The sequence below is a fragment of the Mesorhizobium sp. WSM4846 genome, assembly GCF_055811415.1.
In genome coordinates, this window is the sequence record NZ_JBVVPZ010000017.1 from 1 (window position 1) to 56,448 (window position 56,448).

Annotated in this window: 49 protein-coding genes, 1 tRNA gene and 7 pseudogenes (1 of these 57 only partly in view); 27 read left to right on the forward strand and 30 right to left on the reverse strand. The window is 61.9% G+C overall.

Translation table 11 applies throughout. The features are described 5' to 3' along the window. From tdh to AC0L15_RS16045, 7 genes and pseudogenes are all read left to right on the forward strand, one after another. Positions 1-183: pseudogene (gene tdh / locus AC0L15_RS16015) on the forward strand (L-threonine 3-dehydrogenase); the annotation flags it as partial. A gap of 204 nt (positions 184-387) precedes the next feature. Then, complete coding sequence (locus tag AC0L15_RS16020) at positions 388-1,695, forward strand: NAD(P)/FAD-dependent oxidoreductase (protein ID WP_091590903.1); 1,308 nt, start codon at positions 388-390, stop codon at positions 1,693-1,695. Between the two features lie 301 nt (positions 1,696-1,996). Continuing rightward, a complete protein-coding gene (locus tag AC0L15_RS16025) occupies positions 1,997-2,815 on the forward strand; it encodes a GNAT family N-acetyltransferase (RefSeq protein WP_473496565.1) in 819 nt (272 codons plus the stop codon). A gap of 19 nt (positions 2,816-2,834) precedes the next feature. After that, positions 2,835-4,004, forward strand: a complete 1,170-nt coding sequence (locus AC0L15_RS16030; RefSeq protein ID WP_473496566.1) for an alanine racemase — start codon at positions 2,835-2,837, stop codon at positions 4,002-4,004. 61 nt (positions 4,005-4,065) lie between these two features. Then, the gene (locus AC0L15_RS16035; protein ID WP_287248597.1) at positions 4,066-5,340 is read left to right on the forward strand and encodes an NAD(P)/FAD-dependent oxidoreductase; all 1,275 of its coding nucleotides are present in this window, start codon (positions 4,066-4,068) and stop codon (positions 5,338-5,340) included. Next, positions 5,337-6,791 (forward strand): aldehyde dehydrogenase family protein, encoded by a 1,455-nt coding sequence (locus AC0L15_RS16040; RefSeq protein ID WP_287248598.1) that lies wholly within the window; start codon positions 5,337-5,339, stop codon positions 6,789-6,791. The genes AC0L15_RS16035 and AC0L15_RS16040 overlap by 4 nt, the downstream gene beginning before the upstream one ends. Before the next feature lie 132 nt (positions 6,792-6,923). Continuing rightward, positions 6,924-7,139 (forward strand): annotated as a pseudogene (locus AC0L15_RS16045) (ISAzo13 family transposase); the annotation flags it as partial. A gap of 139 nt (positions 7,140-7,278) precedes the next feature. On the opposite strand, the gene AC0L15_RS16050 reads toward AC0L15_RS16045, so the two are convergent. Genes AC0L15_RS16050 through AC0L15_RS16060 form a run of 3 tightly spaced genes read right to left on the reverse strand, consistent with a single transcriptional unit; the run spans position 7,279 to position 10,113 of the window. After that, complete coding sequence (locus tag AC0L15_RS16050; protein ID WP_287248599.1) at positions 7,279-7,950, reverse strand: beta/alpha barrel domain-containing protein; 672 nt, start codon at positions 7,948-7,950, stop codon at positions 7,279-7,281. Then, positions 7,947-8,960, reverse strand: coding sequence for a 4-hydroxythreonine-4-phosphate dehydrogenase PdxA (gene pdxA, locus AC0L15_RS16055; RefSeq protein WP_473496567.1), 1,014 nt, complete (start codon positions 8,958-8,960; stop codon positions 7,947-7,949). Before pdxA ends, AC0L15_RS16050 begins: the two co-directional genes overlap by 4 nt. Then, positions 8,947-10,113 carry a four-carbon acid sugar kinase family protein gene (locus AC0L15_RS16060; protein WP_473496568.1) on the reverse strand — a complete coding sequence of 389 codons (1,167 nt, stop codon included), beginning with the start codon at positions 10,111-10,113 and terminating at the stop codon, positions 8,947-8,949. Before AC0L15_RS16060 ends, pdxA begins: the two co-directional genes overlap by 14 nt. Positions 10,114-10,188: 75 nt before the next feature. Between AC0L15_RS16060 and AC0L15_RS16065 the strand changes: the two genes are divergently transcribed. The 4 genes from AC0L15_RS16065 (at position 10,189) to AC0L15_RS16080 (ending at position 14,629) form a co-directional block, all read left to right on the forward strand. After that, the gene (locus AC0L15_RS16065; protein WP_287248603.1) at positions 10,189-11,085 is read left to right on the forward strand and encodes a LysR family transcriptional regulator; all 897 of its coding nucleotides are present in this window, start codon (positions 10,189-10,191) and stop codon (positions 11,083-11,085) included. A gap of 192 nt (positions 11,086-11,277) precedes the next feature. Then, complete coding sequence (locus AC0L15_RS16070) at positions 11,278-11,946, forward strand: haloacid dehalogenase type II (protein WP_287248605.1); 669 nt, start codon at positions 11,278-11,280, stop codon at positions 11,944-11,946. Positions 11,947-12,085: 139 nt separating this feature from the next. Further along, positions 12,086-13,216 carry a phosphotransferase enzyme family protein gene (locus AC0L15_RS16075; RefSeq protein ID WP_287248607.1) on the forward strand — a complete coding sequence of 377 codons (1,131 nt, stop codon included), beginning with the start codon at positions 12,086-12,088 and terminating at the stop codon, positions 13,214-13,216. Between the two features lie 84 nt (positions 13,217-13,300). Beyond that, positions 13,301-14,629 (forward strand): aspartate aminotransferase family protein, encoded by a 1,329-nt coding sequence (locus AC0L15_RS16080; protein ID WP_287248609.1) that lies wholly within the window; start codon positions 13,301-13,303, stop codon positions 14,627-14,629. A 90-nt stretch (positions 14,630-14,719) separates the two neighbouring features. Here AC0L15_RS16080 and AC0L15_RS16085 read toward each other — a convergent pair. After that, positions 14,720-15,961, reverse strand: a pseudogene (locus tag AC0L15_RS16085) (NAD(P)/FAD-dependent oxidoreductase). 241 nt (positions 15,962-16,202) lie between these two features. Here AC0L15_RS16085 and dusA point away from each other — a divergent pair. Together dusA and AC0L15_RS16095 are read left to right on the forward strand one after the other, a co-directional pair. Continuing rightward, positions 16,203-17,198 (forward strand): tRNA dihydrouridine(20/20a) synthase DusA, encoded by a 996-nt coding sequence (dusA, locus tag AC0L15_RS16090; RefSeq protein ID WP_287248615.1) that lies wholly within the window; start codon positions 16,203-16,205, stop codon positions 17,196-17,198. Between the two features lie 559 nt (positions 17,199-17,757). After that, entirely contained in the window at positions 17,758-19,356 is a 1,599-nt protein-coding gene (locus tag AC0L15_RS16095) for an ABC transporter substrate-binding protein (RefSeq protein WP_473496569.1), read from the forward strand. 139 nt (positions 19,357-19,495) lie between these two features. Here the strand turns inward: AC0L15_RS16095 and AC0L15_RS16100 are convergent, their stop codons facing one another. Both AC0L15_RS16100 and AC0L15_RS16105 read right to left on the reverse strand, forming a co-directional pair. After that, positions 19,496-19,831 (reverse strand): HEAT repeat domain-containing protein, encoded by a 336-nt coding sequence (locus AC0L15_RS16100; RefSeq protein ID WP_287248619.1) that lies wholly within the window; start codon positions 19,829-19,831, stop codon positions 19,496-19,498. Continuing rightward, positions 19,809-21,674, reverse strand: a complete 1,866-nt coding sequence (locus AC0L15_RS16105) for an adenylate/guanylate cyclase domain-containing protein (protein ID WP_287248621.1) — start codon at positions 21,672-21,674, stop codon at positions 19,809-19,811. Before AC0L15_RS16105 ends, AC0L15_RS16100 begins: the two co-directional genes overlap by 23 nt. Positions 21,675-21,786: 112 nt before the next feature. On the opposite strand from AC0L15_RS16105, the pseudogene AC0L15_RS16110 reads away from it, so the two are divergent. Then, positions 21,787-22,102: pseudogene (locus AC0L15_RS16110) on the forward strand (SDR family NAD(P)-dependent oxidoreductase); the annotation flags it as partial. A 24-nt stretch (positions 22,103-22,126) separates the two neighbouring features. On the opposite strand, the gene AC0L15_RS16115 reads toward AC0L15_RS16110, so the two are convergent. Both AC0L15_RS16115 and AC0L15_RS16120 read right to left on the reverse strand, forming a co-directional pair. After that, positions 22,127-22,831 (reverse strand): TIGR02281 family clan AA aspartic protease, encoded by a 705-nt coding sequence (locus AC0L15_RS16115; protein WP_287248623.1) that lies wholly within the window; start codon positions 22,829-22,831, stop codon positions 22,127-22,129. A 7-nt stretch (positions 22,832-22,838) separates the two neighbouring features. Beyond that, positions 22,839-23,072 (reverse strand): DUF1289 domain-containing protein, encoded by a 234-nt coding sequence (locus tag AC0L15_RS16120; RefSeq protein WP_027151770.1) that lies wholly within the window; start codon positions 23,070-23,072, stop codon positions 22,839-22,841. A 183-nt stretch (positions 23,073-23,255) separates the two neighbouring features. On the opposite strand from AC0L15_RS16120, the gene AC0L15_RS16125 reads away from it, so the two are divergent. Next, complete coding sequence (locus AC0L15_RS16125; protein ID WP_287248624.1) at positions 23,256-24,251, forward strand: nicotinate-nucleotide--dimethylbenzimidazole phosphoribosyltransferase; 996 nt, start codon at positions 23,256-23,258, stop codon at positions 24,249-24,251. Between the two features lie 107 nt (positions 24,252-24,358). Here the strand turns inward: AC0L15_RS16125 and AC0L15_RS16130 are convergent, their stop codons facing one another. Continuing rightward, a complete protein-coding gene (locus AC0L15_RS16130) occupies positions 24,359-25,879 on the reverse strand; it encodes an ATP-binding protein (protein WP_287248625.1) in 1,521 nt (506 codons plus the stop codon). A 75-nt stretch (positions 25,880-25,954) separates the two neighbouring features. Here AC0L15_RS16130 and AC0L15_RS16135 point away from each other — a divergent pair, with 75 nt between their 5' ends. The 4 genes and pseudogenes from AC0L15_RS16135 (at position 25,955) to AC0L15_RS16150 (ending at position 28,574) form a co-directional block, all read left to right on the forward strand. Beyond that, a complete protein-coding gene (locus AC0L15_RS16135; RefSeq protein WP_287248626.1) occupies positions 25,955-26,578 on the forward strand; it encodes a thermonuclease family protein in 624 nt (207 codons plus the stop codon). 140 nt (positions 26,579-26,718) lie between these two features. Continuing rightward, positions 26,719-27,330: a glutathione S-transferase gene (locus tag AC0L15_RS16140; RefSeq protein ID WP_287248627.1), complete on the forward strand. Its 612-nt coding sequence runs from the start codon at positions 26,719-26,721 to the stop codon at positions 27,328-27,330. Positions 27,331-27,345: 15 nt separating this feature from the next. After that, positions 27,346-27,963: pseudogene (locus AC0L15_RS16145) on the forward strand (uracil-DNA glycosylase family protein); the annotation flags it as partial. Positions 27,964-28,082: 119 nt separating this feature from the next. After that, complete coding sequence (locus AC0L15_RS16150; RefSeq protein ID WP_006333679.1) at positions 28,083-28,574, forward strand: Lrp/AsnC family transcriptional regulator; 492 nt, start codon at positions 28,083-28,085, stop codon at positions 28,572-28,574. Positions 28,575-28,585: 11 nt separating this feature from the next. Here the strand turns inward: AC0L15_RS16150 and AC0L15_RS16155 are convergent, their stop codons facing one another. The 10 genes and pseudogenes from AC0L15_RS16155 to moaA form a co-directional block, all read right to left on the reverse strand. Further along, positions 28,586-29,155: a DUF3299 domain-containing protein gene (locus AC0L15_RS16155; RefSeq protein ID WP_473496581.1), complete on the reverse strand. Its 570-nt coding sequence runs from the start codon at positions 29,153-29,155 to the stop codon at positions 28,586-28,588. Between the two features lie 47 nt (positions 29,156-29,202). Further along, positions 29,203-29,781: a GNAT family N-acetyltransferase gene (locus AC0L15_RS16160; protein WP_287248630.1), complete on the reverse strand. Its 579-nt coding sequence runs from the start codon at positions 29,779-29,781 to the stop codon at positions 29,203-29,205. After that, positions 29,744-30,444 (reverse strand): annotated as a pseudogene (locus AC0L15_RS16165) (DNA alkylation repair protein). The gene AC0L15_RS16160 and the pseudogene AC0L15_RS16165 overlap by 38 nt, the downstream one beginning before the upstream one ends. Before the next feature lie 8 nt (positions 30,445-30,452). Continuing rightward, positions 30,453-31,328, reverse strand: a pseudogene (locus AC0L15_RS16170) (NAD(P)-dependent oxidoreductase); the annotation flags it as partial. Between the two features lie 58 nt (positions 31,329-31,386). Further along, positions 31,387-32,220 (reverse strand): ABC transporter permease, encoded by an 834-nt coding sequence (locus AC0L15_RS16175; protein WP_236373373.1) that lies wholly within the window; start codon positions 32,218-32,220, stop codon positions 31,387-31,389. After that, positions 32,217-32,930: an ABC transporter permease gene (locus tag AC0L15_RS16180; protein WP_077378081.1), complete on the reverse strand. Its 714-nt coding sequence runs from the start codon at positions 32,928-32,930 to the stop codon at positions 32,217-32,219. Before AC0L15_RS16180 ends, AC0L15_RS16175 begins: the two co-directional genes overlap by 4 nt. Positions 32,931-33,044: 114 nt before the next feature. Further along, on the reverse strand, positions 33,045-33,827 hold the full coding sequence (locus tag AC0L15_RS16185) for an ABC transporter substrate-binding protein (RefSeq protein WP_287248633.1): 783 nt from the start codon (positions 33,825-33,827) through the stop codon (positions 33,045-33,047). Positions 33,828-34,041: 214 nt separating this feature from the next. Further along, the gene (mobB, locus tag AC0L15_RS16190) at positions 34,042-34,551 is read right to left on the reverse strand and encodes a molybdopterin-guanine dinucleotide biosynthesis protein B (RefSeq protein WP_287248634.1); all 510 of its coding nucleotides are present in this window, start codon (positions 34,549-34,551) and stop codon (positions 34,042-34,044) included. A 61-nt stretch (positions 34,552-34,612) separates the two neighbouring features. Then, positions 34,613-35,533: a DMT family transporter gene (locus AC0L15_RS16195; protein ID WP_027151756.1), complete on the reverse strand. Its 921-nt coding sequence runs from the start codon at positions 35,531-35,533 to the stop codon at positions 34,613-34,615. 147 nt (positions 35,534-35,680) lie between these two features. Beyond that, positions 35,681-36,676: a GTP 3',8-cyclase MoaA gene (gene moaA, locus AC0L15_RS16200; RefSeq protein WP_287248635.1), complete on the reverse strand. Its 996-nt coding sequence runs from the start codon at positions 36,674-36,676 to the stop codon at positions 35,681-35,683. Positions 36,677-36,872: 196 nt separating this feature from the next. Here moaA and AC0L15_RS16205 point away from each other — a divergent pair, with 196 nt between their 5' ends. Continuing rightward, positions 36,873-37,226 carry a gamma-butyrobetaine hydroxylase family protein gene (locus AC0L15_RS16205; protein ID WP_128169523.1) on the forward strand — a complete coding sequence of 118 codons (354 nt, stop codon included), beginning with the start codon at positions 36,873-36,875 and terminating at the stop codon, positions 37,224-37,226. 65 nt (positions 37,227-37,291) lie between these two features. Next, on the forward strand, positions 37,292-37,903 hold the full coding sequence (locus AC0L15_RS16210) for a pyridoxamine 5'-phosphate oxidase family protein (protein ID WP_128184208.1): 612 nt from the start codon (positions 37,292-37,294) through the stop codon (positions 37,901-37,903). A gap of 5 nt (positions 37,904-37,908) precedes the next feature. Here the strand turns inward: AC0L15_RS16210 and AC0L15_RS16215 are convergent, their stop codons facing one another. After that, entirely contained in the window at positions 37,909-38,361 is a 453-nt protein-coding gene (locus tag AC0L15_RS16215) for a MarR family winged helix-turn-helix transcriptional regulator (RefSeq protein ID WP_287248639.1), read from the reverse strand. Positions 38,362-38,408: 47 nt separating this feature from the next. Between AC0L15_RS16215 and AC0L15_RS16220 the strand changes: the two genes are divergently transcribed. Both AC0L15_RS16220 and AC0L15_RS16225 read left to right on the forward strand, forming a co-directional pair. Beyond that, positions 38,409-39,320, forward strand: a complete 912-nt coding sequence (locus tag AC0L15_RS16220; protein WP_287248640.1) for an alpha/beta hydrolase — start codon at positions 38,409-38,411, stop codon at positions 39,318-39,320. A 333-nt stretch (positions 39,321-39,653) separates the two neighbouring features. Continuing rightward, positions 39,654-41,546, forward strand: a complete 1,893-nt coding sequence (locus tag AC0L15_RS16225) for a L,D-transpeptidase family protein (protein ID WP_287248641.1) — start codon at positions 39,654-39,656, stop codon at positions 41,544-41,546. A gap of 61 nt (positions 41,547-41,607) precedes the next feature. Here AC0L15_RS16225 and AC0L15_RS16230 read toward each other — a convergent pair whose 3' ends face one another. From AC0L15_RS16230 to AC0L15_RS16260, 7 genes are all read right to left on the reverse strand, one after another. Then, positions 41,608-41,865 carry a PepSY domain-containing protein gene (locus AC0L15_RS16230; RefSeq protein WP_027151749.1) on the reverse strand — a complete coding sequence of 86 codons (258 nt, stop codon included), beginning with the start codon at positions 41,863-41,865 and terminating at the stop codon, positions 41,608-41,610. Positions 41,866-41,993: 128 nt separating this feature from the next. After that, positions 41,994-43,079 (reverse strand): ABC transporter ATP-binding protein, encoded by a 1,086-nt coding sequence (locus AC0L15_RS16235; protein WP_023801855.1) that lies wholly within the window; start codon positions 43,077-43,079, stop codon positions 41,994-41,996. A 128-nt stretch (positions 43,080-43,207) separates the two neighbouring features. After that, on the reverse strand, positions 43,208-44,083 hold the full coding sequence (locus AC0L15_RS16240; RefSeq protein ID WP_287248642.1) for a carbohydrate ABC transporter permease: 876 nt from the start codon (positions 44,081-44,083) through the stop codon (positions 43,208-43,210). A 1-nt stretch (position 44,084) separates the two neighbouring features. Beyond that, positions 44,085-45,152, reverse strand: a complete 1,068-nt coding sequence (locus AC0L15_RS16245; RefSeq protein ID WP_287248643.1) for a carbohydrate ABC transporter permease — start codon at positions 45,150-45,152, stop codon at positions 44,085-44,087. 69 nt (positions 45,153-45,221) lie between these two features. Beyond that, complete coding sequence (locus AC0L15_RS16250) at positions 45,222-46,484, reverse strand: ABC transporter substrate-binding protein (protein WP_287248644.1); 1,263 nt, start codon at positions 46,482-46,484, stop codon at positions 45,222-45,224. A 447-nt stretch (positions 46,485-46,931) separates the two neighbouring features. Beyond that, positions 46,932-47,006 (reverse strand) — tRNA-Val (locus AC0L15_RS16255). A gap of 129 nt (positions 47,007-47,135) precedes the next feature. Then, entirely contained in the window at positions 47,136-47,819 is a 684-nt protein-coding gene (locus AC0L15_RS16260; RefSeq protein ID WP_287248764.1) for a phosphoglycolate phosphatase, read from the reverse strand. Between the two features lie 150 nt (positions 47,820-47,969). On the opposite strand from AC0L15_RS16260, the gene rpiA reads away from it, so the two are divergent. The 3 genes from rpiA to gor all read left to right on the forward strand — a co-directional run bounded on the left by rpiA (position 47,970) and on the right by gor (position 50,786). Beyond that, the gene (gene rpiA, locus AC0L15_RS16265; RefSeq protein ID WP_287248765.1) at positions 47,970-48,698 is read left to right on the forward strand and encodes a ribose-5-phosphate isomerase RpiA; all 729 of its coding nucleotides are present in this window, start codon (positions 47,970-47,972) and stop codon (positions 48,696-48,698) included. Next, positions 48,685-49,251 (forward strand): DUF2059 domain-containing protein, encoded by a 567-nt coding sequence (locus AC0L15_RS16270; RefSeq protein WP_287248767.1) that lies wholly within the window; start codon positions 48,685-48,687, stop codon positions 49,249-49,251. The genes rpiA and AC0L15_RS16270 overlap by 14 nt, the downstream gene beginning before the upstream one ends. 146 nt (positions 49,252-49,397) lie before the next feature. Next, positions 49,398-50,786, forward strand: a complete 1,389-nt coding sequence (gene gor / locus AC0L15_RS16275) for a glutathione-disulfide reductase (protein WP_287248768.1) — start codon at positions 49,398-49,400, stop codon at positions 50,784-50,786. 104 nt (positions 50,787-50,890) lie between these two features. Here gor and AC0L15_RS16280 read toward each other — a convergent pair whose 3' ends face one another. The 3 genes from AC0L15_RS16280 to AC0L15_RS16290 form a co-directional block, all read right to left on the reverse strand. Beyond that, positions 50,891-52,795, reverse strand: a complete 1,905-nt coding sequence (locus AC0L15_RS16280; protein WP_287248769.1) for an ABC transporter ATP-binding protein/permease — start codon at positions 52,793-52,795, stop codon at positions 50,891-50,893. 513 nt (positions 52,796-53,308) lie between these two features. Next, positions 53,309-53,989 carry a DsbA family oxidoreductase gene (locus AC0L15_RS16285; protein WP_287248770.1) on the reverse strand — a complete coding sequence of 227 codons (681 nt, stop codon included), beginning with the start codon at positions 53,987-53,989 and terminating at the stop codon, positions 53,309-53,311. Positions 53,990-54,012: 23 nt separating this feature from the next. Then, on the reverse strand, positions 54,013-55,827 hold the full coding sequence (locus AC0L15_RS16290; RefSeq protein WP_287220780.1) for an extracellular solute-binding protein: 1,815 nt from the start codon (positions 55,825-55,827) through the stop codon (positions 54,013-54,015). Between the two features lie 231 nt (positions 55,828-56,058). Between AC0L15_RS16290 and AC0L15_RS16295 the strand changes: the two genes are divergently transcribed. Then, positions 56,059-56,448: the 5' portion of an invasion associated locus B family protein gene (locus AC0L15_RS16295; RefSeq protein ID WP_287248771.1), read on the forward strand. The gene runs 240 nt beyond the window's last position; only the first 390 of its 630 coding nucleotides appear in the window; it begins with the start codon at positions 56,059-56,061; the stop codon falls past the right edge of the window.

Below are 56,448 nucleotides of genomic sequence, written 5' to 3' on the forward strand. Positions count from 1 at the left end.
CTGCATCTCAAGGGCATCTATGGCCGCGAAATGTTCGAGACCTGGTACAAGATGATCGCGCTGGTGCAGGGTCCGCTGGATGTCAGCGGCCTGATCACGCACCGCATCGGTGTGGACGACTATATTTCCGGCTTCGAGGCGATGAAGAGCGGCAATTCCGGCAAGGTTGTCATGGATTGGTGAGGGCGGCCTTGGGGCTGGACTACAGGGCTCGCCATTCGCGGCATGAACGTCCGGGAATAGCGCGATTTTTGAGTTCGTGAGGGCGATGATGACGCTTCTTTATCATTCAGGGCTATCGAATCCAGGACTTGATTGCCATCTGGCGCCTTTGACATCGGGTAGTCGTGCTGAGAGGCATCCCTCAACGAAACCGGGCAAGCACGAATGAAGACCCAAATTGTCGTCGTTGGCGGTGGGGCTGGAGGTCTTGGACTCGTGCGCCGGCTCGGAGCACGTCTCGGCCGCAAGGATTTCGATATCATTCTTGTCGAGCGGAACCACACCCATGTCTGGAAGCCGCTGCTCCATGAGGTTGCGGCCGGATCACTCGACGCAAATCTTGACGAAGTGGGCTACCGCGGCCACGGGCACCGTTGGGGCTACCGCTTCTTCTACGGGTCGCTGGAGGCCATCGATCGCACCGCGCGGCAGGTCACAGTGGCGCCGATATTCGACGATGACGGGTCGGAACTGGTCGGTCGACATCGGCTCCGATACGACTACCTCGTTATCGCAATCGGGTCGGTTTCAAACGACTTCGGCACTCCCGGAGTCAAGGATCATTGCCTTTTCCTCGAAGACCGTCACCAAGCGGATCGCTTTCGATTGAAGTTGTTGAATCATTGTCTTCGAGTTTCCAGGACAATGTCAGCTGATTCAACCGACGACGCTTTTGTTGATATAGCTATCGTAGGTGGCGGCGCGACAGGCGTCGAACTCGCTGCTGAACTCTACAATGCTGCATCATCTCTCAGACATTATGGCCTGGAAGTCTTCGACGAGACCCGGCTGAGGGTCACTTTGATAGAGGCCGGGCCGCGGATCCTTCCGGCTCTCCCAGAAGCTTTAGCAAAGGCCGCGCATCAGGAACTTGAGGCCCTCGGCGTCCGGGTGCTCGCAAACACGGCTGTATCCGAAGCAACGGAACAGGGACTGAGGTGTGCTACCGGGGAGCAGATACACGCCAATATTTGCGTCTGGGCTGCAGGAGTGCAGGGGGCAAATATTCTGGGAGAGCTCGACGGACTTGAGGTGGCGCGCAGCAGGCAACTTGTCGTCCTTCCCACCCTCCAAACGAGCCGGGACGAGCGCATCTTCGCTATCGGCGATTGCTGCTTTTTCAAGCCGGAAGGGGCGGGCGGCCCGGTGCCGCCACGCGCTCAGGCCGCCCACCAGATGGCATCGACCGCTTATCGCAACATTCTTCACTTGATTGCCGGGGAAACGCCGGAAGCATTTGTCTATCGGGACAAGGGCTCGCTCGTGTCGTTGAGCCGGTTTTCCACCGTCGGCAGCTTGATGGGAAATCTCGTCGGAGGGCGGATGGCGATCGAAGGGCGCCTCGCCAGGATGATCTACGTGTCTTTGTACCGCATGCACCTGGTGGCCATACATGGCTGGATCAAGGGCCTGGCTCTTATCCTGGTCGGCCATGTCAACCGAGTTGTCCGTCCGCGTCTCAAATTGCATTGAGGTTGGTCAGGCGAGTGGCAGGCTGCGACCGAAAGATGCCGCTGAGGTCTGCATTGCACCTCGCCTGACGACGCCCGAGTGGTCTTGCCGCGTTCCTCGCCCGATTTGCGCCATATGGCATGCCGACGGACGGCTCAAAACGAATGATCCCGCTGAATTGAAGGGGCATAACAGCAGCGAAATCTGCCCGCCGGTCGCCACTCTAAGGTCCGACTACAAATGTGACTTTGGATCAAGCGACAGCGTTGCACCTATGGCCGTTGATCATGACAGGGATAGCGTCAGCGCCCCGACCGAGCTGATGAAATTCGAGACCCGCCATGTGCCGGGCGCGCTGAAGCTGTCGCAGGAGATGGGCTGGCCTTATCGCCAGGAGGACTGGGAATTTGCCGTGAAGGTCGGCAATGGGCTGGTCCTCGAGCGGGCAGGACAGGTGATCGGCACTGCCATGTCCTGGAATTACGGACAGGCCTATGCCACTGCCGGGATGATCATAGTCACTGGCTCCGCGCAAGGCGGCGGCAACGGCTCCCGGCTTTTTGACGGGTTGCTTCAGGCCACGGACGGGCGCAACGTGCTGCTCAATTCGACGCAAGAGGGGCTCGCGCTCTACAAGCGACGCGGCTTCAATGCCTGGGGCACGGTGATTCAGCACCAGGGCCCGCTGACCGTTGCCGTGACGCAGGGTGCGCGCGACGACATCCGTCAGGCGACGGTCTCCGACCTCGCGGCGATCCAGGCTTTTGACGAGCGGGCGACAGGCATGCCCCGGCCGTCGATGGTGGCTGCGCTCGCTGATGCTGGCAATGTTTCGGTCATCGAACGCGCGGGGCGTATTGCAGGCTACGCCATCGCCAGGCGGTTCGGCCGCGGCTACGTGGTCGGCCCTGTTGCAGCCGAAAGCGCGCAGGACGCGCGGCTCCTGATCCTGGCGCAGCTTGCGACGCTTCACGGCCAATTCGTGCGCATCGACGTCTATGCCGAACACGGATTGGGCGACTGGCTGGATAGCCTGGGCCTCGCCCGTGTCGGTGCTGTGATCGCGATGGTCAAGGGGCGACGGCCCGTCTCCGACGGGACGGCCCGCATGTATACCTTGGCAAATCAGTCGTTCGGTTAAGGAATGAGGTAGGGGAGCGATGGATACGAATGTAAAGATGCGTGAGGCGGCCCAAACGATCGATGCCCTCATCACCCCGTCGCTGCTTTTGGACCGGAAGCGGCTCGAGCGCAACATCCAGCGTCTGGCCGAGCATGCCAGAAAGCTTGGCGTGGTGCTGCGCCCGCATATGAAGACGGCCAAAAGCATCGACGTCGCCCGACATGTGTTCCCCCGCGAACCCGGTCCGATCACGGTCTCGACTATCGCCGAGGCGGAGTATTTCGCCGGCCACGGCTTTCGAGACATCACCTACGCAGTCGGCATGTCGCCGGCTTCGGCCGTCCGCGCCATGGAGCTTTATCGCCGTACCGGCGCTGATGTGAAGCTGTTGCTCGATTCCGTGGAGCAGGCCGACGCCCTGGCCGGTGTACGCGAAGTCACCGGCGTGACGCCGTCCGTCTTCATCGAACTGGACTGCGATGACCATCGCGGTGGATTGAAGCCGGACGATCCCAAGCTGCTCGAGGTGGCCAACAGGGTCGTCGCAGCGGGCGCCAACCTGGTCGGCGTCCTCGCCCATGCCGGCGAGTCCTATGGCTTGAGCACGCCCGATGCGCTGGTCAAGGCAGCCGAGGACGAGCGTTCGGCCACCGTGCGCGCCGCCGAAACTTTGCGCGCCCACGGCCATGCCTGCCCGATCGTCAGCCTCGGCTCGACGCCGACGGCGCACTTCGCCGAGAACCTCGAAGGCGTCACGGAGCTGCGCGCCGGGGTCTACATGTTCTTTGACCTCGTCCAGCACGGGGTAGGGGTCTGCGGTCTCGACGATATCGCAATTTCCGTGTTGGCCACGGTGATCGGGTCCAAGCCGGAAAAGGGATGGGTGCTGGTCGACGCCGGGTGGATGGCGCTTTCACGCGACCGGGGAACCGCAAACCAGCAGATCGACCAGGGTTACGGCGTGGTCTGCGACGAAAAGGGGCGGGTGCTCGAAGATGTGATCGTGGCGCAGGCCAGCCAGGAACACGGTATCCTCGCCATTCGTGCCGGTTCTGGAAAGTCCATGCCCGATTTGCCGCTCGGGGCTCGGGTCCGGATTCTGCCCAACCATGCCTGCGCGATGGCCGCCCAGCATCACCTCTACGCCGTCGTCGACGGGGACAGTCCCAGGATCGAAGCGCGTTGGGAGCGGATCCGCGGATGGTAGGGGCTCCAATCGCAACGCTTTGCATGGCGCCCATGCAAACTGACGCACTGGTGGTGCAATCATGAAGCTTACATCTTATTGGCTGGACACCTCTCAGCCGTTCAACGAGGGCACGTCCAAACCGCTCGAAGGCCACTACGATGTAGCGGTTGTGGGCGGCGGCCTGACCGGATCTTCCGCGGCACTGGCCCTTGCCAAGAAGGGCGCCAGGGTTGCACTGTTGGAGGCCGAAACCATAGGCAACGCCGCATCCGGCCGCAATGGCGGGATGTGCAACAACGGTTTTGCCCAGAACTATGCAATCATGGCCGGCAAGCACGGCAAGCCGGCCGCAAACGCGCTCTACAAGGCTTTCGACGCCGGCGTCGATATGGTCGAGCGGTTGGTGCAGGAAGAAAAGATCGACTGCAGCTTCTCCCGCGTCGGCAAGCTCAAGCTTGCCGCCAAGCTCGAGCACTACGACGTGCTGGCGCGCAGCCAGGAACTCTTGGCGGCCAATGTCGATCCCGGAACGAGGATGATCGCGCGCGCCGACCTGCGAGACGAAGTCGGCACCAACCGCTACTATGGCGGGCTGCTCTTTCCCAAGAGTGCCAGCATGCATGTCGGCCGGTTCGTCCGGGGGCTGGCGACCGCCGCCGCACGACGTGGCGCGGAGGTCTATGAACGCGCGCCCGTCATGGCTTTGCGCAAGATCGCCGACGGGCATGAGGTCGAGACCCCAAGGGGCAAGATCGTTGCGCGGCAGGTTCTGCTGGCGAGCGGCATTTCCAAGGTCGGTCCGCTCGGATGGATCCGCCGCCGGATCGTGCCGGTCGGCGCCTTTTTGGTCGTGACGGAACCGCTGTCGCCTGGGCAGCTTCAGCGCCTCATGCCGACCCGCCGCAATGTCGTCGACACGCGTAACCTCGTCGTCTACTGGCGGCTGACCCCGGACAATCGCATGCTGTTCGGCGGGCGGGCCCGGTTTGCGGTGTCCAATCCGCAATCCGACGAAAAGAGCGGCCGGATCCTGAAAGCGGCGATGGTCGAGGTCTATCCGGAACTGGCCGACACCCGGATCGACTACTGCTGGGGCGGTATGGTCGACATGACGCGCGACCGGCTGCCGCGCGCCGGAGAGCGCAACGGAATCTACTACTCGATGGGCTATAGCGGCCACGGCACCCAGATGTCGACGCTGATGGGCAGCATCATGGCCGATGTCATGAACGGGCGTCCCGACCTGAACCCCTGGAAGGATTTCGATTGGCCGGCGATCCCTGGTTATTTCGGGCGACCCTGGTTCCTGCCGATCCTCGGCGCTTATTACCGCATGAAGGACCTTGTCACATGATTTCGCCCCTCGAACACCTGTCCCGCAATGGCCGCCTGGACAAGTTCTTCATCGACGGTCAATGGGTCGAGCCGAAGGGCACCGCCGAGGGCGTCGTCGTGAATCCCGCCACCGAAGAGGTCGTGACACGGTTTCCGCTCGGAAACAGCTGGGATGTGGACGCGGCCGTTTCAGCGGCCCGCCGGGCGTTCGCCACCTGGAGCCGTACCAGGCCGGAATACCGCGCGGGCTTGCTTGATCGCCTGCAGGCGCTGCTCGAAGCGCGCAATGAACTGCTTGCGCAATGCTTGAGCCTCGAAATGGGCGCGGCGATCGGATATGCGCGCACCGCGCAGGTGCCGCTGGCGATCGCCCATGTGCAGGTCGCTCGCGATGTCCTGAAAACCTTCCCCTTCGTCGAGCAGCGCGGCCACAGCGCCGTCACCCACGAGCCGATCGGTGTCTGCGCCCTGATCACGCCCTGGAACTGGCCACTCTACCAGATCACCGCCAAGGTTGCGCCGGCGCTGGCCGCAGGCTGCACGGTCGTGCTGAAGCCAAGCGAGCTCTCTCCTTTGGACGCCCTTCTGTTCGCCGAGGCGATTGAGGAAGCCGGCTTCCCTGCCGGTGTCTTCAACCTCGTCAATGGTGACGGCCCAGGCGTGGGTATGGGTCTCGCCTCGCACGCGGATGTCGACATGATCTCCATTACCGGCTCCACCCGTGCCGGCATCGCGGTGGCCCAGGCCGCCGCGCCGACGGTCAAGCGCGTCGGACAGGAGCTCGGCGGCAAGTCGCCGAACGTGATTTTGCCCGACGCCGATTTCGATCGCGCCGTTTCGCTGGGCGTAGCCGCCGCCTTCCGCAATCTCGGCCAGTCATGCAGCGCGCCGACGCGTATGATCGTGCCGCGCTCGCGGCTGCCCGAGATCGAGGCAATCGCCAAGAGGGCCGCGGCCCAGATCATCGTCGGTGATCCGCTTTCAGAAGCCACCACTCACGGTGCAATCGCCAACCGTTCCCAGTTCGACCGCATCCAAACCATGATCGGCGTCGGCATTTCGGAGGGCGCCAGGCTCCTCACCGGCGGGTCGGGTCGCGCGGACGAAATGAGCGTCGGGTTCTACGTGAAGCCGACCATCTTTTCCGACGTGCGCACAGGCATGCGCATTGCCCAGGAAGAGGTCTTCGGGCCAGTTCTGTGCATCATCCCCTACGACACAGTCGAGGAGGCCGTCACTATCGCCAACGATACGGTCTACGGCCTTGGGGCCCATGTGCAGGGCGAGGATATGGGCGCCGTCAGGGACGTCGCCTCGCGGATTCGCGCCGGTCAGGTTCATCTCAACTACCCGGCCTGGGATCCGCACGCCCCGTTTGGCGGTTTCAAGCAGTCCGGAAACGGACGCGAATATGGCATCGAAGGCATGTTGGAGTACCTCGAGGTCAAATCGATCCTCGGCTATTTCTAGGCGACATCTTCGCCAGGCGCAGAGGGGCAGGTGGCGCTGTCTATGCCTGTAATCGGATTTGGTGACGTCTGCGTCGGTTTGACTCATCAGGTTACGATTCTATTCGGTCGCTTTGTGGGTTACCGATCGGGCATGATCGACCGACGCAGAATCGAGCAGCGGTGGAAGGCGGACGGCTCGAAGCGGGACGAGCGTGGGCGCCGGGTATTCGCTGCGAGTGAGGCTCGTGCTGCGGGTTGTGGGCTTGCGGCGGTGTCTGAGATCACCGGTCTGGCCCGTTCGACGATCGGGCGTGGCATCAAAGACCTCGATGTTGCGACGGCGCGCGGGCAGGTGCGTCGACTGGGCGTCTGTCTTGCGATCGGATGTAGTGGCAGAGAACTCTGGCCTGGAGCTTCCTCGATCGTTCGAAGCGCCGCCGTGCTGAGTTCAATTTGTGATTAGATTATTTTGACCAGGACTAACCTCCCACGCTCTCTTGATGTCGTTAGAGGGACGCCGAGATCGCCCGCAGCTGGAATTCCAGTGCGGGGCCCTCTGCCGGGAACCGGCCGTCCAGCGCCGAGGTGCCGACGGTAAACCCCGCTGCGCCACTGTTGCGAATGGTGTTGATCTGATCCGGCCGGTCCACCGATCCCGCGACGATAACGGGCTTGGGCACGGCCCGGCACACAGCGTCGATCAGAGACGGCACATTGCCTGCCGAACGGTAGGCGAGAAGGTCGAGACCGGCGACACCGGGATGGCTGGCGAGCGCGACCGCGCTTTTGACGATCTCGGCCTGCGATCCTTCCAAAATGCTCGGATGCCCGACGATGCGACCCGGAAACGGATAGTAGCGGATGGGCGTCCCTTCCAGCAGCGGCAGCACGTCTTCGGCATGGGTGCCACCGAGAAGATAGTCGACGCCGAGGTCGATCGCCGCCTTGACCGAGGCGATCTCGCTGTCGCGGTCGAGCGATACAACTTCAAGATAAGTGCTGGCTCCGCCCCCGCGGATCTGGCGGGCGAGGGCGGCGAGCGCGTCGAGCGGCAGGCCGATGTCCTTGAAGCCGATGTGGCGGATTCCGGCCCGGAGCGCCGTTTTGGCGTGGACGGCGGCGTCGGTCACGGTGCGGTCGTTACGTGTCAGCATGAAGATGAAGTCGAACTGGGTCATGGGGTGTCGGCTTTCTGGTTCGGGAGGGAGGCCTTGAGCCTAAGGGCGTAGTCGAATGCGGCCTCCAGGCTGGAGGGGTCGGCAACGCCAGACCCTGCGATATCGAAGGCGGTGCCGTGATCGGGGCTGGTGCGCACGAATGGCAGGCCCAGCGTGACGTTCACGCCATGGTCGAGGCCCATATATTTGACCGGGATGAGACCCTGGTCGTGATACTGGGCGACCACGATGTCGAAACGGCCCTTGCGGGCCTGCATGAACACGGTGTCGCCTGGCCATGGGCCGGAGGCGTCGATGCCTTCGGCACGGGCCGCCTCGATTGCCGGCCGGATGATGCGGATTTCCTCGTCTCCGAAGAGACCGCCTTCGCCGGCATGCGGATTGAGGCCGGCGACGGCGACGCGTGGATGGGAGATGCCAAGCGCCTGCGCACCGGCATGGGCCAACCGGATCGCGTCCATCTGCGCCGCGAAATCGCCTTTGCGGATCGCCTCGGACAGCGAACAATGGATGGTGACGAGAACCGTGCGGATGTCCTCGTTCGCCAGCATCATGGCGACCTTGAGAGCCCCGCCATGATCGGCCAGGATTTCGGTGTGGCCGGGATAGTGCAGACCGGCTGCTGCGAGGGCCTCCTTGTGAATCGGTGCCGTTACGATGCCGCCCACCCAGCCGTCCCGCGCCAGTCCGATCGCGACAACGATGGCGTCGAACGCCGCGCGTCCACTGACGGCCGAAACCTGGCTGACCGGTGGCAGGGCGGAAAGCTGCGAGGAGCAAAGCACGTTGAGGGTTCCGTCATCGAGCACGGTCTCATCGACGGAAGCGATCGGCCGGATCCGCACATCAGCATCGAGCGCGCAAAGGGCGTGGGTCATCACCAGCGGATCACCGACGACGATCCAGTGTCGCTTGTGCGGGCGACGGAGATACATTTTTGCAATGATCTCGGGGCCGATGCCGGAGGGGTCACCCATGGTCACGGCGAGAGGAGCGTCATGGGCGGTCATGAATCAGCCTTTCAGGGAAGCGGTTTGCCAGCAGGTCGCGGGCGGCATCAAGGAGTGCAGAGGGTGAGCCGAAGCCTCCCGCCTTCATGGCGATGGTGAGCGGCGTTCCGTCCGCCCGTTCGGCGCGGCCGACCGGAAAGCCGGGCTCCAGCTCGCGGGTGAGACAGAAACGGCTGATGCCGAGGCGGTCGAGGATCGCCGCCATCGTCTCGCCGCCGGTGGCGATCACCGCGTCATAGTCGCGCCGGGCGACCGCTGCGGCTGCTTGTGCGGCGAGGTTCGTCGTCACCGCGCTGGCATTCTCCTGCCGTTGCAGCGGTGCCCGAAGACAAATCACACGGGCGTCGCCGGGAGCGTCGACCAGGTTGCTGACGACGGGAACGCCTTGTACCTGCAAGGTCTCGCATTGGGCGCGCGTCACCGGATTGGCGCTTCCTGCGACGATCACCACCCGCCCGGCGGCTTTGCGCGTTACCGGACGCCCGTCCGGCACGGCAGGAAGCAGCGATGCCAGCGCGATGGCGAGACCAGGAGAGCCCACCCAAAGAACAGTCTCAGGATCGGGGATGCTGGCGACTTGCCGGTTCAGTACGCCCTGGCTGCAGGCATCGAGGATCAGAATGGATGCGTTCGTCGCCGCATCGCCGGTACTGTCTGGGGCGAGAATGATCGGTCTCCCCAGGGACGGGTCGACCAGATTAGCAATGTGGGATGTGCCTGCGGGATGGACTGGATCGCGGCCGTAGACGCTTTGACTCACGGGAATGCCGTTCACCGTCTGGGTCCCGCCGACGGTGAGCCGCCCCGCTGCGGGAAAGGCTGGAGCGATGACAAGCCTGCTCCGGCCGCTGGCGCGAAAGGCGGCGGCGACTTCCACGCGGATATGGCCGCGCAGGGTCGAATCGATCGTTTTGAAGAGAAGGCGGGCATTCGAGAGGGCAGACACGGCGTCGGCCGTAGCCTTTCTTGCCTGCGAGATGTCGGAGGTGCGGCTGTTGGTATCGATCGAAGTGATAGCTCCATTCTCCGCGCCGTCGACTTGTCGCTTGATCACAGGTGCATAGCCTCTCGCGAGAAAGGCCGCCGCGCCGTCGGTAGCACTGGTCAGGTCGTCGGAGACTATCCCGATCAGGAGAGATGTGGTCTGCTTCATGTTGGTGATAATAGCAGAACGATCGGCATCGATTATCCATATGATCTGACGATTAGTGGTGATACACGATCACCAATGAAACGATCTGACGTACCTTCTTTGGACGATCTGCGTGCCTTCCAGACAGTGGCGCGTCTGGGATCTGTGCGTGCTGCGGCCGCCGAACTCGCTCTGACGCATGGTGCAGTCAGCCGCCGCATCTCCAAACTTTCCGCCGATCTTGGTTTGCGCTTGCTCGAAGCGGACGGGCGAGGGGTGCGTCTGACCTCCGATGGCGCGAAACTGGCAGACGCAAGCGGCAAGGCGTTCCATTTAATCACTGATGCCTTGGCAGAGATCAGATCCAGATCGACGCCCATTCCGATCATCTTGTCCTGCGAGCGCTCGCTGGCGATGCGCTGGCTGATCCCCCGCTTGTCTGGGTTTCAGGATCGATACCCGGATGTCGAGGTGCATCTGTCGACCGGCGGCGGAGGGCTCGACTTCGCGCGTGACCGGGTGACGCTTGCGATCCGCCGTCTCGATTTTCCGGTGGACCCGGAATGGACCATCATCAGGCTGATGCCCGAGCGCGTCGGTCCGGTCATGCTGCCATCCCTGCGCAAGCGGTTCGAGAGTGGCGACTATGTGGCGCTCGGATCACGGACGCGACCGGATGCCTGGGAAGCGTGGCTCGACGTGCACATGGATGCGCCGCGTCCTCGAACGACCCGATTGCTGGATCATCATTTCCTGATGACAGAAGCGGCCCTGGGTGGTCTTGGCGTTGCTCTTGCCCCCCAGGCGATTGCAACGGATGACGTCGCGAATGGGCGATTGGAAGCACCACTCGGCTTTGATCGCGACGGGACGGACTACGGCCTGATCCATCCGAAGTCGATCATTGTTTCAACCGGCCTCTCCGCATTGCGCGATTGGCTGACCGCAGAGTCCGAGACATCGTTCAAGCGGCAGGTGCTTGAGAACAGCTAAACTAAGAAAATAAGGTCGCCTTTGCGCCCGTATCGGCTCAGGCGGGGCGAAAGAGACAGCGCTGCGAAAGGGCGTGCTGGTTTGGCTGTCGACCGGAGGGCCTTGTGCTGAATGACCATGCATTGCCGCACATTCTGCCGGACGCCTGCGATTATGCTCGGCTGATAGGGCAGATTGACAGGAACCAAGGACATGGATCGCTTCCGGCCGAAATACGTGACGTTTGATTGCCACGGCACGCTCATCAATTTCCAAATGGCGGAAGCCGCCAGGGACCTGTTCGGTCATCTTCTGGATGGGCCGCGCATGGACGAATTCATCAGAAACTTCCAGGGCTACCGCCTCGATGAGGTGCTGCAGGACTGGAAGCCTTATGCAGATGTCGTTCACAACGCACTGGAACGCACCTGCCGCCGCAACAGCGTCGCATTCCGTGCCGAAGACGCCGAAACGATCTACAACCGCATCCCGACTTGGGGGCCGCATCCGGACGTTCCCGAGGGATTGGCCAAGCTGGCCAAGGAAATTCCGTTGGTCACCCTGACGAACTCCATGGTGGCCCAGATTCCGGCGAACGTGGCAAGGCTCGGTGCGCCCTTTCATGCCGTCTTGACCGCTGAAGAGGCGGGTGCCTACAAGCCGCACTTCAAGGCGTTCGAGTACATGTTCGACATGCTGGGTTGCGGCCCGGAGGATATCACGCATGTGTCCTCGTCTTTCCGCCACGACCTGATGTCCGCCTATGATCTGGGGATCAAGAGCAAGGTCTGGGTCAATCGCGGCCACGAGCCGGCCAATCCCTTTTACGAATACACCGAAATCCGCGATGTGACGCAGCTGCCAGGTGTCTTCGGACTCTGAGGATGGGGCCGGGCCTTGCCGGGAACGGGGCAGTTTTTTGCGTCCCCGAGAAATAGACCTGCGGGGCGCCATCGTTGGAGCGCTCCATCTGTCGAAGCATGAAGAACAACGGTTCCCCAACAGGCGAGGATCTTTCGAATTGGGCGCTTATGGTGATCTGGTCCCCGATGAAGGAGCTGGTCAGCTCGATGGCTCTATGACGGCAGGACGCAACCGTCTGGCTTACGCGGCAGCTTCAACCGAAGCCTATTTTCGCGCTGCCGCCGCAAGCCTGGCGATGCGGCCGGGCGCTTCCGAACCGGACATGTCGGCGGCACTGCTGAAGCGCCACTACGGATTGACGGGATCGATCGCGACATTGTCCTCCGAGGTTGAGCGCACCGTTGAGGTCAACCTGTCGGACGGCCGCCGGTTGATCCTGAAGACGTCGGCAACAGCGGAGGCGGTCGACAGCTTTCGTTTTCAAACCGCCGCCATGGCCGGATTGCAAGCGTTCACGGGCTTCGTTGCACCCGAAGTGCTCCGCACGACCGGCGGCGCATTGATGTTTGAGCAAGAGGGGACATGCGGGTACTTGCAGACCCGGATCGAAGGCATTCCGCTGCACCAGGCGACGCCCACTCCCGACCTGCTTTTTCGAACCGGCGGCGCTCTCGCCCGGCTGGATCTGGCTCTTGAGCTGGTCAGTGTGCCGGCGGCTCACCGTCCCGTTCTTTGGCATGTCGGTTGCTGGTCGAGGTTGATGGAACTGGAGCAATACCTGCCATCCGGCAGCGTTGCCGATAACGTACGCGTCGCGATGTCGGAGTTTGCGGAGTTCGTTGAGCCGCAAATCTCTGATGTGGCGTGGCAGGTAACCCATAATGATCCCAGCCCATTCAACATGATGGTGACCGGCCAGGGAATGGGTTTCATCGATTTCGGCGATGGCTGCTGGAGCCCCAGGATCCAGGACCTGGCGATCGCAGCAAGTCACGTCGTAAGGGATCCGACACTTCCTTTGGGCGGAGCCGAGCATCTTGTTGCCGGCTACGCCTCTGTCATTGCGCTTTCGGCACTGGAAGCAAAACTGCTCGTCGGACTGATGCGGGCGCGGCAAAGCGCGTTGATCCTGGTCAACTACTGGCGGTCCCACCTTTTTCCGGCCGATGCCCAGTACATCAAAAAGAATGTCGCGCGTGCCGAGCACGGACTTTCCATCCTGGCGCCTCTTGGTGTCGCATCGGGCGAGGCGGCCGTCCTGGCGGCAATGTCGTCGTATCAGCCGTAACGCATTTCGTCCGCCCGACCGGCACGGCAGCCAAAGGACGAACCGCGAATTGTTCAAGGCACTCTATCAGATAGGCAGCAGCACATGTCCACAGATCTCATGCCTAATCGCTACAGGCCCGGCGAATCCGACCTTCCGAGGCGCGAGTCCGACCTGATTGCTCGCCGTGACGAAGTACTTGGGGCCTCCTATCGGCTCCAGTACCGCCGGCCCGTGCACTTCGTCCGCGGCGAAGGCATGTGGCTCTACGACCCTGACGGGCGCGCCTATCTTGATTTCTACAATAACGTGCCGTCGCTCGGCCATTGCCACCCCGAAGTAAACGCCGCAATGGCTGAGCAGGCGGGCCGGATAAGCGCCAACACGCGCTATCTCGAGCCAAAACTTGTCGACTATGCCGAGCGACTGGTCGACACTTTCCCAAGCGAGCTCGACCGGGTGGTTTTTACCTGCACGGGGAGTGAATCCAACGATCTGGCGCTGCGAATCGCGCGATTTGCGAGTGGCAATGAAGGCGTGATCGTCTCGAGCTACGCCTATCACGGCACCAGCGCGGCTGTCGCCGCGGTTTCCCCGAACCTGGGCGACGCCGTCAGGCTCAGCCCGTTCGTGCGCATGGTCTCCCTGCCGGGGCCGGCGGGTGTGCCGGAAGCCCAGGCTGCAGACTTTTTCGAGGCGCAGGTTCGCGCGGCCATTGTAGATCTGAACCGTCGTGGCATCGGCGTTGCGGCCCTGCTCATCGACAGTATTTTTTCCAGCGATGGCGTATGGGTCGATCCTCCTGGCTTCATTGCCAGAGGAGTTGCGGCGGTGCGAGAGGCAGGTGGTCTCGTCATCGCCGACGAAGTTCAGCCCGGCTTTGGGCGAACCGGCGCTCATATGTGGGGGTTTGAACGGCACGCGATCGTTCCCGATCTCGCTACCCTCGGCAAGCCGATGGGCAACGGATTTCCAATTGGCGCGGTCGTCGGTCGCAAAGCACCGATGGAGCAATTTGGCGCCACATCTCGCTACTCCAACACGTTCGCAGGAAATACGGTTGGCATAGCGACCGCGGACGCCGTGCTGGCGATCCTGCAGCGCGACCAGATCCCCCAGAAGGCGCTTGCCACGAGCCAGCGCCTCCGAGCCGGGCTGGAGAAACTCGCACAGCAGCCATATGGAGTGCGCGCTATCCGAAACGCCGGTCTGTTCTTTGGCATCGACATCGGGCGTGAGGGTGCCCCGGCGGCAAGCCGGCGGGCAATGGCGCTGGATGTCGTGAACGCAATGCGCGACGACGGCGTCCTTGTCAGCACGACAGGGGCCAACGAGGATTCGCTCAAAGTGCGCCCGCCGCTCGTTTGCCAGGCCGAGCATGTCGACCTCTTCCTTGCAGCCATCGAGCGGGCGCTCATCAAGGTCGCAGGCTAGACCGCATAGCTGCGACCAGATGGCCAGGTCCTGGTTCAATGCGCGCCGATTGGCGGTGTCTGTCGGCCGCTTTGGGGCCTGTCGGCGGGATCAGGCAAGCATATCCTTCAGCCGATAATAGCTGCCCACCATTGGCAGGAACCACGGCTTGCCGGTATGCAGCGGGACTGCATTCCAGTCCATGCCGCCGATTGGATTGGTATCCGTGCGGCCCATTGCAATGTCCGGGACATTTCCGATCAGCGTCGAGAGCTGCGCGCCATGTCCTGAATAGCCCATGCCGTAGATCAGGCCAGCGGCGGTGCCGGCGCGCGGATAGCGGTCTTGCGTGCAGCCGACGAGACCGCCCCAGCAATAGTCGATTTCGACATCGGCCAGTTGCGGGAACATATCGAGCATCTGCTTGCGCAAAAGCTCGCCGGAACGACGTCCGTCTTCTGGTTCGAGGCAGCCGAGAACTTCGCGCGCCCGCCGAACAACAGTCGGTTGTCAGGGGTGAGCCGGAAGTAGTTGGCGATGTTGAGCGAGTTCGTGTAGTTCCGATTGCCGGGCAGGGTTGCCGCGACCTCCTCGGGGCTAAGCGGGCGCGTCACGACGATGAAAGATGCAATCGGCATCATCCGTCGCCGATAGTAGTCGAAATTCTCTGGCGTATAGGCGTCGGTCGCAAGGATGACCTGGCGGGCAGCGAGCGAGCCGGTCGGCGAAGTGGATCCGCCAGCCATCTGACACCCGGATGCAGGACTGCACAGGATTGTGCTCCCAGATCGTCGCACCATGGCGAGCGGCGGCTTCAGCCATGCCATTGGCATACCGGCCCATATGCATCATCGCCGACTTGGGTGACAGCACCGCGCCGTGAAAGGCCTCCGAACCCAGTTCCTTGCGGACATCGCCACGTGATAGCCACTCCACCGAGGAATCCACTTCGCGGCGAATCTCCTCGCACATGGCCTGCAGCTGCCTGACATGCGATGGCTTGGACGCGAGCTTGAGCTTGCCTCCTCTGCGGAAGCTGCAGTCGATGCGCTCTTCCGCAATAATGGCTTCGATCATGTCGATCGAGTCATCGTAGGAGCGCCAGAACCGACGGGCCTTCGCCTCTCCAAAGTGGGCCTTGGCCGCGCCAAAACTGGCGAAGTGACCACTGTTGAGGTGCCCGCCATTGCGCCCCGATGCACCGTATCCGACATGCTCGGCCTCGATCAGCGCGACCTTCACGCCAGACTTGGCCAGTTTGCGCGCGGCATTGAGACCGGTGAAGCCCGCCCCGATTACGGCGACGCGACATTCACATTGGAACTCGCGTTGCCTGAAGCCGGCTGATCGCAAGACATCGCGCCATCGCTCCGATGCGTCTTCGCTCGATTGTGAAGGCGCCTGGCCTCAACGGCGTCGGATTGGCAGTGGTCCGACGATCATCCCGGTCTGGCGGCGGCGATCAGCGAGGTGATCCCGGAAGCGCTTCTCAGAAGCTTCCGTCGCTGTTAAGCGTGTTTTTGGATATGATATGGGAACCTCTTATCAGATGGGCCAATGGGGTATTGGACCGACTGAGAAAAGGTGTGACGAAATGAACGACTTAGGCAGGAAGTTTGCCATCGCTCCGATGATGGACTGGACGGACCGGCATTGCCGGTTCCTCCATCGCCAGTTGACGCGGCGGGCATTGCTCTACACCGAGATGGTCGTCGCCGACGCGGTCATCCACGGCGAGCGCGAGCGCTTGCTGGGCTTCGATGGTACGGAACATCCGGTCGCGTTGCAGCTCGGCGGCTCCGATCCGCAGAAGCTTGCCGAGGCGGCCCGCATCGGCGAAGCCTTCGGCTATGACGAGATCAACCTCAATGTCGGCTGCCCGTCCGACCGCGTCCAGTCGGGTACGTTCGGCGCCTGCCTGATGAAAGCACCGGACCTGGTCGCCGATTGCGTCGCGGCGATGAAGGCTTCTGTCAGCATTCCGGTTACCGTCAAATGCCGCATCGGCGTCGACGAGCAGGATCCTGAGCCGGCGCTCGATACGCTGGCGGACGGGGTTTTCGCGGCCGGCGCCGACGCGCTGTGGGTGCATGCCCGCAAGGCGTGGTTGGAAGGGCTGAGCCCGAAGGAAAACCGCGACATCCCGCCGCTCGACTACAACAGAGTGTATCGGCTGAAGGCCAAAAATCCAAACAAATTCATCGGCATCAACGGCGGAATTCAATCTCTTGAAGAGGCACTTGACCACATTGATCATGTCGACGGCGCCATGCTCGGCCGCGCCGCCTATCATACGCCGGGCATTCTGGCAGGCGTCGACGCGGCGTTTTACGGCGACAAACCCGATACGTTCGATTTTGCCGCGCTGATCGATGCGATGGCGGATTATGCGGCACGCCATATCGAGCGGGGCGGGCGGCTTGGCCATGTCACCCGTCACATGGTCGGCCTGTTCCACGGCCTGCCCGGTGCGCGCCGTTACCGGCAGATCCTTTCGACCGATGCGACAAGGCCGGGCGCCGGACCCGATGTGCTGAAGGCGGCCTTCGCCGCAGTCGATTTTGGCGGCACGAACGCGGAAGCAGCCTGACTGTCCAATCGCGCAAGATCATGCGGAGGGCATCGCGTTGAAGGTACGCCAAACAACGCTAAGCGAGAACAAATGATGATTCTGTCGGGCGTTCGTTTCGAAAGACTGCCCAGGGTCGCTCGCAATCAACTGTAGCGGCCACCTGAACGGGCAGGTAGCACCAGAAACGGACTTTAGCGAAAGCGATTCCAGGGCAGCTTTGGAAGAGCGGACATTCGACATCCTCATATCAATTCATCAGCTTCGGCTCCGGGAATACCCATGTGCGATCTAAAATTTGCGTGCGCGGGTGATAGAGGCGGACCCAGTAACTCCAGCCAGGTGTAATCGAAATACAGGTTGGCAATCTTTCCGTCGCAGCCAACGAACTGGATATCGACCGATCCATCCGCCCCGGGCGAGGCCCAAGTCCGCGCGGGAGCAAGCGAGAGGACACGAGTCCGACCGTGCGCTGCCGGAGGTTCCTCGTTAGCTCGGGAATACCTGTTGTGCTATCGTCCTAAAGTCTCTCGGGCCGCCGAGGGCTCGCATGATCTTCCGTTCGAGGGAGAGAGCATCCGTGACGGAATTTGAAACGAAACTGAAGTTGTCCGCCAAGCTTGCCGCGAAAGGCAGGGTTTCGCGTCGCGACTTTGTTCAGCTGGCGCTCGCCGCCGGCCTTACCGCCACGGCCGCCAATGCGATGTTCGTCCAGGCGGTGCGTGCCGAGCCCAAGAAGGGCGGCACCTTGAAGATCGGCATCGGCGACGCCGCCGCCACCGATACACTGGACCCGGGTAGTACCAACGTCAACCCGTTCACCGGCACCGCGCTATTCGGAACCTTGTCGAACAGCCTGACCGAGATCGATTCCAAGGGCAACGTGGTCCCCGACCTCGCCGAGAGCTTTGAGCCGTCAGACGGCGCCAAGAAGTGGGTGTTCAAACTGAGGAAAGGAGCCACCTTTCACAATGGCAAGACGGTTACCGCCGACGATGTCGTGGCCTCTGTCAGGCACCATAACGTCAAGGGCACGAAATCGGTGATGAAATCGCTCTTGGCTTCGGTCAAGAATGTTGTCGCCGACGGTGCCGAGACGGTGGTGTTCGAACTCGACGGCGGCAATGCCGACTTCCCCTACATCATGTCGGATATCCCAGTCATGCCGGCGAAAGAGGGCGGCGTCGACTGGGAGTCGGGCATCCGCACCGGCCCCTACATGCTCGAGAAATTCGAGCCCGGCGTCATCGCCACCTTCAACAAGAACCCGAGCTACTTCAAATCCGACAAGGGCTGGTTCGACCGTGTCGAATGCCTGGCGATCAACGATGTGAAGGCGCGCACCAACGCGCTCAACACCGGCGAGGTCCACTACATGGATCGCTGCGATCTGAAGACGCTCGACATTCTGAGGCAGAACCCCGATCTCGTGATCTCGGAGACGACGGGCTACGGCCACTACGTTTATGTCATGAACGTCCAGAAGGCGCCCTTCGACAATCCCGATGTGCGGAATGCGGTCAAGTACTCGCTCAATCGCGACGAGATCGTGCGGAAGGTGTTTCTCGGCCACGGCGCCGTCGGCAACGACAATCCGATCGCACCGACCGTCAAGTTCGCGATCGATCCGCAGCCGAAGCACGTCTACGACCCCGACATAGTCAAGAGCCTTCTCAAGAAGGTGGGGGCCGAGAACACCCAGTTCGACCTGTCGGTCGCGGATGCCGGGTTCACGGGTGCGACCGACTCGGCTCTCCTGTGGCAGGAGCATGCCCGGGCGGCCGGGCTCAACCTGAATGTGATCAGGGAGCCCAATGAAGGCTACTGGGACAATGTCTGGCTCAAGAAGCCGTTCTACGCCTCTTACTGGGCCGGCCGGCCGACGTGCGACTGGATGTTCACCACCGCCTATGCGGCGGAAGCGGTGTGGAACGAAACGTTGTGGAAAAATCCGCGCTTTAATGAGCTGCTCGTCGCCGCCCGCTCGGAGACCGACGATACCAAGCGTGCCGGCATGTATGCCGAAATGCAGCAATTGCTGCATGACGACGGCGGGCTCATTAATGTCGTCTTCAACTCCTATGTCGATGCCCACACCAAGGCTCTCGCCCATGGCGAGGTGGCGTCGAACTGGCCGATGGACGGGCTTAAGATCGCCGAACGCTGGTGGTTCGCCTAGGCCGTCTACTCATAAACTGGGATGGCGGACTGGATGCGTCTAATGTCTCCTTGCCCCCCAGCAGCGGCTCCCGAGCGGACATCGCAGCAGGTCCGCGTTGGACCACAAGCGGAAATCCCGGGCGCGCGTCCAGGGTCGATCAATTGCCTCTGATTTTGGACAGCGCGTCCTTTGCGTGAATGCCAATTAGAGCTTCATTCTGGAGTGCCACGAGCGCAGGTATCGCAGCTCGTGCCGGAGGCCCGATCTTTCCCAGCGCCTCGATGGCATCCCGGCGGAGATATTCAACCTTAAGCGCTTCAACCAGAGCCGGAACGGCTTGTGCTGCCGCTGGTCCAAACCAGCCCAGTCGCTCTGCCGCATATTGCTGGGAAAAGGGATTGCCGGTCTCAAGCTCTGCTTCCAGGCTCGTAACGGTGATGGCCAGCGGCAGCGCAGCGATACGGAGACCATCATACAGGCGCTCCGTGTTCATAATCCCATTGGAACGAAAAGATATAGGTGTCGGGAAGATTTTCGAGCCCTTTCTGGTCTGCACCCGGTCGGAACTTCAGGAGCATTTGCCTGGCTTCTTCCCGGCGCCCGAGCTGCGCCAGCACGGAACTGAGTGGTAGAAAGAGCGCAGTTGCATCTGGGTTTCGCCTGACGCCGTCTCCGAACACCTCAGCCGCTTGTTTCAGATCGCCCATTGCAAAAAGCGCCAATCCACGAGCGAGAACGTAGTGGCTTGGATAGGTCGGGTTGAGCCGCATGGCGGTCGCGACGAAATTCAGCGCCTCGGCAGGTTCGCCTGAGATCGTCAGCGCCCAAGCCATTGCGATGTGTGCTTCGGGGTCGTTGGGATCCAATGCAATCGCTCGACCGGCATTCCTGCGTGCATCTTTGGCCAGACCTTGATAAACGTTCCGCAATGCCTCGACCGTATAAGACAGTGACGTTGGATATTTCTTGGCCAGCTCTACGTAATCGTGAGCTCCCCACCAGAAATATGGTTCGTCCCTTCCGAGTTCTTTACCCCAGAGTGAGTCAACGACGCGGAAGTAGGCCAGCGCCAGGGCGGCATAAGCTCGCCCATATTCGGGATCAAGTTCGGTTGCTTTTTTCAAGGAAGTGATGGCGGCAGCTGTGTCCTTTGCGTTGTAACGGAGATAAAGGCTCCAACCCTCTTCGAAAGCTTCCTTGGCTGCGATATTGTCCGGCTTGGCGCGGGCTATTTCCGTTTTTTCGGTGGTGGTGAGATTGACCTTCAACGCTTCGACGATCTTTGCGACAAAAACGTCCTGGACCGCAAAAATATCGGCGACGTTTCCATCGAACCTGTCCGCCCACACATGCCCGCCGGTGAGGGCATCGATGAGCTGGGCGTTGACTCGCACCTGCTCGCCGGCTCGCCGTACGCTTCCCTCGAGAACATAACGCACGCCAAGTTCTTCGGCGACCTGGCTGATTTTTACCGGCTTGCCGCGGTAAATGAATGTCGAGTTTCGCGCAATCACGAAGAGGCCGGAAAGCTTGGAAAGGTCGGTGATCAAGTCATCGGTCATGCCGTCGGCGAAGTGCTCCTGGCCGGCGTCGCTCGAGATGTTGGTGAATGGCAATACAGCGATCGATGGCTTGTCAGGTAGCGGGAGCGCCATTCTTTCCCTGGAGGCCACCTCGACCGGCGGTCCTGAACCGTCCCCGACGACCTTCCAAAGTGCTACACCTCCGGCGATCAGGATCAACGCCGTCGCCGCGACCGCCGGCCGGCGCCATTCGAGATAGCGCTTGCGTTTTGCTGGAACTGTTCCGGATGCGGCGCGTGCCCGCGGGCCTACCCGATACAGACGAATAGGTTTTTCGATATTCTTGAGCTTTTGTTCACCCAAGAATTCGAACTCAAAATCCAGCTTTCTCTCGACCTGATCGAATGCCGTTCCTGAAATAAGGACGCCCCCGGGTTCGGCCAATCCTTCCAGTCTCGCTGCGACATTCACGCCGTCGCCATAGATATCCTGCCCTTCGACAATCACATCGCCAAGGTTTACGCCAATGCGGAATTCGAGTTGTTTTTCCTTCGGCAGTTCGGCGTTGCACTCCGCCATCGTCCGCTGGATTTCGACGGCGCAACCGACCGCGTCGACCACGCTGGAGAATTCTATCAGCGCGCCGTCGCCCATGAGCTTCACGATGCGCCCCTTATGAGCGGCGATCTTCGGATCGATCAGGTTCTCGCGGGTGCTCTTCAGGCGCGCGAGGGTATCCGCCTCATCGGCTTCCATAAGGCGGCTGTAGCCAACGATGTCAGCGGCAAGTATCGCCGCAAGCCCGCGCTCCATGGTAGTTTCCGGCGCTGGGCAACTGTACCATGATAAAAGAGTATCGCTTCGGAGCCTAGTCCTGCTCTCGTCGGCTTTGGGTCACGATTTGCCCTGGAAGTTCCCAGATCGCGTGCCGCTGAGTGGCACGCCGACCTACAATGCCAGCAAGGCGGCGATCCATTCCTATACGGTGTCGTTGCGCGAGCAACTCAGGGGCAAGGTCGAAGTGATCGAGCTTGCGCCGCCAGCGGTTCGCACTGAACTCACGCCCGGCCAGTCGATGCGCGACGAGTATATGCCGCTCAATGCGTTTGTCGACGAGGCGATGGCGTTGTTCAGCCGGGAGCCTACGCCCAAGGAGATCCTGGTGGAGCGCGTGGGCTTCCTGCGCGGCGGAGCGGGACGGCCGGTTTGATCAAGCGGTCGAGATGCTCAACGCTCTCTGAGCGGCGCCAAAGCCGCCTGACTGTTCAATCGCGCAAGATCATGCGGTCGCCGCGCACGTCGAAACCGGACAGTGAGCCGATGAAATTCATGCCGAGCAGGCTCTGGCCGAGCATGCCGGGCGCGGCGATCATGACCGGCATGTCGTTGCGCACGATCCCGCCGATCGCCAATTCGTCGGTTCTCACGACTGCGGCGCGCGCCATGCCGTTGGCGGTGGAAACCGGTATGGTGAAATTGAGAGCGGCTGGGTTGAAGCCGGCCGCTTGCGCGTCCTGCGCGGTCAAGACGGTGCTGGTTGCGCCGGTATCGACCACAGCCCGGACCGGCGTGCCGTTGACCAGGATGCGCGCTTCGAAATGGCCATTGCCGGCCTTGTCCAGGGTCACCGTGGCATGGCCGTCGTCGAGGCCCAACGCCAGTGGACTGCCGGGAACAAGGCCGGCCGTCACCCGGCTGGCGAAATCCTGCAATTCATAACGGTACTGGTAGCCGGCGATCAGTGCGAGCACGATGACGGCCCAGGTGCCCAGGCTGCGGGCCATCGTGCCCAAGGGTCTGCCCGATCTGAGCAGGCTGGCGCCGATGAGCGCGACCAGGGCGCCAAGCCAGATCAGCCGGCTGAAATGGTAATTCTCGACGCCGAATGTGCTGCCGGCGGAATCGTTAAGCATGAGCAGGACAACGCCTGCCCCGAGCAGGATCATCAAAGCCCAGAAGATCCGGTTCATATGCGGCTCACGAGAGAGCGTCGCGTTCGCGCGCCAGGCGGGTGCGGCGGGTTTCGCGGCGCGGTCTGCGCTCAACCGTTTCCAGCCGGGCCGGCAGCTCGGCCATGACGCTGCGGCGGATCTCAGGGGTCATCTCGATCCAGGCGCCGATTTCCTCGCGCGTGCGGCCGCAACCGAAGCAGAAGCCGGTTTTCATATCGATCGAACAGACCAGGACGCATGGGGATTCGATGGCCGTCATGTTTATTCTCTCAGGGTTCCGTCAGGAATCCCTCGTCTCGCCTCCACATGGTGTAACGGCAACGCCAATGCAAGCCCTCCGGAATGCGCCGCCGGCAGCCGCTTTCGCGTCAATGCAGGCAGTTGTGCCGGCCGAGCAAGGCGGCTATGCCGCTCACCAACTTCGGGAACGATCATCAACGACATGACCAGCGCGCTGCCCTTCGACGATTTTCGCAATCTTCTGGCAACCCTGCCACGGGCCGACACGGCAGCCGAAGCCCGCGTCCGTGCGCTGTTTGCCAAGGCCGACAAACCCAAAGGCTCGCTCGGCCGCATCGAGGACATCGCGGCTTGGCTGGCCGCCTGGAGCGGCCGCGCGCCGCCGGCAGTGAACCGGCCCCTGGTGGCGATCTTCGCCGGCAATCACGGCGTCGCTCGCCACGGCATTTCGCCACGGCATGTCGCTGCCACGGCGAACGCCGTCGAACTTTGCGCGGCCGGGGGTGCGGCGATCAACCAGATCTGCATCGCCAATAATCTCGGCCTGAAAGTGTTCGATCTTGCGCTGCACATTCCAACCGCCGACATCACCGAGGATGCAGCACTCGACGAGCGCGGCTGTGCCGCCACCATGGCCTTCGGTATGGAGGCGATCGCCGGCGGCGCCGATCTGCTTTGCCTTGGCGACCTCGGCGTCGGCAATTCCACCGTTGCCGCGGCCTTGCTTGCCGCACTGTTTGGCGGCAGTGGCGCAGATTGGGTCGGATCCGGATCGGGCGCCGATGGATCGATGCGGGTGCGCAAGGCGGAAGTGGTCGATGCCGCGCTAGCCTTTCACGGCACAAGTCTCAGGGATCCGCTGGAAGCGTTGCGCCGGGTTGGCGGCCGTGAGTTCGCAGCGATTGCCGGCGCCATCCTCGCCGCCCGCACGCAGAAGATCCCCGTCCTGCTCGATGGATTGGTTGCGACAGCCGCTGCAGCGGCGCTGCATGCCGCCGACGCCACTGCGCTCGATCATTGCCTGCTTGCCAGCCTGTCGCCAGAGCCGGCGCATGCTCGGGCCGCCGAGCGGCTCGGCTTGCGCCCGCTGCTTGATCTCGGCGTCAGCCACGGCGAGGGGGCAGGGGCGGCACTTGCGGCCGGCCTGGTCAAAGCCGCTGCGCTCACCGCCTCGGGCATGGCAGCGGCGCTTCACTAAAGCGCGTCGCGTTCGACCCCCTCATGCGACGCGCTTTCGGTTGTTGTTTTTACGCATGTCATTATCGCAAAACCGCTGCACACTTTTGCGCGACATGCATTAAGCGTCTATCGGCGGCGCGCAGCTACGGCCCTGGTCGGCAGCGCCGGCAATTCCTCCATCACCCGGCTCAACGGAAAGATGGCGATCGCCTCGGTGCCTTCGCGCAGTTTGGAATGGAGTTCGAACTCGCCGCCATGCATGGCGAGCAGGCTTTGGACAATCGGCAGGCCAAGCCCGGTGCCTTGCTCGGCGCTCTTGATGGCGATGGAACCCTGGCCAAAGGCGGACAACACGACCGGAATCTCGTCTTCCGGAATGCCGGGCCCATTGTCTTTGACGGAGAAGTATTGGCCGCCGCCCGCCGTCCAGCCGACGCGCACGCGGATCTCGCCGCCTGTTCCGGTGAACTTGATTGCGTTCGACAAAAGATTGAGCGCGATCTGTCGCACCGCGCGTTCGTCGGCGAACAGGCGCGGCAAGGCGTTTTCGAAATCCTGGACGATGCGGATGTCCTTGTTGCGCGCCTTCAGCTCCATCATGTGACAGCAATCCTCGACGACGGAAAGCAGCATCATCGGCTCTTCGTTGAGCTGGTAGCGGCCCGCTTCGATGCGCGATAGGTCGAGGATTTCGTTGATCAGGTCGAGCAGGTGCTGGCCAGAGTCATGGACGTCGCGAGCATAGTCGCGATAGGTCGGATTGCTCATCGGTCCGAGCACCTCGTTCGCCATCACCTCGGAGAAACCGAGAATGGCGTTGAGCGGCGTCCGCAACTCATGACTCATCGAGGCCAAAAACCGCGACTTTGCCAGATTGGCGTCCTCGGCGCGTCGGCGCGCTTCGTCCGACATCGATTTCGCTGTGTCCAATTCGGCAATCAGCGCGTCCTTTTCGGAGCGGAACGAGAGCAGCATCAAGGACGAGCGATTGAGGCGGCGCGCCACATAGGCGAAGAAGGGCAGCGCGACAATCAGCAGCCCGGCCATGATCAACTCGACCGGCATCCACTGCCTGGTGCCGGCATAGGCATAGGCGGCCACCGGAACGGCGAAAGTCGCCAGCAACGCACCGCGCAACGATGACGCCGTGATCGCGGTCGCTGCCATGGCAAGCAGCAGCACCACACCCTTGATCAAACGGAACTGGTCGACCTGGCAAGCGTCGCAACCGAGCCAGGCAAACCAGGCCCAGCCCAGGCCGCAAAGGAAATGGCCTATCAGGAAATCACGGTGCGTTTGCAGCGGGTTGAGTTCGGCAGCTTCCGTTTGGTCGACGCGCCTCGCCATGAACACGACGATGGCGTAGCAGATGAGTATAAAAAGCGCCCAGACGCCAATTACCTTACCGACACCAGCAAACAGACCGGCCGCGGCGGTCGCCAGGACGAGAAGCGGAACTATGATCGCGCCGCCTATCATCGCACGGGCGTGGAGTTTCAACAGCTCTCGGTCGAAATCAGGATTTCCGGCCTGCTGCGAAAGACGGTCGCGCGTCTTGCGCACCGCGCGCGCCACATCGCTGTTGCGATGGGGTTTTCGGCGGTCCACAATAAACTTGTCCGCTGTGGTCGAACGTTGCGAGGGCATGGAGACTTCAATTTATGCGGGCAGCGGTTTCAAATTGTTAAGCTACGTTCGAATGATTAACCAACGGTTTGCCATATGAGCCGTTCGTGGTCGCGGCGGCCGGGACTGCGATACGTCCCGCCGCAGCCGCGAAGCCTTTGGCGCCGGCTGGTGGACTATGCACTGGCCGTGCTTGTCCTCGGTCTGCTGATCCTTCTGGCGGCGCGCCTTGATCGGATCGAGACGCGCAAGGCTGAGGGTGCCGCCGTCGTCAATGACGGCGATACGATCACGCTCGGTACCGAGCGCATCCGCATGCGCGGTATTGATGCGCCAGAATATTCGCAGATTTGCCGCAAGGACGGCGCCGACTATCCCTGCGGCAAGCTGGCGCGGCAGTCGCTGGTACGTCTGATATCAGGCAGACCCGTCTCCTGCACCGGCTGGCAGCGCGACCGATACCGCCGGCTGCTCGGCGATTGCAACGCCGGCGGCAAGGATCTCAACCGCGCCCAGGTCGAGGCCGGCTGGGCAGTTGCCTATGGCGATTTCGAAACCGAGGAGGCCGCTGCCCGATCAGGCAAGGCCGGCATCTGGGCCGGCACTTTCGACGAGCCGCACGACTGGCGCGAGAGCCGCGATCACGAAGTGGTCGAAAGAAAGCACGGCCGTTTGGCTTCGATCGGCGATGGCCTGCGAGAAATTTTTCGCTTCTGGTGATGGTCAACCCTATAGTGTTGCAACAGAGCGACGTGCGTCCAGTCGGACGACACAAGCCATGCGCCAAGATTTTTTAATCTTCGCGTCGTGCTTTCCGGCAATCGATTCCGGCCGTCGGGCCGAGACGAAAGGAGGATGGGATGAAACTCTTCGACGGCGGCCGGGCGCCCAATCCACGGCGGGTTCGCGTCTTCCTCGCCGAAAAGCGGCTTGAGGTTCCGCTGGTGCCCGTCGACATGGGCGCGCTGGAGCACAGAGAGCAGCCGGTCAGTTCGCGCAACCCGCTGCAGCGTCTGCCGGTGGTCGAACTCGACGACGGCACCGTCATCACCGAATCCGTCGCCATCTGCCGCTATTTCGAGGAACTGCACCCGGAACCGGCGTTATTCGGCCGCGGCGCGCTCGGCAAGGCGCTGGTCGAGATGTGGCAAAGACGGATGGAGCTCAACTTGCTCAACTGCGTCAGCGCCGCGTTCCGCCACGTCCATCCGGCGATGAAGGAATGGGAAATTCCGCAAATCCCCGAATGGGGCGAGGCCAACAAGCTGAAAGCCGTTGAATTCCTGAAACTCCTCGACGACGAACTGGCGAACCGCGAATTCGTCGCCGGCGACGCCTATTCGATCGCCGACATCACCGGGCTGATCGCCATCGACTTCATGAAGCCGGCGCGTATCAAGGTGCCGGAAGACTGTGCCAACGTGCTGCGCTGGCATCAGGCGATCTCCAGCCGGCCGAGCGCCGCCGCCTGAGAATGAGCCCCAGACATGAGCGAAGAGCTGGAAAACTTCGCGGCGAGGGTACGCGCCTGCCGTATCTGCGTCGAAAACCCGGTCGGCCGGCCGCTGCCGCATGAGCCGCGCCCTGTGCTCAGGCCATCGTCAAGCGCCCGTATCCTGATTGCCAGCCAGGCACCGGGCACCAAGGTGCATATGTCAGGCATGCCGTTCACCGACGCCTCCGGCGATCGGTTGCGGGACTGGCTGGGCGTCAGCAGCGACGAATTCTACGACACGACTAAATTCGCCATCGTGCCGATGGGCTTTTGCTTTCCCGGCCAGGATGCCAAGGGCGGCGACCTGCCGCCGCGCTGCGAATGTGCAGCGGCCTGGCGTGCGCCACTGATGGCGCTGATGCCGCATATCGACCTGGTGCTGACGATCGGCCTCTATGCGCAATCCTGGCACATGGGCGCTGCGCGCCGGCCCTCGCTGACCGAGACGGTGATGGATTGGCGCACCATCTGGGATGCGCCCAGCACCCCGAAAGTGCTGCCCCTACCGCATCCGTCGTGGCGCAACACCGGCTGGCTGAAGCGCAATCCGTGGTTTGAAATGGATTTGCTGCCATTTCTGAGATCGGAAATCCGCTATCGCCTCGGCTGACGCGTAAGCAAGAAATCACTCGCTTTTGCGCCATCTGACAGAATTTCTTTCTTGTGAATGGCCAAAATAAGAAGGACTATAGCCAATCTATTCCTGATCTATCCCGTGGGAGCACCCAAATGGACCGCCTTGACAGAAAAATCCTCCGCCTCTTGCAGGAGGACGCGACGCTCGCGGTCGCCGATGTCGCCAAGAAAGTCGGACTGTCGACCACGCCCTGCTGGCGGCGCATCCAGAAGCTCGAGGAGGAAGGCGTCATCAAGCGGCGCGTCGCCATCCTCGATCATGAAAAGGTCAATGTGCGTGTCACCGTGTTCGTGTCGATCCGCACCAATTCGCACAGCCATGAGTGGCTGCGGCGCTTTTCGGAGGTCATCCAGGAATTTCCGGAAGTGGTCGAGTTCTACCGGATGAGCGGCGACGTCGACTATCTCTTGCGCGTGGTGGTGCCCGACATCGCTGCTTACGACGCCTTCTACAAGCGGCTGATCGCCAAGATCGAGATCCGCGACGTCTCGTCGTCGTTTGCCATGGAGCAGATCAAATACACGACCGAAATGCCGCTCGACTACATGGTCCTGGACAAGGAATCGGGCGCCAACGCTGCCTGAGGAGTTGTTGCTTAGTTCTTCTTTTTGTTGAGGAAACTCCACGGCGAGTTTGCCGGCAGCGTGATCGTGTCCGGCACACCATCGACATCCGTCACCTCCGCCTTGCGCACGGTGTAACCCGACTGGATCACGCTGACACCGTCGAGGATGAACAGCTGACTTTTCTCCATGCCCGGCTCCAGCGCGCCGGTCACGGCAACCGGCTGATAGGCTTGCGACATCCTGTAGGGGCGGGCGGGCGTGACGAGGACGATCTGATTGGGCGGCGGCGTCGGCATGTGGCTGCACGCCCCTGTCCACGGCACCAGCAGGAACTGATAGACGAGATCGCCGTCCCGGTCGAGCGGCAGGGCGTAGCCCGCCAGTTGGACGGCCTTGTCTCGCAAATTGACAGACAGCGTCTCGCCGCGGTCAGGCATTTTTGCCGCGACCATCGGCAATCCGACACTTTCGGCAGCGGGCTGGGTCGCCGGGCGCAGGTCCTTCCAGAATATGCGCGCGGTTTCGGCGGAAGCGCTGCCCGCCACTATGGAAATCAGCACGGCCGCCAGCGCCGCTGTCGATTTGAAACGATTGCTCACCGTGTGCTCTCCATTTGACAGGAGTAAAGCTGCCGTCGCCGACAGCGTCAACGTTCGAGCCGCATCACATGCCGGCGCGAGCCGGCCATGCCGATCTCGTGGAATCCGCGGGCCACGAACATCTCTCGAAAGCCCATGAAACGGTAACTCGGCGATGCCTGATCGACCGGATAGGCCTCGATGGTCCTGGCGCCTTTGGCAAAGGCGTGATCGATGGCCGCGTCGAGCAGGGCGCTTGCCAGTCCACGGCCGCGCGACGCCCTCAGCACATGGAAGCAGACGATCGACCAGACGCCTGCCTCGCTGTCGTCCTGCGCCTGCGACAGCTTGCGATAGGTCTCGCGTGGCGCCACGGAGCACCAGCCGGCGGTCTTGCCTTCGGCATGGGCGACGATACCGACCGGCGTGCCGGCTTCGATGAGCGCCACCATGGCCCGTCTCCTCGCGTCGTTGGACGCATGCTCGCGGTTTTCGAGGTGTCGCCAGGCCATGCACCAGCAATATTTCGGGCCGCCAGGCTGCTCGAACAGGTTCTCGAAATCGGCGCGCGTGGATCGCGTCACCTCAGTAAAGCGGATTTGGCTCCGCTCAGCCTTTCCTGGCGAGCCGCTCGAGCGTCTTGGCATCGGAAAGCTCCCGTGCAGCGTCCTTGCCGATCCAGCGCGCCGTCTTGTCGGTCGATCCGGCCAGCTTCTGTGCCAGGGCAAGGGCAGCGCGGTGCAAGTTCATCGATCGCTTGCCGATAGAGCGAAGCGCCCAGTTCACCGCCTTCTTCACAAAATTACGGCCATCGCCGGCGTGCGCTTCGATGATCGACAGGAGTCGAGGAAGGTCGCCTCTGGCTCCTTCTTCCGGTGGACGACCGACCAGGCCATCATCGCAAAAGCCGTGCGTCGAACAAACTCGCGTTCGTCGGCCGCGAACTCTTCTATCAGCGCCTTCCAGCAATCCGTATCGACAAAGAGATCGGAGACGCCGTCGACGATATCCCACGAGTCGAAAGTCGCCGCCCATCGTCTTGCATCCGCGGCAGAAAACCGCTTCGGATCGGCTGTGACGGAAGCGATGAACTGCGCTTCCATGATGCCCGACTCCCATAGTTCGAAGGCACGTTCATGGTCGCGCTTGATTTTCTTGGCAATCTGCCGCTGCACGCCATGCGAGATTCCGAGCGCACGTTCGATCTTGATGCCGTAGCGCAGCATGCCAAGGCGGTTCTCCTGCGAGCCGATCGAGCGCAGATGGGCGACAATCTCCTCGGCGCTGGATTGAGGCAAGAGCTCGGCCACGACAAAACCTACTTTTCCAATCGCGCCAGCAGCGAAGACGTGTCCCAGCGTTTGCCGCCCATCCCCTGCACATCCTTGTAGAACTGGTCGACAAGTGCCGTCACCGGCAGCTTGGCGCCGTTGCGGTCGGCCTCCGCCAAGCAGATGCCGAGATCCTTGCGCATCCAGTCGACAGCGAAGCCGAAATCATACTTGCCGGCATTCATCGTCTTGTGGCGGTTCTCCATCTGCCATGAGCCGGCCGCGCCCTTGGAGATCACCTCGATGACCTTTTCGACGTCGAGCCCAGCCTTCTTGCCGAAATGAATGCCTTCGGCCAGCCCTTGGACAAGGCCGGCGATGCAGATCTGGTTGATCATCTTGGTGAGTTGGCCCGAGCCGGCCGGGCCCATCAGCCCGACCATGCGGGCATAGGCATCGATGACAGGCTTCGCCTGCTCGAAGGCTTTCTGCTCGCCGCCGACCATGACGGTCAGGATGCCGTTTTCGGCGCCGGCCTGACCGCCGGAGACCGGTGCGTCGAGGAACGAAAAACCGCGAACTTGCGCCTTCTCCGCCAGTTCGCGCGCGACTTCAGCCGAGGCCGTGGTGTTGTCGATGAAGATGGCTCCCGTCTTCATCGACTGGAATGCACCCTCGGCTCCGATCGTCACCGCGCGCAAATCATCGTCATTGCCAACGCAGCAAAAGACAAAGTCCTTGCCATCGGCGGCCTCAGCCGGCGTATTGGCAACACTGCCGCCATGCTGGGCAACCCATTGCTCGGCCTTTGCCTTGGTGCGGTTGTAGACGGTAACGTCGTGGCCGCCCTTGTTCCTGAGATGTCCGGCCATTGGATAGCCCATGACGCCAAGACCGAGAAATGCAACCGATGCCATGTTTTCGAATCCCTTAGAAGCCTGTTTTCCGGCCTTCTTAGCGGATCAGGCAAAGCGATGGGAGTCAGCGTTGCAGATGGATCGTAATGCGCCGTTCGATCCATTCGACTGCGTGGCGCAGCGTTTCGACAATGATCAGATAGATGATCGCCGCCCAGACATAGGACTGGAAGTCGAAAGTCCGCGAATAGGTGAGCTTCGTGATGCCCATCAGATCGTAGACGGTGATGATGGCTACGATCGCCGAGCCCTTGATCATCAGGATGATCTCGTTGCCGTAGGGACGGAGCGCCACGATCAGTGCCTGCGGCAGGATGATCTTCCACATCGTCTGCAATTTGTGCAGGCCGAGCGAGGCAGCGCCCTCCCACTGGCCCCTGGGCACGCTCTCGATCGCGCCGCGCAGGATTTCAGCCTGATAGGCGGCAGTATTGAGCGAGAAGGCGAAGATTGCGCAGTTGAACGCCTCGCGGAAAAAGCTCCAGAGGCCAATCATATCGAGCTGCGGCCGGAAGGAGCCTACGCCGTAATAGACAAGGAAGGTCTGGGCCAGCAGCGGCGTGCCGCGGAAGAAGTAGACATAGGCGTAGGCAAGACCCGAAAGAAACCGGTTCTTCGACATGCGGGCATAGGCGATCGGCACCGAAAGGATCGCGCCAAGCACGATCGAGATGGCGACCAGCAAAAGCGTCACACCTAGCCCTGTCACATAGGATGGCGCATATTTCGCGAAAAGCTCGCCGTTCCAGGCGACAATGAGGTAGGCAGCAATCCCGGCAAGAAAAGCTATCCACATACAGACCAGCGCGTAGCCGAGAATACGTTGGCGCGGCCAGCCGTGTGGGATTGCTGGCGGTTTTTCGACCTTCGTCGCCACGTCGGCTGCTGCCGCGCTCATCGTTGCACCTGCTGGCGGCCGACCGCACGTTCGATCGCATTGATGCCGAAGGACGATATGATGGCGAGGAGCAGATAGATAAGCGCGGCAACACCGAAGAACAGGAAGGCGTGCTTGGTGACGCGGGCAGCGACGCCCGCTTGCCGCAATATGTCGGTAAGACCGATGGCGGAAACCAGGGCGGTATCCTTGAGCAGGATGAGCCACAGATTGGCAAGACCCGGCAGCGCGATACGGATAAGCTGCGGCAGCACCACAAGGCGCATCGTCTGCCAGCCAGACAGGCCAACCGAATAGCCGCCCTCATACTGTCCCTTCGGGATGGCGCGGAATGCGGAGAGGAAGACCTCGCTGGCGTAGGACGAGAAGACGACGCCGAGCGCGATCATGCCGGAAACAAACGCATTCACTTCGACCGCGGCGGTCGGGTCATACAGGCGCATCAATTGCTGGATGCCGATTTGCGCGCCGTAAAAGATGATGAACAGGGTCAGCAGTTCAGGCAATCCACGAAAGATCGTGGTGTAGATATTGCCGGCCAGCCGCAGCGACGGCTCGTTGGATTGCTTGGCCAGTGCAACCAGAAAGCCGATCACCAGACCCAGCGGCAGGGTCGCGGCTGCAAGCGAAACGGTGATGAAAACACCATAGGCGATGTCGTCGAGCCAGCCTTCGGGTCCCCAACTGAGCAGCGTCCAAACGCTTTGCATCCGCCTGCCTGTTCTCCTCTATGGCTTTTTTTGAGAGCGCGGCGTCAGCCCTGGCGCGCCGCCGCTTGCGCAAACGGCGGGGACGTCCCGCCGTTCGCAGTCAATCCGGAAGGATCAGGACTCGCCGCCGTAGACATCGTACTTGAAGTACTTATCGTTGATTTCCTTGTACTTTCCGTTGGCGCGGATGGCGTCGATCGCCTTGTTGAACTGGTCGACCAACGCAGTATCGCCCTTGCGTACCGCGATGCCGGCGCCCGGACCATGGATCTCGATGTCGGGCGTGATTGCGCCGATCAGCTTGCAGCAGGCACCGTCCGGCGTGGCAAGCCAGCCTTCGATAACGGTGATGTCGTCGTTGACCGCATCAACGCGGCCATTGGCGAGATCGAGCTGGTATTCCTGCGCGGTCGGGTATGGCTTGATTGTACTGTCGGCATAAGTCTTGGTTGAATAATTGAAGTGGGTGGTGGCCGCCTGCACGCCGATCGTCTTGCCGGCCAGGTCCTCCTTGGTCACGCCTTTGATATCGCTGTCCTTGGGCGCGGCGATGGCAGGCGGCGTGTTGTAGTATTTGTTGGTGAAGTCGACCTTCTCGGCACGCTCCGGCGTGATCGACATCGAGGCGACGATGGCGTCGAACTTGCCGGCCTGAAGCGCCGGGATGATGCCGTCCCAATCCTGCGCGACGAAAGTGCACGTCACCTTCATCTCGTCGCAAAGCGCCTTGGCGATATCGATGTCGAAGCCCACGAGCTGGCCATCAGCGGTCAGGTTGTTGAACGGCGGATAGGCTCCCTCCGAGCCGATCCTCAAGGTTTTCTCCTGAGCCTGGGCAACGCCCAATGTCAGCAGCGCCGCCGATGCGGCGAGCGCGATACGCAGTGCAGTACGCATGATAGTCCTCTCTGTATGTTCCCGGCCGTCGTTCCCGAACGGCTCTGTGGGCGGTTCTGTTGACCGCCCGCTGGCGCGATACTCCCATTCTTTCCCAAGAAAAAGCAACTGTAAAACCGGTGCTTGCGGGTTTCGCATTGCCGGACAATGCTGACGCTGCGGCAGGCATAGCAACGACGAAAAAGGGGGCGGCCGATGCTTCTTCGGCAGTCCCTCAGCGCGTCAAACCTGTCGCCCGCTCGATGAAGTCGGCTATCGATCTGGTGTCGTCGAGATCGAAGACGGGCAGGCTTTCGCCGGCTACGGCGAAGTCGGCGGCGATGGCGACGATGTGCGGATCATTTGCCGAAAGCGGTGCCCAGTCCTTGGCCTCCATCCGCCGCGTCTCGATCTTGCTGTGCGCCTCGCGCTTGTAGCCTTCGACCAGCACGATGTCGGCGGTGGCGAGCCGCGACAGGATCGCATCCAGCGTCGGCTCGTCCTCGCCGCGCAATTCGTGCATCAGCGCCCAGCGCCTGTCCGACACGATGGCGACTTCAGTGGCCCCGGCCTGCCTATGGCGAAAACTGTCTGCCCCCGGTTTGTCGATGTCGAAGGCATGATGGGCGTGTTTTACAGTCGAGACTTTCCAGCCACGCCGGACGAGCTCGGCGACCAGCTTTTCGGTCAGTGTCGTCTTGCCGGAATTCTTCCAGCCGGTGATACCGAAGACGCGTCTCATCATGGCTTCATGCTCTGCAACAGACCGTCGACACGGGCAAGGTCACTCGTGGCGAACGGCAAGCCTATATGCCGTCCGGCGCCATATCAGGTCCAGCGCTTTCGGCGGCTGTCTTGCGCCGGCCGACGATCCGTTCGCGGTAAAGTGCGTAGAGGCCGGAGCAGACGATGATGCTGGCACCGAGGATCATCGGCAGGTCGGGAACGTCGCCGAAGATGAACAGGCCAAGCAGGATCGACCAGAGCAGGGCCGTGTAGCGGAACGGCGCGATGAACGAGATGTCGCCCACCCGCATCGCCATGATGATGAACTGGTAGCCGATGACCACGAGCACTGCCGCCAATGCCAGGAACGCCGTGCTTTCCCCCGTCATCGGTGTCCACCCGCCCATCGGCAAAAGCAGCGCCGCGCCGAGCATTGTCATGGCGAGTGCCGTGGTGGTCGACACCAGCAATGTCGGAATGGCTTGCGGTATCCGCTTGGTGGCGAGGTCACGCACCGCACAACAGGCGACACAGGCCAGCGCCAGCAGCGAATAGATGCTGAACCCCTCGAAGCCGGGCCGCACGATGATCAGCACGCCGGCAAAGCCGATGGCGATAGCCAGCCAGCGCCGCCAGCCGACGCCTTCCTTGAACACAAGTGCTGCGCCCATCGTCACCGCCAGCGGCAGCGCCTGCAGCACGGCCGAGACATTGGCAATCGGCAGATGGGCAAGGGCGATGAGAAACGACGCGGTAGCGCCGGCTTCGCCGATCACGCGTATCGCCACCATCGGCTGCAGCATCGAGCCGGGCAGGGCAAGCGCACCGCGTTGCCAGGCAAGCAGGCCTACGAAAAGCGAAGCGAAGGCGCCGCGGATCAGCATGACCTGCGCCATGTTCATGGATTCCGACGCGACTTTGGTGATCGCGTCGTTGAGGGTGAAACCACTCATCGCCACCACCATGAACAGTGCACCGCGAAGATTTGGGGAAAAAAGCAAAGGCGTTACCACTGTGGTCCTGCATCAAGCCTCTACCAGCCGGCGGCAAGACAGCAACGTCAAAGGGCTGGTCCACGGCCTTCGGCGGCTCGTTACAACCTCCTCGCAAGAGCGGCAGGATTTATTTCGGCGGTGCGACCAGGAAGATCAGCCGCCGGTGACGCTCATGTGCCGCGATACCGACGGACGGTTGGTGCGGCGGTCAATGATGAAATCATGGCCCTTCGGCTTGCGGCCAATGGCTTCGTCGATGGCGTCGGCGACCAGTTCGTTGCCTTCGGATGCACGCAACGGTGCGCGCAGGTCGGCGGCATCTTCCTGGCCGAGGCACATATAGAGCGTGCCGGTGCAGGTCAGCCGGACGCGGTTGCAGCTTTCGCAAAAATTATGCGTCATCGGCGTGATGAAGCCGAGCCTGCCACCGGTCTCGGCGACGTGGACGTAGCGGGCCGGGCCACCGGTCTTGTAGGGGATGTCGGTCAGCGTGAACTGCCGCTCGAGTGCTGCGCGCAGCAGCGACAGCGGCAGATACTGGTCGGTGCGGTCGGCGTCGATCTCGCCCATCGGCATGGTTTCGATGACAGTCAACTCCATGCCGCGGCCGTGCGCCCAGCGCAGCATCTCGGGCAGTTCGGCGTCATTGAAATCCTTCAGCGCCACCGCATTGAGCTTCACCTTCAGTCCCGCTGCCTGCGCGGCGTCGATGCCATCCATGACCTTGTCGAGATTGCCCCAGCGGGTAATCTGACGGAATTTTTCCGGGTCCAGCGTGTCCAGCGAGACGTTGATGCGCTTGACCCCGCAATCGGCGAGTTCAGCGGCAAAGCGCGAAAGCTGCGAGCCGTTGGTGGTCAGCGTCAGTTCTTCCAGAGCGCCGCTTTCAAGATGACGCGAAATCTGCCGCACCAGATGCATGATGTTCTTGCGCACCAGCGGCTCGCCGCCGGTAAGACGCAGTTTCCTGACGCCCTTTTCGATGAAAACCGTGCATAGCCGGTCGAGCTCTTCCAGCGACAGCAAATCCCTCTTGGGAAGGAACGCCATGTCCTCGGCCATGCAATAGGTGCAGCGGAAGTCGCAGCGGTCGGTGACCGAAACGCGCAGATAGCTGATCGTGCGACCAAAAGGATCGATCATGTCCATGCTGGTGCGTTTCCCGTGGCTGCGAACGGCATCGTTATATATGGCTATGTGATACGATCCAACCTGCCATTCAAGACAAGAAGTTTCGATCCTGGGCAACATCGCGCCGACAGATCGTGTCGGAAGTTTCGAAGCGGCCTTTTCCCGCTGCGCGAAGCGGCGTAGGGAAAGGACAGATGATGCGGAACTTATCACCATGACGGCGCCGAAGGAACTCAGGGTCTCGAAGGACCGCAGGCTGCTAACCGTGACGTTCCCTGGCCATCAGCCGTTCGAGCTGCCGGCGGAGCTGCTGCGGGTGGCCTCGCCATCGGCCGAAGTGCAGGGCCATTCGCCCGAACAGCGCGTGACCGTTCCCGGCAAGCGCAAGGTTGCGATCCTGAAGATCGAACCGGTCGGCAACTATGCCGTCCGCATCACCTTCGACGATTTCCACGATACCGGCATCTTCACCTGGAACTACCTGCATACGCTGGGTCATGAGAAGGACGCACGCTGGGCCGCCTATCTCGCCGAGCTGGAAGAGAAGGGGCTAAGCCGCGATCGGTAGCTCCAGCCCGTCGTCAAAGCGTCACCGATTTGGAGTAGCGGCTGCGGATGCTCGGAGGCGAAAACATGTCCGTCATCACCACGGTCGAACAGCTCGAAGCGCTCTATGGGCTGCCCGGCGAGACGTCGCTGGTCAAGGAACTCGACCATGTCATTCCCGAATACGCCGCCTTCATCGAGGCCTCGCCTTTTGCCGCGCTCGCGACCTGCGGGCCGGAAGGGCTGGATTGCTCGCCGCGCGGCGATCTCGCCGGCTTCGTCCGCATCCATGATCCGAAAACCCTGATGATGCCGGACCGGCGCGGCAACAACCGTGCCGATTCGCTAAAAAACATCATTCGCGATCCGCGCGTCGGCCTGTTGTTCCTGGTCCCAGGCTGCGGCACCACGCTGCGCGTCAACGGCCGCGCCCACATCACCACGGATGCCGCGCTGTGTGCCTCGTTCAGCGTCGACGGCCGACCGGCGCGTTCGGTCACGGTCATCGATGTCGATTCGGTCTATTTCCAGTGCGCTCGCGCCGTCCATCGGTCGGAACTGTGGAACCCGGCGAGGCATGTCGACCCGAAGTCGCTGCCGACACCCGGAAAGATCCTGGAAATCACCAGCCGGAAAGGCATCGACGGCGAGGCCTACGACAGGGAATGGCCGGAGCGCGCGAAAAAGTCGATGTGGTGAGCGGGTCACGCTTCCTTGAGCACGTCGGCAATTTTGCGCATCTGCTCGCCGATCATGTCGCATTGCTCCGGCGTCGACTGGCTCATCGCTTTCTCGATCAGCGCCATATGAACCTTCAGCGCCTGCATCAGCAGTTCCGTGCCGGCTTCGGTCAGGGTCAGGCGCAGCACGCGCTTGTCCTTCTGATCGCCTTCGCGGCGCAGCAGGCCGCGTGTCTCGAGTTGCGGCAGCAGCATGGTGATGTTGGAACGGCCGACCAGCAGCCGGCGGGCGAGATCGTGCTGCGACATGCCGGGATGGCGATAAAGGTTCATCAGCACGTCGAGCTGCGCCGGCTTCAGGTCCAGCGGCGCTAGATTCACTGCCAGCGTGCGCTCCAGCACATGGCAGGCGCGCGCCACCGCGACCCAGTTGCGAAAACGTGGGTTGTCCCAGGGCAGCTCTTGTTTAATGTTCATGTTTGAACTATTATGTTCATGCTTGAACGAATGGATGGACCGCCACTATGGCATCATTTGGATTGAAGGTCATCCGGGGCGTGTTTGCCGCCGCCGAACATGTGGCTCCCCGCCTGACCGGGCGCGCGGCATTCGAATTGTTCTGCCGCACGCCGAACGCCAAAATCCTCAGCGACGGCGAGCGACGCGCCGTCGACCGCGCCGCCGGCTTCATGGCCGAGGCGCGCCATCATCGGCTGAAGACCAAGAACGGCTGCGTCATGGTGCATGAATTCAGGCCAGAGCCGGGCAGGCGGGCCGCCGGCACCGTGCTCGTCATCCATGGCTGGCGTTCGCGCACCGAATACATGCGCACGCTGATCGAAGCCTATCGTGACGCCGGTTACAAAGTTGTCTCGCTCGACCTGCCGGGCCACGGCCAATCGCAGGGCCGCCGGCTCACATTGGTCAGCGCTGTCGAAGCCGCACGGCTGACCGGCGAATGGTTCGGCCCGTTCGTGGCGGTGGTCGGCCATTCCTTCGGCGGTGCCGTCGCCGCCAATGCCGTCGTCGGTTCGGTCAAGGACGTTCCGCCGCTGGCGGCCGAGCGGCTGGTGCTGATCGCGGCACCGAGTTCGCTGCCGGAGATCTTCAACGATTTCAGCCGCATGCTCAGCGTCGGCCCACGCTCACAGGCCGCCATGGCCGACCGGGTCGAACGCATCGCCGGCCGGCCGCTGCACGAATTCACCGGCGACCGGCAGCTTGCCGGCACGCCGGTGCCAACGCTGGTCATCCATGCGCCGGACGACCGCGAAGTGTCTGCCGACCATGCCAGGCTCTATGCCGGCGCCGGCGACCATGTGCGGCTGTACTGGGCCGACGGGCTCGGCCACCGCCGCATCCTCGCCGACAGGGGCGTGGTCGAGCGTGCGGTCGACTTCGTTGCCGAACACCGGGAGCCGGTATCGCTGCATTAAACAGCGACGGCTTCGACCTGCGTGTAGAGATCGACCGCTTCGAGGAAGAGCGCTTCCTTGCAGCCGAATGCTGCTTAGAGGCTGGTTGAGCTGGCTCCCATCGCCGCGGCGCCATCGCCCGAACCTGAGCGCTATTTGCTGGAACCGGAGCGGGCCCAATTCGCTTCGGTTGCCACCGTTGTGAAACTGTTCTGCAACAGACCTCCTGAAATTTATGAAAGCTTAACGAAATCAGTATGAATCGGTGTAGTCGCGCCCTACATCCATGATGCGGTGGGCGAGACCGTCAAGCGATGCGGAACGGAGCCGGTTGCAGCCGGAGCGGGTGATCCCATGAAATTCCTCGGAAACAAAGCAACCGTGATGCCGCTTGCGGCGGTCGCGGCAATGCTGGCCTTCGGCGTGCCGCAGGCAGACGCGCAAGGGTTTTTCGAGAGGCTCTTCGGCGGTGGTGTCAGGCATTCGCCGCGAGCTGATTTCCCCCTGCCGCCATCAAGGCAGAAGCCGAAATACAAACCATATGCAGCAGCGCCCGCTGCCTCTCGGATCCGCAGCCCGTCCTATTACACCTACAAGAGCGATCCGCTTGTGCGCGTCGACTTCTCGACGCTGACGGCAGCGCCGGAGCCGGCAATGCCACAGGACGCCGCATTCCAGCCATCTTCCGCCACCGGCGCGGCCTTCCGCGAAGCGATTGCCGGACTGGACGACTACGAGCTCTACGCCGAGAAAGACATCGCCAAGGCGCTCGTCGCATATTACGCGGCCAATCCGGATTTCATCTGGGTGACGGGAGCCAGTGCCAACAGCCGCGCGCAAGATGCGGTCAGGGTGCTTGGCGAGGCGACGAGCTATGGCCTCACGCCGGCCGACTATACGGTTGAAGTGCCTGCCGCCGGCGCATCGACCGGCAGCGCCGATGCGCGGCTGAAGGAACTCGTCCGCTTCGAGATGGCGCTGTCAGCGCGCGTCTTGCGCTATGTCCACGACGCGCAAAGCGGCCGCGTCGATCCCAATCGCATCACCGGCTACTATGATTTCCCGGTCAAGCCGCTCGACATGGAAGGCGTGCTGAAAACGCTGACACGCACCCAGCAAGTGCGCACCTATCTCGAATCGCGGCATCCGCAGAACGCCGAATATCAGGCGCTGCGCGTCGAACTGGAATCACTTCAGGCCAGCATCGACGACGAGATCGTCGTCGATCCCAAGCTGTTGCTGAAGCCGGGGGAGACCAGCCCCGAACTGCCGAAGCTTCTGACGAAGATAGCGCGCAATCTCGACGACGAGATGGGCGGCGCCTATGGCGAGATATTGGCCCAGCTCGCCACCAGCGAGGTCTATGCCCCGGAACTGGTGCCGGTCATCAAGGCGGTGCAGAAAAAGGCTGGCATGAAGGGCGACGGCGTCATCGGTCCGCGCACCGTCGCGGCGCTGGTCGGGACGTCCACGGCCGACAAGATTCAAAAGGTGCATGTCGCGCTGGAAGAGTTGCGCTGGCTGCCATCCGATCTCGGCAGCCCGCGTGTCTTCATCAACCAGCCGGCATTTACGGCGAGCTACATCGAGAATGGCGAGGAGAAGCTGAAGACCCGCGTCGTCATCGGCAAGACCACCAACCAGACTTCCTTCTTCTACGACCAGCTCGAGCAGGTCGACTTCCACCCCTATTGGGGCGTGCCGCAGTCGATCCTCGTCAACGAGATGCTGCCCCGGCTGCGCAGGGATCCCGGCTATCTCGACCGCGCCGGCTACGAAGTGGTCAATGCGCGCGGCAAACGCATTCCCTCCTCCTCGGTCAATTGGGGCGCCTATGGCGCGAAGATACCTTATGGCGTGCGCCAGCTGCCTAGCGAGGCCAATGCGCTGGGCGAACTGAAGATCCTGTTCCCCAACAAGCACGCCATCTACATGCACGACACGCCGCAAAAGACGTTTTTCCAGCGTGACATGCGCGCGCTCAGCCATGGCTGCGTTCGCCTGCAGGATCCGCGCGGCATGGCGGCGGCCGTGCTCGGCACCTCGGTCGATGACATCGCGGAGAAGCTGAAGCACGGACATGCGACGGAGAAGGTAGCGCGCAGGATCCCGGTCTATGTCGCCTATTTCACCGCCTGGCCTGATATGTCCGGCAAAGTCGAATATTTCAGCGACGTCTACGACCGCGACACGCGGCTGCAGCAGGCACTCGACAGCACGGAAGCAGTGCGCTCGCCGGCGATCTGAGGACGCTAACGTAGGGAGAGCGGGCGCCGGAACCCGGCCGCGCCGCAGGGGATGCGGCGATCTATTTGGGCTCGGCTGTCACCGGATCGTAGGTGATTTCGACCTTCGCCTTGTCGGTCGTGTAATACGTAACGGTGTAGGCGCCGCTGTCCCAGGCGACCTCGTCGACGTAGCGAAAGTCGTCGCGCTGCTCGACCTTGGCGATTATTTCCGAAAGTTTCCTGGCATTCTGCGGCGGCAACGGACTTCCGTCTGCGGCAAGGGCCGGTTCACCGAAAAAGAGAACGACGACGCCTGTCGCCAAAACAAGTCTGAACATGGCTTTCCCTCACTTCTCGCAAAAGTAGAAACTCGCGGCCATGCAGGTTTGTTCCGGGCAGGTTTGTTTCGGGTTCCGGAATGGACACCCGCGAAATTGGCAGACGCATCTTGTTGTCGTTGCTCATGCTAATGCGTCTGCAACTCACCTTCGTCGGGGAAGAGGTGGGCCAAGGCCGTGTCGAACGTGAGCTCCAGGGCGTCACCGGGTTCAAAGACCTTGTCTTCATTGAAGGCCGCAATGAGTTCGCTGTTATCGCGAAGGGTCAGGTCGACGACCGTCTCGCTGCCCAATCGCTCGGCATGTGCCACGATGCCATGCAGCAAGCCTTTTCCAGATTGCACCGGCCGCAGGTACTGCGGACGGACACCGAGGATGGCCTTGCCGTCTTTCCGGAAGGCGCGCCTTCTGGTCGCTACCCTGATCGGCTCCAGGGATTGGTTGCCGACCATTGCCGCTTCGCCATCGAGGGCGAGGACGTCGACGTTCAGGAAATTCATCGACGGGGCTCCCAGAAAGCCGGCTACGAACCGGTTGGCCGGCTCGTGATAGAGCTCCATCGGCGCTCCGATCTGCATGACTTGACCGTCCTTGAGGACGACGATCCTGTCAGCCAGCGTCATCGCCTCGACCTGATCATGGGTTACATAGATCATCGTTGTGCCCAGTTGCCTGCGCAGCCGGCCGATTTCCATGCGCATGTCCATGCGCAGTGCGGCGTCGAGGTTGGAGAGCGGCTCGTCAAACAGGAATACGGCCGGTTTCCGGGTGATTGCGCGCCCGATGGCGACGCGCTGGCGCTGGCCGCCCGAAAGCTGACTTGGCCGGCGGTCGAGCAAATGTTCCATTTGCAGGATGCGTGCGGCCTCGGCCACCTTCTGCTGCTTTTCCTGCCTGGAAGCGCCCGCGATCGTAAGGCCGAACGCGATATTCTCGCGCACGGTCATGTGCGGAAAGATGGCATAGCTCTGGAACACCATCGCAACACCGCGTTGCTTGGGCTGCAGCTGGTTGACCACCCGGCCTCCGATCTCGAGGGTGCCTTCGGTTATGTCCTCGAGTCCGGCGATCATGCGCAGCAACGTGGACTTCCCGCAGCCCGACGGTCCAACAAAGACGACGAACTCGCCGTCGTTGATGTGGATATCGACGCCTTTGATGATTTCGACGCGACCGAAGGATTTCTTGACGCCCTTGAGCGAGACCTCAGCCATGAGCGATGGCTCCCGTTTCCTGATTCATGTGCGGCAGTTCGGGGTCTCCGATCGATTGGTCGGCCTTGAGGAATGGGGCTGACCGGCCGTCCCAGATCCACTGGCGTTTGAGCGCGAGAGCCATGTAGTCAGCCCTTCACGCCGGTCGAGGCGATCGACGCGATGAAGGCGCGCTGCAGCAAGAGGTAGAAGACCAGCACCGGGACGGTGATAAGGGTGAGATAAGCCATGACTTCGCCCCAGGCGACGTTGAGTTGAAAGAAGTAGCCGAGGCCGACCATGACCGGGCGATAGCCTTCCTGCTGCACCACGATGAGCGGCCAGAGATATTGGTTGTACATGACGAGGAATTTCAGGATGGCGGCAGTCGCCAGTACCGGCCCTGAAAGCGGCATGACGACGCGATAGTAGACCTGCCACCAATTCGCGCCCTCCACCCGGCTTGCCTCGATCAGTTCGCCCGGCAGCCCTTTGAAATACTGCACGAACAGGAAGATCGTCAGCCCGTCGGCGATCCACGGAATGATCTGCACCCGGTAGGTATTGAGCCAGCCCCAATGCAGCCCATCAAGCCCGATCCAGGGCAGTTTCGAGACCAGGAGCAGGAGCGGGATAGCGATGGTCTCGAAAGGGATGATCAGCGTCGCGATGACGATCGAGAGCAGGACATCGCGCCCCTTCCATCGCAGGAAAGCAAAGGAGAACGCGGCCAGCGAACAGATCAGCAGCGAGAGAAGGACGGTCACCCCGGTGACCAGAACCGAGTTTAGGACGAACAGGCCGACAGGCGCCCGCCGGAACGCACCGAAATAGTTGTTGAGGCTGATGTCCCCGACGGGCAGGAATGCACGCAGGCTGGAAGTGTCCGCGAGAAGCTGACTGTCCGGCTTGAAGCTCGAGTTGGTCATGAACACGAGCGGAAAGACGAAGATCAGCGCGATCAGGCACAGCACCAGATAGCGGACGAACAGCCTGAGGCCGTAATTGTCGGGATCGAAGGCCATCCTAACGCTCCCGTGTCAGCCAGCGCTGGATGAGTGAGATCGCCAGCACGATCGCAAACAGGATGACCGAGATGGTCGAGCCGCCGGAGATGTCCTGCTTGCCGTAGCCGCGCTCGACCGCCTGGAAGACGAGGGTCTGGGTGCTGTCGAGCGGACCGCCATTGGTCATCACGTCGATCTGGGCGAAAAGCGCGAAGCCCTGCATGGTGATCACGACAAGGACAAGCACGGCGGTGTTGCGCAGGCCCGGCCAGGTGACATAGCGGAAGGTCTGCCATCTCGAAGCCCCCTCGATGGCGGCGGCCTCGTAGAGCGTGGGGCTGATCGTCTGCAACCCCGCCAGCCAGATGACCATGTGGAAGCCGACGGCCTGCCAGATCGACAAGGCCATGACTGCGGGCAGCGCCGTCGAGGGATTGCCCAGCCAGTCGACGGGCTGGAAGACGCCGAAGGTGAGGGCCTGGAGGATGCTGTTCAACAGCCCGTTCTGGCCGTCATAGATGAACCGCCAGAGCAGCGAGACCACGACGATGGAGACCACCACCGGCATGAAGTAGATGGTCCGGAACAGATTGATGCCCCTGACCTTGTGGTTGATCAGCAAAGCAAGCATCAACGCGAGGCTGCCCTGTACCGGCGCCACGACTAAAACGAACAGGAAGGTGTTTACCAGGGCCTTCATGAACACAACGTCGTTGGCGATGACGATCATGACGTTCTCGCCGGACTGCCAGCGAAACCACTCGCGCATGCCGCGATACTGAGGATAGTCGTCGCTACGGGTGATCTCGCGCAGGCGGGGATACTGGATTTCGCCGGCCTCGTTTCGGGCCACTTTGCCAGCATCGTCGCGCTCTGGCTTCAGGGTCACCACCGCAAGGCCCAGGAGCTGCCGATAGTTTTCCAACCCGACGAACTGGGTGGGGTTCGGTGAAAGCAGCCGCTGATTTGTCAATGACAGACCGATTGCGAAGAAAAACGGCAGCACGATGAATGCAAAGATGAGTGCGAAGCCCGGCAGGGCGAATGTCCAGCCCGCCCGGTTCGACAGGGTTAGTTTCGACGCCATTTGCGGTATCCGCCCAGCAAGCCAGAGAGGGTGGAGTCCGCGGCTGGCGAGGACCCCGGCGCGACAGAACTAGCGGTGACCGTAGCCACCGTTGCTTTCGATGTCGGCGTCGATCTCGTCGACCGCCGCGTCAAGCGTGTCGGCCACGTCGGCGCCGTTGGCGATATCGGCCAGTGCCTTGGTGAGGACCTTGGCCTGGACCACGTAGCCCGGGGTGACCGGGCGCACCAGGGCTTGTGCCTTGGAGAGGTCGAAGAACACCGCGAGCGCGCCGCCATCCTTGTAGTTCTTCGTCATCTGCGCCGCCGAGGGCGTCGGCGGGATCAGGCCGATGCCGTCGGAGAAGGCGGCCAGGTACTTGTCCTGCGCGGCGAATTTGATGAACTCGGCAGCGCCTTCCGGATGTTTTGACTTGGCCGAGACGCCGAATTGCCAGGATCCCGCGCCGATCTTGTTGCCGGCGCCGAAATCGGGGGCTGGAAGGAAGACAACGTCATCCACGGCTTCCATCGTTGCCACCGCGCGCCAGTTGCCGTTCCACTGGAAGGCGAACTTGCCGCCGATGAAACCGGTCTGCTGATCGGCCGGGTCCTCGCTGGTGCCAGGCGCATAGCCTCCGGTAAACAGCGCTTGCCACCACTTGCCAAACGCTTGCGCAGCCTCGCCGTTCAGCGCGCCTTCCGCCGTCTTGTAGGTCGAACGGTCGACGATGTCGCCGCCGAAGCTCTGCAGGAACGGCGAGAAGGCGTAGGAGTACCACTCGGCCTGGTCGTTCATGCCGAGATCAAGGGCGAATTCATACTTGCCGGAGGCCTTGGCGGCATCGAGCGCGGCCATGAATTCCTCGCGCGACCAGGGCTTGTCGAGGGTCGGGGTGCGCAAGCCCAACTCGTCCAGCGTCGATTGGCGTGCGAAAAGCGCGACTGCCGCGTCCCACAGACCGACCGAATAGAGCTTGCCATCCCACACGCCCTTGGTGCCGGGCAGGAAGTCGGCGAACTCGCTCTCGTCGATCGGCAGCGGCTGCAGATAGCCGGCCCAGGCCCAATTGGGCATGACAGGCCCGTCCACATCCAGGATGTCGGGCAGGTTGCCCGCCAGGGCCGCCGCCGCGACGGAATCGTTGTAGCTCTTCTCGGGGAAGCTCTCGATGGTCACCGTCCAGTCGGACTGGCTGGTGTTGAAGTCGGAGATGATCTGGTTGAGGATTCGCGACTCCACCTCATTGCCGGCGCCGTGATACCACATCGTTAACCTGGTCTGCGCCAGAGCGGGCGCACACAGACAGGTCGACGCGATCACCACACCGGTGAGGTGTTTTGTCAGTTTCATCTGATATTCCTCCCTTTTGACTTAAGGACGCTGCTGGATCCAAGGTCGAGGCCGCCAGGACAGCGGGGCCGGGAAGCCAGCGCTCAGTTTCGGGTCGGCCGCTACGGGCGCTTGATGGGGTCCAGCAATGTTCGCGGAAGCCGGACGCATTTGCAATTGCGCAGTTTTACCAATCGGAGCAGGAGGTCGACGGCGATTTCCCCTCGTCAGTTCGCGGGCCACTGAGATAGCAGTTCACCTAGGACGATTTTATCCTGCGTCAACTTTCTCCCGGCCGCGTTCAATGTGCAGCTTGAGCGATTTGAAGGGTAACGAGCGCCTTGTGATGTGTCCCCGGCTGCCTGGCGAATCGCATGAACCGGGTCATGGCAAACCTTGCGATGAGGCGGAAGTTCGAAGCGTAGGCGGCTCCGAAGCGGATGGTAACTTTGTACGGGAAGCGGGTATTGGTGGGCGATGCAGGGATTGAACCTGCGACCCCACCCGTGTGAAGGGTGTGCTCTCCCGCTGAGCTAATCGCCCGCTCGTTGCCCGGAGGCCAAGCGCGCCGCGATATAAGGGAGGCCGGCCGGGGAAGTCAAGGCGATGTGCTGGCGTTCCGACGAAGACCGAATGCAACTCCGCCGGGAGCGGCCCGGGTCGCCGTCGCGCTCAGTGCCCGGCAGCGGCAATCAGACGTTCGGCCAGACCAAGCGTCAGCGCATCGAAATGCGAGATCACTGCCGACGGTTCGAATTCGCGCACATGGCGGTCGGTGTAGCCGAAATCCACCGCCACCACGGGAATTCCGGCCGCCTTCGCCGTATCGATGTCGGTCTGCGAATCACCGACCATCAGCGCGCGGTGCGGATCGCCGCCGGCGAGCACGATGGTTTCGGTCAGATGGCGCGGGTCGGGCTTGCGGAACGCAAACGTGTCCTGACCGCAAATCGCCGCGAAATGCTTCGCCAGGCCGAGCGCCTCGATCAGCGCCAGCGAGTTGGCTTCGTATTTGTTCGTGCAGACGGCCAGGAGATAGCCGGCTGCCTCGAATCGCGCCATCGCCTCGACGACGCCGGGGTAGGGGCGCGATTTGCCCGGGATGTTGTCGGTGTAGTGATCGAGGAACAGTTTTAGCAATCGGTCGTGTTCCTCCACCACCAGCGATCTCTGCTGCGCGGCGTGCGCGCGCTCGATCATAACCCGGCCGCCATGGCCAACGAAGCGCTTGAAGCCGGCCTCATCGACGGCAGCGAGTTCGCTGGCGGCAAGGCTGTGGTTGAGGCTGTCGAGCAGGTCCGGCGCTGTGTCGACCAGCGTCCCGTCGAGGTCGAACACGATGATCGGTCGGGTCATGGCCTGTCCTGTGACGATTGCGCTGCCGGCAGGCGATAGCCGCTGCAGCCCATCCAGGCAAGCCATGCCTGGTCAATCCACAGGGCAAAGTCTTTGACCGGACGGGCAAAGATGCTAGGAGCGCCGAAACAAGCGAAATCCGGGGCAAGCATGGATGCGAGGCAACTGAAGGTCGAGGCCGCACGGGCGGCACTTGCCCATGTCAGCGATGGCATGCGGCTTGGCATCGGCACCGGCTCGACGGCCGACGAGTTCGTGCGGCTGCTCGCCGAAAAGGTCGCCACCGGCCTTACCATTATCGGCGTGCCGACCTCGGAGCGCACCGCTATCCTCTGCGGTGAGCTTGGCGTGCCGCTGTCGACGCTGGAAGAAACGCCCGAGCTCGACCTTACCATCGACGGCGCCGACGAGATCGATCCGGAGCTGACATTGATCAAAGGCGGCGGCGGTGCGCTGCTTCGCGAAAAGATTGTGGCGGCGGCTTCCGCCCGCATGATCGTCATCGCCGACCGTTCGAAGATGGTCGAGACGCTCGGCCGTTTTCCACTGCCGATCGAGGTCAACCCGTTCGGCCTGCGTGCCACGGAAATCGCGGTCGCCGCGGCAGCCGGAAGGTTCGGCCTTTCCGGCCCCGTCACATTGAGGATGACGGGAAGCCAGCCTTTTGTTACAGACGGCGGCCATTTTATCCTCGATGCATCTTTTGGCCGCATTCCGGATACAAGAGCGCTTTCGAATGCTCTCCATGCCATTCCGGGCGTGGTCGAGCATGGTCTTTTCATCGGGCTGGCATCAGCGGCCATCATAGCCGGCGACGGCGTCCAAACCGTCCATGCCGCCCGAAAACCAGGGAGTTCTACCGATCATGATGTTGCATAACCGGGTTCGCCGTTTTTCTGCAATTCTGGCAGCTTCAGCCGTCTTTGCGTTTTCATCGCCGGCGTTCTCGCAGGACGTCAGCGAAGGGCATCTGAAGGCGGCCCGCGCCGCAGTCGCGGCGATCCACGCGACGGATCCGTTCGACAGCATCCTGCCGCAGGCCGCCGGCGCGCTTCAGCAGCAGCTCATCCAAAAGAACCCGGACATGCAGGAGCTGATCGGCAGAACGATTAGCGAAAAGGCTCTGGCGCTGGCCTCGCGCCGCGCCGATCTCGAGAACGAAGCGGCCCTGGCCTATGCCAAGGTATTTTCCGAAAAAGAGCTTACCGAAATCGCCGCTTTCTACAATTCCGATTCCGGCAAGAAGCTGCTCGACAGCGGCCCGGCGGTGACACGCGACCTGCTCAAGGCCGCCGACATCTGGCAGAACGGCGTCGCTCGCGATCTCGCCCAGCAGGTCGGCGAAACGCTGGCCGCGGCAGCAAAGGCCACAGCACCGGCAAATGCCGCGGCTCCGGCTGATGGCACGCAGCCCGAAGCACCGAAGAACTGAGCATATTTTCCGGCGGCGTCATCGCTGCTGGACCGGAAAGCCCGCCTCCGTTGCGCGTCCGACAGGATGCGCTGCGTCCGGGCTTTCCTTTTGGTGGTTTGCAGCCTACCTGTCTCGGACATTTTTGAAGGGCAAGGAGCTGCGCCATGGCCGTCTTTGACTACGATCTTTTCGTCATCGGCGGCGGCTCCGGCGGGGTGAGGGCGGCGCGCGTGGCGGCGGCACTCGGCAAGCGCGTCGGCATTGCCGAGGAATACCGCTATGGCGGCACCTGCGTCATCCGCGGCTGCGTGCCGAAAAAGCTCTATGTCTATGCCTCGCAATTTCCCGAGCACTTTGCCGACGCCGCCGGTTACGGCTGGACCGTGCCGCAGGCGAGCTTCGACTGGCAGACACTGGTTGCCAACAAGGATCGCGAGATCAGCCGGCTGGAAGCCATCTACAGGAAAAATGTCCAAGGCGCCGGCGGCGAGACGTTTCAGTCACGCGCCATGCTGGTCGATCCGCATGCGGTGCATCTTCTCGGCGAGGACCGCACCGTCACCGCCGACCAGATTCTCATCGCCACCGGCGGCCGCCCGGCACCGCACCCGGCTCTGCCCGGCCATGAGCATTGTATCTTTTCCAACGAGGCCTTCGATCTCAAGGAATTGCCTGACGCGATCATGATCGAGGGCGGCGGCTATATTGCCGTCGAGTTCGCCAACATCTTTCACGGCCTCGGCGTCGACACAACGCTGGTCTATCGCGGCAAGGAGATCCTCTCCCGCTTCGACATGGATCTCAGGCGCATGCTGCACGAGACGATGGAAAAGAAGGGGATAAAAATCCTCTGCCATGCCGTCTCCGAATGGGTCAGGAAGCGTCCCGACGGGCGCCTCGACGCTGTCGTCACCGGTGGCAAGGTGCTGACGGTCGATCAGGTCATGCTTGCCATCGGCCGTCTGCCCAATACCGAAAACATGGGGCTTGAGGGCGTCGGCATCGAGATGACCAGGACCGGCGCTATCCATGTGGACCAATATTCGCGCACCAGCATCGACAACATCTGGGCGATCGGCGACGTCACCAACCGCGTGCAACTGACGCCGGTGGCGATCCATGAGGCGATGTGTTTCGTCGAGACCGCCTTCAAGGGCAACCCGACCGCGCCCGACCATGAAACGATCGCCACCGCGGTGTTCTCGCAGCCCGAGATCGGCACGGTCGGCCTGTCGGAAGACGAGGCCATAAAGCGTTTTTCCGACGTTGAGATCTACCGCGCCACCTTCCGGCCGATGCGCAACACGCTGTCGGGCCGCGACGAAAAGATGCTGATGAAGCTGGTGGTCGACGGCGCCTCGAAAAAGGTGCTCGGCGCCCATATCCTCGGGCCTGATGCCGGCGAGATGGCGCAGCTTCTCGGCATTCCGCTGAAGGCCGGGCTGACCAAGGATGACTTCAATCGCACGATGGCCGTGCACCCGACCGCGGCGGAAGAACTCGTCACCATGTACAAGCCGACCTACCGGGTGAGGGACGGCGAGCGCGCCTGACGTTTTGCCCGTATCGTCACCAATGGTGCATCTATGCACGAAGGCAATGGTGCAGCGATCCGAGCGAGGTGAGTGTCCTCAAACCCTGTTGCGGACACTATCGATTATTTCTGCCTGATGCGGCGAGGGAAGCGCAGCCATCTTTCCTCGACCGGCCTTGTTTCCTCGACTGGCCTGGGGTGCGCGAGGATGGTGGTGAGCTCGACCGGCAGGCTCGGCGCCAGCGGCTTTTTGGTCGCGACACCGTCCGCGATGGCAACGATGCTGTGGTAGAATTCGGCGCCTGAAAGCGACCTTGGCGGCACCGCCTCGTGCATGATCGAGATCACCGTGACATCTGGGCAATTGTCCTTGATCGCTTGATGGAAAGCGATCTTCCCTTCCGGATCGAGCGCCCCGGTCGCTTCGTCGAGGAACAGCAGCCCCGGCTGCTGCAGCACGATGCGCGCGACAACCAGCTTCTGTTTCTGGCCGCCCGAAAGCACCTGGTCCCAGCTCATTCCGTCACGGCTTTCATCGGCCATGTGTTCGATGAAATCGCCAAGGCCGGCTTTGTGCAGGGCCGATGCAACCTGGGCGTCGGTGTGATCGCGCTCTGAACCGGGCAGGCAGACCAGTTGCTTCAGCGAGACCTGCTGCAGCTTGACCTCCTGGGCGGCATAGAAACTCTCGACCCCTTCGGGGAAGACGATGGAGCCGCGGCCATAGGGCCACAGACCGTTGATCGCCTTGATCAGCGATGTCTTGCCGCAGCCTGATTCGCCCTTCAGGAACGTCCACTCGCCACGCCGGAAGCGCAAATTCGCAGCACTCAGGAAGGGCGTGGCGTCCTCGCCCTGATGGGTCAGCTCGAGTTTCTGGATGGTCAAGCCGAAAACCGGGTTCTGACGGTCGTAGCGGAAATCGGAACAGCCGGTGAGACTGTAGAATTCCTGCGGGTGTTGGACGTTTTCGATCGCGTTGGCGAGTTCGGTCACACGTTGGCTGTTGGCGCGCAGCGCCGCAATGGAAGGCATGACATGGATGAACCACGAACATTGATTGATGAGCGAGTTGACCATCTCGGAGCCGGTTATGTAGCCCTTGAGGTCGAAACGATTGTGGATATAGGGCACCAGGCCCGGCGCATAGGCGACTATGCGGGCGCCGATGAAAGTGTAGACCAGTTCGAAAGAACGATAGCTGGTGTTGACGATGTTCAGCCTTGCCCAGGTGCGGTCGATGTCGACATAAAGCCGTTCGTGCATCGTCTTTTGCACATTCTCGCCCTGGGAGGCGGCGACGTGGAAACTGCGGCGCAGGAACGTGGTCAGCTCGCCGCGATAACTGCCTTCGGATTGCTGCATCCGGATGTTGATCCGTTCCAGCAACTTGCCGAGCTTTACCGCGATCCAGGTGTTCAGCGGCACGTAAATGGCGACCGCCAGGAAAGCCAAGACCGCGCTGCCATAGCTGCCGAGGAACTCCAGCCCTTTCACCTCTGCCGAGGTTTCAAGCAGTTTCCGGCCGACGAAATAAAGCGATGTGGCGACAGCCATGACCCCGATGGCGAGGCCGATGGCTCCGCCGGTCATGTCCTTGATCGATTCCTGGACACGCTGGTCGATGTTGTCGGGGGCAGCAGCGCCGGAGGAACCGTGCTGAGCATGGAAATGCGTGTGATTGGTGTCGAGAAGCGCTGCGTTGAAACGGCTGTCCAGCCAAGCGCGCCATTTGCGATGCAGCGTCGCGGAAACAAAAGTGCGGATGCCGGTAAAGCCCGCGTCCTTGAGCACGACCAGAAGGATGAGCACGCCGGCGTTGGTGAGCAGCGATGCGAGCGGCGTGGTGTTCGCGGCATCATGGTAAAAGGCGATCGAGTTGACCAGTTCCCCGGATGCTTCGGCGAACCAGACGCCAGCCTTGCTGGAGAGCGCGGTAAACAGGGCGATGACCAGCGTCAGCGTCCAGGCCTCCACCCAGCGGTCCGAGAACCAGTAGGCCCGCATCAGTCCCCAGAAGCTGCGCATCGAGGAAACCGGTGTCAGGAGCGGCGACCTTGCGGCGCCGCGGAGCCATTTTTCCGATATTGAATGTCGCTCTGGTCTACCGACCCGAATCACAATCCCGCCCAAACCTCATTTAGTTTTGTTACAGACAGTAACACCAATTGATCATTTTCAATTATCTTTTCTCGGGCTGTGGAGGATTGAACCCTGGCCGTTGCCATTAAGCAACAGCGGCAACGCCATGCGATGCCGCTCTCGACTCAAATTATCAACATAATTTCAATGAGTTGCTGGTTCACGTAGGCAAGCGTCAGCATCTTCCCCAAGGGAAAGCTTTTGCACAGTTTTGTGAGGCAAGAGCGTGGTCGATCGGCCGATTTTTAAGCTGCGGAAGACGAATCGACGCAAAGATACGCCGTCATCTTTGTTGCCTTATCGACCTGGCGGCAGCCGGAAAGTGACCGAAGGGGCGTTGGCCCGGAGGCGTTGGCTGCTTTGGCAATGTCGCCAAAGGCGCCTATGGAAGGACGTCCATCAGTTCGCTTTCTCCAACTCGCCCCGCGCCTTCGCCGCCGCAACCTGGCGAATGGCGTCGGTGAGCGTGTCAACGTCTTGCGCGCCCATCACCGCATACTTGCCCTCAAGCAGAAAGCACGGCACTCCCGTGATACCCATGCGCGAAGCAGTGGCGATTTCGGTGCGCACCGCCTCGACATCGGCGTCCGTCGGCAAAAGAGTCTCGACGACGGACGCATCCATGCCGGCCTCGCGGGCGGCGTTGATCAGCACGACATGATCGCCGAGATTGGCGCCTTCCTCGAAATTCAACTGGAACAGACGTCGCACCAGCCGGTTCTGCATGACCTCGCCGGCGGCACCAGCCCAGCGGATGACGCGGTGCGCGTCCAGCGTGTTGGGCGCGACCTTGATGGCGGCGAAGGCGAAGTTGATTCCCTCGGCTTCGCCCAATGGCTCGATGCGGGCGTGGATCTCGCGAATACGTTCGTCGCTGCCGAACTTGGCCATCATGTATTCGCGGCGATCCTTGCCTTCGGGCGGGATGGTTGGGTCGAGCTGGAACGGCCGCCAGCGAATATGCACCTCGACCTCGTTTGCCGCGGCGATCGCCTTGTCGAGCCGCTTCTGGCCGATGAAGCACCACGGGCAGACGATGTCGGAGACCACATCGACGGTAATCGACTTCTCGTCGCTCATCTTGATCTCCTGTTCCAAAGAGGTCACTTCGGCTTGCGCCACCATGTCGGCAGTCGATAACCGGATATGGGGGTCTTTCGCGGATGTTCCAGATAGCTCCAGTAGGCGAGCCATTGCTGCGTGTTGTGCTGCATGGGAACCATGTAGTGGCCGGAGATCAACAACCTGTCGAGGACCCGGACGGCGGCAACATAATCTTCGCGGCTGCGGGCGTCGACCATCGCCTCAAGTGCTGCATCTATCGCCGGATCGGCGACGCCGGCAAGGTTGAACGACCCTTCGGCATTGGCGGCGGCTGATCCCCAGCGCCCGAACTGCTCGATGCCCGGCGACAGCGAGTTCTCGAAGCCGCTGGCGCCGATCAGCACCTCGAAATTGAAACGTTGCTTGCGTGACTGGATCTGGTCGCCGTCAAGGCTGCGGATGGTGACATCGATGCCGATCTTCGCAAGCGTGCGCTGGTAGATGGCGGCAAGGCGCTCCTCGTTCTGGGAGGCGGTCAGGATCTCGAAGCCGAAGGGTTTCCCCTCGGGATCGAGCATCACTCCATCCTGCAAGGCATAGCCCGCGCCCTTGAATATGTCGAAGGCAGCTTTCAGCACCCTGCGGTCCTGGCCCGAGCCGTCGGTGACAGGTGGCCGCCAGGTGCCGTCCATGACATCGGCCGGCACACGACCCGGGTAGGGTGCCAGGAGCGCCTTTTCCCTGTCGTCGGCCGGATGGCCGAGTGCCGACAGCTCGGAATTCTGCCAATAGCTCATGGTGCGCATGTACTTGCCGCCAAACAAGTTCTTGTTGGCCCATTCGAAGTCGTAGAGCATGCCGAGTGCGCGTCGAACCACCGGATTGGAGAACTTCTGCAGCCGCGTGTTGAACAGGAACCCCGTCACCACTGGCGGGATGCCGGTGTCGAAATTTTCGGCGATCACGTCGCCCTTGTGGAAGGCCGGGAAGTCGAGATCGCGCTCGCGCTTGACCGGATCGCTGTCGTCAGCGATAGCGCAGATGCCTTTCTTGAAAGCTTCCAGCTTGGCGTTGGCGTTGAGAAAATATTCGATGGTGATCTGGTCGTAATTGTCGAAACCGCGCTTGGCGGGGATGTCCTTGCCCCAATAATTCGGGTTGCGCTTGAACACGATACGCTGGCCAGGCGCCACGTGCGCCACGGTGTAGGGGCCGCTGCCGATCACCGGTTTCAGCGTGGTCCTGTCGAAGGTCGCCTTGTCGAAAGCGTGCTTCGGCACGATCGGCGTCATCGCGATAACCAACGGAGTCTCGCGATTAGCCTTGTCGTTGAATGTAAAGCGCACGCTGCGGTCGCCGGTCTTTTCCAGTTTGGCGACCATGCTCATGCGGGCGCTGTAGGGTGGCCGGCCTTTCTCGGTAAAGACGTCGTAGGTGAACAGCACGTCTTCCGCGGTCACCGGTTGGCCATCAGACCATTTAGCCCTCGGATCGAGGTGGAATTCGATGCTCTTGCGCTCCGGATCCATGTCGGCAGTGTCGGCAAGCAGGCCGTAAAGACTGAAGGCCTCATCGTCGTTGCGCTGCATCAACGGCTCGAAGACGAGATTGCCGAAAATCCTGTCGATCATGCCGCGTGCCGTCGTGCGCAGGCTTTTCAGGATGAAAGGGTTGAGATTATCGAAGCTGCCAACGACGCAATAGGTGATGCTGCCGCCCTTCGGCGCATCGGGATTGACGTAGTTGAAATGCGCATAGTCGGCCGGCAGCGCCGGCTCGCCCTGCATGGCGATCGCGTGTTTTGGCTCCGACAAGGCCGGCTGGGGCGAAAGGGTGATAATCGCGGCGATCAGCCAAACAAGAACGCGGCCCATGACCGTCTCCTTACCGGGTCGGCTTGATGATTCGGAGCGCACCCTAACATGAGCCGACCGCCTCCCGGCTAATCGCGAGCTCAAGAATTGCTTGTATCGGGCTGGATTCGGCACCGCTTGCAGTGTAACACGCCGTTCGAAGTCATTCTGTTGCCTCATTTCGGCAACAGTTAGCTGGACCACACGGCGCGAAGAAGCCGGTCCCGGGATCATTGAGAGGAAGTGCACGATATGACGAGCCTGAACAGCAACGCGTACCGCCTGGCGGTCATGGCCGCTGGCGTGGTCGGCTTTTTGGGCGCACAGCTTCCCGCTGCTCTTGCGCAGCAGCAACAGCAGATTCCGCAGGGCTGGTTCAAAGCCTGCACCAAGCAGGAAGACGTCGACATCTGCAATGTCCAGAACATTACCACTGCCGGCAACGGCCAGCTCGTCACCGGCATCAGCCTGATCGAATTGAAGGGCAAGGTAAACCGCAAGGTGTTCCAGGTGACGGTTCCGAGCGGTCGCCTGATTCCTCCGGGCATTGGCCTCCAGATCGACACCGCGAAGGCGCAGAAGCTCGACTATGTGATCTGCTTCCCCGACCGCTGCGTGGCGGAAGTGCCGCTGACCGACCAG

Excerpts from the sequence above, each read along its gene's own strand:
- AC0L15_RS16020 (WP_091590903.1), top strand. The coding sequence starts at position 388 with ATGAAGACCCAAATTGTCGTCGTTGGCGGTGGGGCTGGAGGTCTTGGA.
- AC0L15_RS16025 (WP_473496565.1), top strand. The coding sequence starts at position 1,997 with ATGAAATTCGAGACCCGCCATGTGCCGGGCGCGCTGAAGCTGTCGCAG.
- AC0L15_RS16030 (WP_473496566.1), top strand. The coding sequence starts at position 2,835 with ATGGATACGAATGTAAAGATGCGTGAGGCGGCCCAAACGATCGATGCC.
- AC0L15_RS16035 (WP_287248597.1), top strand. The coding sequence starts at position 4,066 with ATGAAGCTTACATCTTATTGGCTGGACACCTCTCAGCCGTTCAACGAG.
- AC0L15_RS16040 (WP_287248598.1), top strand. The coding sequence starts at position 5,337 with ATGATTTCGCCCCTCGAACACCTGTCCCGCAATGGCCGCCTGGACAAG.
- AC0L15_RS16050 (WP_287248599.1), bottom strand. The coding sequence starts at position 7,950 with ATGACCCAGTTCGACTTCATCTTCATGCTGACACGTAACGACCGCACC.
- pdxA (WP_473496567.1), bottom strand. The coding sequence starts at position 8,960 with ATGACCGCCCATGACGCTCCTCTCGCCGTGACCATGGGTGACCCCTCC.
- AC0L15_RS16060 (WP_473496568.1), bottom strand. The coding sequence starts at position 10,113 with ATGAAGCAGACCACATCTCTCCTGATCGGGATAGTCTCCGACGACCTG.
- AC0L15_RS16065 (WP_287248603.1), top strand. The coding sequence starts at position 10,189 with ATGAAACGATCTGACGTACCTTCTTTGGACGATCTGCGTGCCTTCCAG.
- AC0L15_RS16070 (WP_287248605.1), top strand. The coding sequence starts at position 11,278 with ATGGATCGCTTCCGGCCGAAATACGTGACGTTTGATTGCCACGGCACG.
- AC0L15_RS16080 (WP_287248609.1), top strand. The coding sequence starts at position 13,301 with ATGTCCACAGATCTCATGCCTAATCGCTACAGGCCCGGCGAATCCGAC.
- dusA (WP_287248615.1), top strand. The coding sequence starts at position 16,203 with ATGAACGACTTAGGCAGGAAGTTTGCCATCGCTCCGATGATGGACTGG.
- AC0L15_RS16100 (WP_287248619.1), bottom strand. The coding sequence starts at position 19,831 with ATGAACACGGAGCGCCTGTATGATGGTCTCCGTATCGCTGCGCTGCCG.
- AC0L15_RS16105 (WP_287248621.1), bottom strand. The coding sequence starts at position 21,674 with ATGGAGCGCGGGCTTGCGGCGATACTTGCCGCTGACATCGTTGGCTAC.
- AC0L15_RS16115 (WP_287248623.1), bottom strand. The coding sequence starts at position 22,831 with ATGAACCGGATCTTCTGGGCTTTGATGATCCTGCTCGGGGCAGGCGTT.
- AC0L15_RS16120 (WP_027151770.1), bottom strand. The coding sequence starts at position 23,072 with ATGACGGCCATCGAATCCCCATGCGTCCTGGTCTGTTCGATCGATATG.
- AC0L15_RS16125 (WP_287248624.1), top strand. The coding sequence starts at position 23,256 with ATGACCAGCGCGCTGCCCTTCGACGATTTTCGCAATCTTCTGGCAACC.
- AC0L15_RS16130 (WP_287248625.1), bottom strand. The coding sequence starts at position 25,879 with ATGCCCTCGCAACGTTCGACCACAGCGGACAAGTTTATTGTGGACCGC.
- AC0L15_RS16135 (WP_287248626.1), top strand. The coding sequence starts at position 25,955 with ATGAGCCGTTCGTGGTCGCGGCGGCCGGGACTGCGATACGTCCCGCCG.
- AC0L15_RS16140 (WP_287248627.1), top strand. The coding sequence starts at position 26,719 with ATGAAACTCTTCGACGGCGGCCGGGCGCCCAATCCACGGCGGGTTCGC.
- AC0L15_RS16150 (WP_006333679.1), top strand. The coding sequence starts at position 28,083 with ATGGACCGCCTTGACAGAAAAATCCTCCGCCTCTTGCAGGAGGACGCG.
- AC0L15_RS16160 (WP_287248630.1), bottom strand. The coding sequence starts at position 29,781 with ATGCCAAGACGCTCGAGCGGCTCGCCAGGAAAGGCTGAGCGGAGCCAA.
- AC0L15_RS16175 (WP_236373373.1), bottom strand. The coding sequence starts at position 32,220 with ATGAGCGCGGCAGCAGCCGACGTGGCGACGAAGGTCGAAAAACCGCCA.
- AC0L15_RS16180 (WP_077378081.1), bottom strand. The coding sequence starts at position 32,930 with ATGCAAAGCGTTTGGACGCTGCTCAGTTGGGGACCCGAAGGCTGGCTC.
- AC0L15_RS16185 (WP_287248633.1), bottom strand. The coding sequence starts at position 33,827 with ATGCGTACTGCACTGCGTATCGCGCTCGCCGCATCGGCGGCGCTGCTG.
- mobB (WP_287248634.1), bottom strand. The coding sequence starts at position 34,551 with ATGATGAGACGCGTCTTCGGTATCACCGGCTGGAAGAATTCCGGCAAG.
- moaA (WP_287248635.1), bottom strand. The coding sequence starts at position 36,676 with ATGGACATGATCGATCCTTTTGGTCGCACGATCAGCTATCTGCGCGTT.
- AC0L15_RS16205 (WP_128169523.1), top strand. The coding sequence starts at position 36,873 with ATGACGGCGCCGAAGGAACTCAGGGTCTCGAAGGACCGCAGGCTGCTA.
- AC0L15_RS16210 (WP_128184208.1), top strand. The coding sequence starts at position 37,292 with ATGTCCGTCATCACCACGGTCGAACAGCTCGAAGCGCTCTATGGGCTG.
- AC0L15_RS16215 (WP_287248639.1), bottom strand. The coding sequence starts at position 38,361 with ATGAACATTAAACAAGAGCTGCCCTGGGACAACCCACGTTTTCGCAAC.
- AC0L15_RS16220 (WP_287248640.1), top strand. The coding sequence starts at position 38,409 with ATGGCATCATTTGGATTGAAGGTCATCCGGGGCGTGTTTGCCGCCGCC.
- AC0L15_RS16225 (WP_287248641.1), top strand. The coding sequence starts at position 39,654 with ATGAAATTCCTCGGAAACAAAGCAACCGTGATGCCGCTTGCGGCGGTC.
- AC0L15_RS16230 (WP_027151749.1), bottom strand. The coding sequence starts at position 41,865 with ATGTTCAGACTTGTTTTGGCGACAGGCGTCGTCGTTCTCTTTTTCGGT.
- AC0L15_RS16235 (WP_023801855.1), bottom strand. The coding sequence starts at position 43,079 with ATGGCTGAGGTCTCGCTCAAGGGCGTCAAGAAATCCTTCGGTCGCGTC.
- AC0L15_RS16240 (WP_287248642.1), bottom strand. The coding sequence starts at position 44,083 with ATGGCCTTCGATCCCGACAATTACGGCCTCAGGCTGTTCGTCCGCTAT.
- AC0L15_RS16245 (WP_287248643.1), bottom strand. The coding sequence starts at position 45,152 with ATGGCGTCGAAACTAACCCTGTCGAACCGGGCGGGCTGGACATTCGCC.
- AC0L15_RS16250 (WP_287248644.1), bottom strand. The coding sequence starts at position 46,484 with ATGAAACTGACAAAACACCTCACCGGTGTGGTGATCGCGTCGACCTGT.
- AC0L15_RS16260 (WP_287248764.1), bottom strand. The coding sequence starts at position 47,819 with ATGACCCGACCGATCATCGTGTTCGACCTCGACGGGACGCTGGTCGAC.
- rpiA (WP_287248765.1), top strand. The coding sequence starts at position 47,970 with ATGGATGCGAGGCAACTGAAGGTCGAGGCCGCACGGGCGGCACTTGCC.
- AC0L15_RS16270 (WP_287248767.1), top strand. The coding sequence starts at position 48,685 with ATGATGTTGCATAACCGGGTTCGCCGTTTTTCTGCAATTCTGGCAGCT.
- gor (WP_287248768.1), top strand. The coding sequence starts at position 49,398 with ATGGCCGTCTTTGACTACGATCTTTTCGTCATCGGCGGCGGCTCCGGC.
- AC0L15_RS16280 (WP_287248769.1), bottom strand. The coding sequence starts at position 52,795 with ATGCGCAGCTTCTGGGGACTGATGCGGGCCTACTGGTTCTCGGACCGC.
- AC0L15_RS16285 (WP_287248770.1), bottom strand. The coding sequence starts at position 53,989 with ATGAGCGACGAGAAGTCGATTACCGTCGATGTGGTCTCCGACATCGTC.
- AC0L15_RS16290 (WP_287220780.1), bottom strand. The coding sequence starts at position 55,827 with ATGGGCCGCGTTCTTGTTTGGCTGATCGCCGCGATTATCACCCTTTCG.